Origin of the sequence: Arenibacter latericius DSM 15913 (genome assembly GCF_000424985.1) — a bacterium.
GTDB classification, from domain to species: Bacteria; Bacteroidota; Bacteroidia; order Flavobacteriales; family Flavobacteriaceae; genus Arenibacter; species Arenibacter latericius.
The window spans coordinates 17,855-75,525 of sequence record NZ_KE384287.1; the positions used below are offsets into that span (position 1 = coordinate 17,855).

Genomic DNA, 57,671 nt, shown 5'->3' on the forward strand with positions numbered 1-57,671 from the left:
GGGATATAAAATAATTATAGGGAAACCAATAACGGCCACATCGTGGTCGAACATTAATAGCTATAAATTCATAATAAGATGGCAAACACCTATTCACAAATATATTTTCATATCGTTTTTGCTGTAAAATGGCGTCGTAATGCGGTAGCAAGGGAATGGAAGAACGATTTGTATAAATACATTACGGGTATCGTTAAAAACAACAACCAAAAATTAATGATTATTAATGGAATGCCAGACCATGTTCATTTATTAATCGGTACAAAACCAAATTGTAATTTATCTCATTTGGTTCGGGATATAAAGTCTGACTCTTCCAAATGGATAAATAAAAATGGTTATCTAGATGAAAAATTTTTATGGCAGGGAGGTTTTGGAGCATTTTCGGTAGGACAGTCCCAATTACAAAGGGTTATAAATTACATTAAGAACCAAGAATCCCACCATACCGGAAAAACCTTCCGGCAGGAATATGTTCATTTATTAAAGATAAATGAAATCGATTTTAAACCAGAATATATTTTTACGGAAGATTAGGTGCAATCTAATAAACCTAGGGAAACCACCATCGCCCACATCGCGGTCAAACATTCATAGCCCCGCAGGGGATATAAAATTAATAACGGAAACCAACGTTGGCCGCATCGTGGTCAAACATTCATTTCCCCGCAGGGGATATTAAATAAATATAGGGAAACCAACGTTGGCCACATCGTGGTCGAACATTCATTTCCCCGCAGGGGATATAAAATAAATATAGGGAAACCAACGTTGGCCACATCGTGGTCGAACATTAATAGCTCTCCGCAGGAGAGATATAAAATAAATATAGGAAAACCAACGACGGCCGCATCGCGGTCGCACATTCATATAGATTAAGGAGTGCATTATGCCTATGGTAACACGGCAACCGTTCAGGAATTTAGGCGACTTTCGCCATCAAATCAAAACACGGGCAGCGCTTACAGCGTTTGGACTCGGATTTTAAATACTTTTCACAGCATTTGGTTTTACAACCAGGAGGAGCCATGGCTTTAAGAAGCTTTTTCTGCTTCTTTTTCTCAGCCTTCATTAGCTTCTTGTCTTTTTTCTTTTCCTCTTTTTTCTTTTTGCCCACAGTAGTGAATATAGATCTGTAATTACATAACAAAAGTATTTATTTTTAATGAATCTAAATAAGATAAATTGTTAAAGTTAACTCTCTGTAATCTAAGCGGATGTAGATCCTAAATTATTAAACATAATAGAGAAATAGGGGTAGGGAATAATCGCACTGATCAAGGGTGTAGCGACAGATTATGTTCGTTATTTTAAGAATGTTTTTATTTATGCAAGGCCAATTGAATACGTTTTCTAGGGATATCTACTTCTAGAACTTTAACAATTATCTGTTGGTGAAGGTGAACATGTTCGTTTACATCTTTAACAAAACTATCCGATAGATTAGAGATATGGATTAGCCCACTTTCTTTTATGCCTACATCTACAAAACAGCCAAAATTGGTAATATTGTTTACGATCCCTGGTAATAGCTGCCCTTCTTTAAGATCAGAAATACTACGTATATTTTGGTTAAAGGTAAAAACCTTCGCTTTTTCACGAACGTCTAAACCTGGTTTTTCCAATTCTTTCACAATATCTTTCAAGGTAGGTAAGCCCACTGTGTCAGTACAATATTTTTGCAGGTTTATTCTTTTGATGACCTCTTTATTACCAATGATTTCTGAAAGTCCAACATTTTGGTCTTTTACCATTTGTTTTACAATAGAATAACTTTCAGGGTGAACAGCAGAGTCATCCAGGGGGTTTTTAGCATTTTTTATTCGTAAAAAAGCAGCTCCTTGTTCAAAGGCTTTTGGTCCTAATCGGGGTACTTTCTTTATTTCTGCTCTACTAGCAAATGCGCCATTTTCATTTCTATAGGCTACAATATTTTCGGCTAATTTTGGCCCGATTCCCGAAACGTAACTCAACAAAGGAACACTTGCGGTATTGATATTGACTCCAACCGTATTTACACAACTTTCTACTACAGTATCTAAGGAGTTTTTTAAAAGAGTTTGATCAACATCGTGTTGGTACTGTCCCACTCCAATAGATTTAGCGTCTATTTTAACTAGCTCTGCCAAGGGGTCTGCTAATCGTCTACCTATTGAAACTGCTCCACGTACGGTAACATCATAATTAGGGAATTCTTCCCGTGCTATTTTAGAGGCAGAATATATGGAAGCCCCTGCTTCACTAACTACAAAAACCTCTACATTGTTTTTAAACTGAATTCGCTTTATAAGTTGTTCTGTTTCTCGGGACGCTGTGCCATTACCAATAGCGATGGCTTCTATTTTATAGGCATCTGCTAGGGAACTAATTTTCTTAATAGCTCCAGTACTATCATTTTGTGGTGCATGTGGATAAATGGTTTCATTGTGTTGCAAATCTCCTTGTGCGCTAAGGCAAACTACTTTGCAACCGGTTCTAAAACCAGGATCTATGGCCATGATTCTTTTTTCTCCTAAAGGAGATCCTAAAAGTAGTTGCTTTAAATTTTTAGAAAAGACCATTATGGCCGATTCATCGGCTTTTTCTTTAGCTGCTTTTAATGTCTCGTTGGAAAGGGATGGGAATAACAATCTTTTATAAGCGTCTTCTATTGCCATTTGCAAATGAGGAGCGCATGCGTTGTTTGTTCTTATGATCTTGTATGCGATATTCGATATAGCCTTGTCGTCGTCTATTTCTATTTTTACACGTACAAAGCCCTCATTTTCTGCACGGAGGATAGCTAGTAATCGATGTGAAGGGCATCGATTTAGCGATTCACTCCAATCAAAATAATCTCGATATTTCTGTGCTTTTTCGTCGTTTTTTTTGGTGGAGATAACTTTAGTGGTAATCTGCGCAAATTTCTCTAATTGACTCCGTAACTGATTTCTAATATCGGTACGTTCATTAATCCATTCAGAAATAATATGTCGTGCCCCTTCTAAAGCATCGTCTTCATTTGGTACGTTTTCGGAAAGGTATTTAGAAGCCTCAAAATCTATCTCATCGGATTTCTGTGCTAGTATGCTTTTTGCTAAGGGCTCTAATCCATTTTTTTTAGCCGTTTCTGCTTTTGTTTTTCGTTTTTTCTTAAAAGGCAGATAAAGGTCTTCTAAAGTGGTGAGATCTTGGCTGTTAGTAATCTTTTCTTTTAATTCCGTAGTTAGGGCATCTTGTTCTTCAATGGATTTTAAAATGGCCTCTTTCCGTTTCTCCAATGCATCATATTGCACTTTATACTGCACAATATTGCCTATTTGTACTTCATCTAAATTACCTGTCCTTTCTTTCCGATATCGGGAAATAAAGGGCACTGTACAGTCTTCATTTAATAACTCAACCGTATTTTTCACACTCTTTATAGGTAATTGAGTGTGTTTGGTAATGTAGGAAATCAGATTCATTTTAAGGGGTAATTTTTATGGTAAACGGTGGAATTGCCGTCTTGGTTAATTTAATTCTAACAATACGATATTCGAGCGCAGTCGAGACCTCCATTACTTCTGCTAGAAACTTAATTAATCGTTTCTCCGTTTCCTACACCGTCCTCATCTGGATTTACAAAGACTAATTTTCCATCCTCCTTTTCGGTCATTAAGATCATCCCTTCACTTTCTACGCCGCGTAATGCTCTAGGTGCTAAATTCACTAAAACGGTAACTTTTTTGCCAACGATATCTTCTGGTTTAAAGCTTTCTGCAATTCCGGAAACAATGGTTCTTACATCTAATCCGGTATCAACTTTCAATACCAAAAGTTTCTTTGCTTTTGGCATTTTTTCAGCTTCTATAATGGTGCCTACCCTCATATCTAACTTAGTAAAATCGTCAAAAGTGATTGTATCTTTCTGAGGGGTAACTTCCTTATTCATAATTTCATTTGCTTTTTTGGTAGCTTCCAACTTTTCTAATTGTGCTTCTATGGTCTTGTCTTCTATTTTACTAAATAATAGCTCTGCCTTGTTAATCTGATGACCAGAAGGTAATAATATGGAGTTCTGAGTAACAGCATTCCAACTTAATTCTGATTCTAATTTATCGGTGCCCAACATAGAATTCAGTTTTTCTGAGGTAAAGGGCAAGAAAGGTTCACTGAGTGCTGCTAGGGCTGAAGAAATTTGTAATGCCACGAACATAATGGTTTTTACTCTTTCCTCATCTTGCTTTATTACTTTCCATGGCTCCTCATCAGCTAAATATTTATTCCCTAAACGTGCAAGATTCATAAGCTCTTGACCAGCTTCACGGAATCGGTATCTTTCTATGGAACTCGCTATGATTTCTGGATATTTTCTTAACTCTTCCAAGGTGTTCTTATCTACCTCGCTAAATTCCCCAGGACTTGGAACAATACCGTTATAGTATTTGTTGGTAAGAACTACTACACGATTGATGAAATTTCCAAAGATAGCTACCAGTTCGTTATTATTTCTTGCTTGGAAATCTTTCCAAGTAAAATCGTTGTCCTTAGTTTCTGGTGCATTAGCTGTTAAGCTGTACCTAAGAACATCTTGCATGTTGGGGAAGTCTTCCAAATATTCGTGAAGCCAAACCGCCCAGTTTTTAGAAGTTGACAGCTTTTGACCTTCTAAATTTAAAAATTCATTAGCAGGTACGTTTTCAGGAAGTATAAAATCGCCATGCGCTTTTAACATGCTTGGGAATATAATACAGTGAAACACAATATTATCCTTGCCTATAAAATGTACCATTTTGGTATCCTTATCTTTCCAATAAGGCTCCCAGTCTTTTCCTTCTCTAGCTGCCCATTCTTTGGTAGATGAGATATACCCTATTGGAGCGTCAAACCACACGTAAAGGACCTTGCCTTCTGCGCCTTCTACGGGAACAGGTATTCCCCAATCTAAATCTCTTGTTACTGCCCTTGGTTTAAGCCCTTCATCTATCCATGACTTACATTGTCCATAAACATTGGGCTTCCAATCGCTTTTATGACCTTTTAAAATCCATTCAGTTAAGAATCCTTCATACTTATCTAAAGGTAAAAACCAGTGTTTGGTTTTTTTCAGTGTAGGAACCGCACCAGAAATGGTAGATTTAGGATTTATTAAATCGGTTGCATTTAATGAAGATCCACAATTTTCACATTGATCACCATAGGCTTCTTCATGACTACATTTAGGGCAAGTACCAATAACAAAACGGTCTGCCAAAAACTGTTTTGCTTCTTCATCGTACAATTGGTCGGTAGACTCTTCTATAAACTCTCCTTTTTCATAAAGATTTATAAAGAATTCAGAGGCTGTTTCATGATGTACTTTTGCTGATGTTCTGGAGTAATTGTCAAATGTAATTCCGAAATCAAGAAAAGATTGTTTTATTATACCATGGTATTTATCGATGATATTTTGCGGTGTTACTCCTTCCTTTTTTGCTTTCATGGAAATAGCTACACCATGTTCGTCACTACCACATACAAAAGCCACATCGTTTCCTGTGGATCTTAAGTATCTGGTGTAGATATCGGCAGGTACATAAACACCGGCCAGATGCCCAATGTGTATGGGGCCATTAGTGTATGGAAGTGCAGCGGTAATAGTATATCTTGCTGGCTTTTGTTGGTTTTGTGACATTACTGTAGAATTAGGCTGCAAAAATAAAGATTTTTGTGTGGAGGCGAGTCATTCTTCAGAAAAATAAGCCTTGGTTTAGGGAAAGGAATTAGGATTAAGGAAGGACCTTGTGTTTATTTCATTTTATGCTCTGTTACCTAAGTAAGTATAGAAATGTTTATTTGCTACTGCCGTACTGAAAAAGTTTTTAATATAAAGTACACTATAATTTATAGTATCTTTAGAATAGATGGGAAAACACAACGAATTTGGTAAACAAGGGGAGAAATTAGCGGAGGCTTATCTCATTAAAAATGGATATCGCATTGTTCATAAAAATTACCGCTATCTAAAAGCAGAAATTGATATTATCGCGCAGAAGGACGGGATATTGGCGGTGGTAGAAGTAAAGTCTAGAAGTTCTGAATATTGGCAGGATATTGCCGATACCGTTACCGAGAAAAAAATAAAGTTAATAGTAAAAGCCGCCGATCAATATGTGGTTAGTAGGGATCTAGACATTGAGGTGAGGTTCGATATTATTGCTATTCTTAAGGAAGGTACTAAATTTAAGATAGACCATTGGGAAAATGCATTTTATCATTTCTAAACATTTGTTTTATTTATAACAAATTGTTATTTTTACCAAAACTTTTATAAGATGAGAACAATTTCAGCAGTTGTAGAAGATTATATTAAGAAGAAGCCTTTTTTGCAAAGTGCACTAGCTCAAGGAATTATTAATCTTACGTCTTTATCTAGGATTGTAAAGCCTGAGATTGAAATGGAATTGGGAAAGGACATTAGGAACGGGGCAATAGTAATGGCGTTAAAGCGTCTTTCTGATGATTTAGAGTTTCGTGCTACCCATAAAATTATAAAAGTTTTAAAAAATATAGGTGAAATAACTGTTCGCTCTTCCTTAACCGATTTTACCTTTTTAGTTTCCGATACAATTTTGGAGAATCAGACTACTTTATTAAAAGAGGTCAATAAAAACAAGGATGTATTCTATACTTCTTCTAGGGGGGTAAATGAGATGAATATTGTTGTGAGCAATATTTTGGATACTGCTGTAGAAGAGTTGTTTAAAAATGAAAAGTGTACACAGAAAGCCGAACACCTTTCTTCTATAACGGTAAAGTTGCCTGCCGAAAATGTTTCAGTCCCTGGTATTTATTATTTTATTTTCCAACGTTTGGCTTGGGAAGGGATTGTGTTATACGAAGTTATCTCTACTACAAACGAATTTACGATTATAGTGAATGATGAACAGGTAGATATTGCCTTTAGAACAATTAAAGATCTTAAGACCTTATAATAGGAAAAAGAACTACTGTTCTAATATGTTTTAGTGACTAGAACAGTAGCTTTGCTCTTCTATTGGTAATGGTTTTCTTATACTATTTACTTTCCTTGCAAAAATGCCACTACTTCTTCATAGCTGTCAGGTTTTGCTACAATTCTTTTATCTGAATTTAAAATAAAGTATGTTGGGGTGTGCGTTACATTGTAGGTTAATACGTAGGGGCTATTCCATTTTCCTAAGGAAACACCGTGAATAAAATTAGGTAATTTAGCGGCTTCCATTTTCCAATTGTCTTTATCGTTTTCTAGACCTATAGCTACTACTTTGGCAATAGAAAATGCTTTTGTCCCTTGCTGAAGTTTTGGGAGTTGGTTTAGGCAATGGGAACATTCACTGCTCCAAAAAACCAATACATAGTATTGATGTCCAGTTAGTTCACTCAGTTTGTGAAGAGTTCCTTTTTCTTCCCATTCTACTTCCGGGGCAACTGCGCCTATTTTTAATCGGTTGTGAGTGTCTATTTTATGGATTAGCTCACTGTTATTGGTACTTTTTGCTAAATCTCGCAGAAATTGCTCATATATGAAATTTGCAGTGCTATCCAAGTTGTTCTTAGTAGCGGTGCTCCATAAATCGTCCATTATTCTTGTTTTATACTCGGCATCCAAAGGTGCATAGACTTCGGAAACGTGCTTTATATTTTCAATAAGCTCCAATTCCACCTTATCTTCAGGTAGCGGTTTTGCAGGGAAGGAATTATAAACATATTGAATTACCCTATTCGAAAAATAGCCAGATTCTTGTAATAAGGGGTCTTTAAAATCTACGGTTTCAAAATAGTATTTCTTTAGGTTGGTATAATATGTTGCATCATCCTCATAGCTTGTTGGGACATATGGTCTGCTTGCTTTAATAAAACGTGCACTAATGAGGTCTTTAGCTTCTAATTCATAAGATTTCTGAACCTCATTAAGTTGCTTAAAGAGATTCATAATTGCTTTACGATTAGGGCTGTTTTTAGCATATTGTTGCTTAATTGCCTGTGTTAATTCTTTTGTTTGTTTAAAGTAATTATGATAAATTATATTTTCTTTAGACGCGTTAATCTCCAACCCTTTCTGCATATCAAAGGAAAGGGAGATGTCTTCTTTTCCATTGTAAATAACATCAAAATAATATTCATCTTGAGGGATGGCATATACCACACGATACATCCCTATAGGTGCATCTTCTGGAATCTCTAATTTAAAAGCCCCATTTTTTATAGCCGCATCCGCAATATAGCTTTGATCCGTTGCGTTTAGTTTATAGGCAATTAGCCATTTTAGATTTTCTGCTGGTGCCATATTTCCCGAAATGCTATGCTGCGCCTTGATGCTATGGACCAAAACCATTCCTAGTAAGAGTAGTATATTTTTAATCGTCATTGTCAATCAGGTTTTTTAGGTAGATTCAATTTTAGCTTTTAGATCTTTAGGGCTAAGGTGTTGCATGGCTTTATAGGCCTTGTCTAATGAGTTGATATTATTAAACACCAATAAAAGTCGAAGCCCTTTACGGGTTTCTTTTTCCTTCAGTTTTACTAGTTTAGGGTTACTCTGTATAATTTGTAATACGGTTGTAAATTGATTGCTCTGATAGAAGTCCGACTGCTGATCGGCAATAAAATAGCCTATCATTTTGCCTTTTTTCATTACTATTTTTTCTAAGCCTATACTATTGGCAATCCATTTAATACGTACAGAATTCAATAGGTCTACTGCCTGGGTGGGTAGCTCTCCAAAGCGGTCTATTAATTGCGACTCATATTTCTGCAAAGCTTTCTCATCCTTTATTTGGTTGAGTTCGGTATACTGATTTAGGCGTTCGGTTATATTGTTGATATAATCATCTGGGAACAGTAATTCGAAATCAGAATCTATTTGGGTGTCTTTTACATAAACTTTAGGTTTCCCATCTACCTCTTGATAGAGGTCTTTAAATTCATTTTCTTTAAGTTCGTCAATGGCCTCGGATAGTATTTTTTGGTAAGTATCAAAACCAATATCATTAATAAAACCACTCTGTTCTCCTCCTAGGAGATCACCAGCACCCCGAATTTCCAAATCTTTCATAGCGATATTAAATCCACTTCCAAGATCTGTAAATTGCTCTAGAGCTTCAATTCTCTTACGGGCATCGTTGGTCATTACCTCATAGGGAGGGGTAATAAAATAACAGAAGGCCTTTTTATTACTTCGTCCTACTCGTCCTCGCATTTGGTGTAAATCACTCAGTCCAAAATTATTGGCATTATTTATGAAAATGGTATTGGCATTGGTTACGTCTAGCCCACTTTCTACAATAGTAGTTGCAACAAGGACATCAAACTCTCCACGCATAAAGGCTAACATAAGGGCTTCTAATTTTTTGCCATCCATTTGTCCGTGACCAATGCCTATTTTGGCGTCTGGCACTAACCGTTGAATCATTCCGGCTACTTCCTTAATATTTTCCACTCTATTATGGATAAAATATACTTGTCCTCCACGTTGTATTTCATAGGAAATGGCATCCCTAATAGTCTCTTCATTAAAACGGATTACCTCACTTTGTATGGGGTATCTGTTTGGAGGCGCTGTGTTAATAACAGAAAGGTCTCTTGCCGCCATTAGGCTAAATTGAAGAGTTCTTGGAATTGGTGTTGCAGTTAAGGTAAGTACGTCTACATTCTCCTTAATGGATTTCAATTTTTCTTTTACCGATACACCAAACTTCTGTTCTTCATCTACAATTAAAAGCCCTAAATCTTTAAACTTTACATTCTTATTTACCAGTTGATGGGTGCCAATAATAATATCTACTTTACCCGCCTCTAAGTCGGTAAGAGTCTCTTTTTTCTCCTTTGCAGTTCTAAACCGGTTAAGATAGCTAATGGTAACGGGCATATCCTTTAATCGCTCTGTAAAAGTGCGGTGATGTTGAAAAGCCAAAATAGTAGTGGGTACAAGTACAGCCACCTGCTTACCATTATCTACTGCTTTAAAAGCAGCTCGTATGGCTACCTCGGTTTTTCCAAAGCCTACGTCCCCACAAACTAATCTGTCCATAGGGCGTTCACTTTCCATATCCTTTTTAATGTCTTCTGTAGATTTGCTTTGGTCTGGAGTATCTTCATAGATAAAAGAAGCTTCCAGCTCGTGCTGCAGGTAACTGTCTGGGCCGTATTGAAACCCTGTTTGAGATCGACGTTTAGCATAAAGCTGAATAAGGTCGAAGGCAATTTTCTTTACCCTAGATTTGGCCTTAGCCTTAATCTTTTTCCAAGCCCCAGATCCTAGCTTGTATATCTTAGGAGGAGTGCCGTCCTTACCATTAAATTTGGAGATCTTATGAAGAGAGTGGATGCTTACATATAGAATATCACGTTCTCCGTACATCAATTTAATAGCCTCTTGCTTTTTACCCTCAACATCTATTTTTTGGAGTCCGCCAAACTTTCCAATACCATGGTCTATATGGGTAACATAATCTCCAATTTCTAGTTTATTAAGTTCTTTAAGGGTAATCGCCTGTTTCTTGGCATATCCATTCTTTAGGTGGAATTTAAGGTATCGATCAAAAATTTGATGATCGGTATAACAGGCAATTTTTAGATCGTTTTCTACAAATCCTTGATATAGTGGATAAACAATAGTTTTGTAATGTACTTGTTTGTCAACCTCTTCAAAAATATCGTGAAAACGTTGTGCCTGTTGGTCTGTAGCACAGAAAATATAATTGGTGTATCTCTTTTTGTGGTTATGGTTGAGGTTGTCTATTAATAGGTCGAACTTTTTATTGAATGCAGGCTGTGGTTGGGTATTAAAAAGTATAGTTTCGTTAGTGTTGGAGTTTTTATTTCCGTCTATTTCCAATACGGTAAAGTCTCTTAGTTGAGATTTTATTACCTCCGAATTTGCAAAGAGCTCTATGGGCTGAGCGCGCTTTATTTCATTAGATAACTTCCCAAACTCCTCTTCGGCCTTTTTAAAAAAGTCATCTACCCTATTGTAAAGATGATCAAGGTTCTTGCTGAATACAATGGTGTTAGGGGCAATATATTTAAAAATACTCTCCCTATTTTCATCAAGAAATTTATGCTCTACATTGGGTATAATTGTAATCTTTTTTACCTTTTGATTAGAAAGTTGTGATTCCACATCAAAGGTTCTGATACTATCTACTTCGTCTCCAAAAAACTCGATTCGATATGGTTCATCATTCGAAAATGAAAACACATCCATAATTCCACCTCGCAAGGAAAATTCCCCTGGTTCAGTAACAAAATCAACCCTCTTAAACTTATATTCGAATAAGACTTCATTTAAAAAATCGAGAGAAAGGGTGTCATTCAACTTAATTTTTAGGGTATTCTTTTCTAATTCCCTTCTGGTGACCACTTTTTCGAAAAGGGCATCCGGATAGGTTACAATAACTGCCGGTTTCTTTCTGGAGTTGATGCGGTTAAGGACTTCGGCACGTAACAGTACATTAGCATTGTCTGTCTCTTCAATTTGGTATGGCCTTCTATAACTCCCAGGATAGAACAGCACATCTTTGTCACCTATAAGTTGTTCTAAATCGTTTAGGTAATAAGCTGCTTCTTCTTTATCGGATAGTACAAAGAGGAATGGGGCCGATGCCTTACTGAATGCTTCAGAAATAACAAAGGATAAAGAAGACCCTGTTAGACCTTTTATATTTGTTATAGTTGAATTTTCTGAAGTAGTGTTATTTTGGGAATCGGCAATGATTGCCTGCAGTTTTCGCAATTGCGGAGACTGTGCAAACAGTTGTGGCAAGATAGATTTTGTCAACCGTAATTATTTTTTTTACAAATATAACGCCATCAAGGGATGATTCCCAAGTTAACGGGAAAGTTTTTGTCTTGTGCATGCACAGTGTAAAGAGTTATTTCTGAACTGTTTGGGAGGTATAAATATAATATGGATTCAGCTTATAAAAAATTCTGCCCAGATAATAATATCTAGGCAGGAAATCTTTGTAAAATGTTTTTTTACTTTAAGTATTCTCCTTAGGAGAGGGAGAGAGGCAAGAATGAGTCTCTATTTAATTCACATGGAATTTATAAGAATTGGTGGTAGAACTATTCCCCTGTGAATCATGGGTTCTAATTTTCCAATAATAGGTAGTCCCAGAGGTAACTTTAATATTTTCCAACTTATTTTCTTGTACTAAAGTTTGAAAAGGTTCTGTGGTTTCCGTATCACCAAAATATACATCGTAACCAACAATGTCCCCATCTACATCACTACCACTCCAGCTTAGGTTTACTAAGTTATTGGTAGGTGTTATCTGGGCCTCATATATTGGGCTAATTAGCTGTGCAGGAAATGGAGCATAGGAGCTAATTCCATCCCCGGCACTATAAAACTGCCAAGTTTCACTTTTTACTACTTCCGTGGAAGAATTGGAAGTAGAGATTACCTCCCAAGAATAAGGTACGCCTCTTTCTACCGTAACGGATTTCTCGGTGGTATTCATTGGAAATACCGATGTAATTCCTGTGTTTAGGTTTTTTAGCTGCAAGGTGTAGGTATCCGTATTTTCGCTGGGATCCCACTTAAATACGATGCTACTATTCTTATCATCTATGATGGTGCCTTCCGAACATTCAGAATTGTTTTCCGGAAAAACCAAACCTACTGCGTTAGGGGCTATTGTATCTGATTCACCTCCTTCATTTCCCTTAGTGCATGCCATAAAGCAAATAGTTACGGTAAGTGCGATTAATTTTTTCATAGTTTTATAATTTTTATATTCTTTTTATTTGCTTTCGTTTTAATTTTCATAGTATAAATACCTGCTTTTAAGTTGTTTACATTGATAATTGCAATACCGCTTTGGACGGGGGATGTTTCTGTAATCAATAAAACCCCGGTATTAGAATACAAATTGATGGTTACACTATTGGAGGTGTCGTCATTGCTCAATTGTATATACATTCTATCTTTTACAGGGTTTGGATAAACGATGATATCAGTGGAAACAAAAATGACCTTTTCAAAAACACCTTGACAATCTTTGTCCGTAGATATTTTAATGGTGTTTAATCCTTCTTTCAGCGGTAAATCCATTTCTGGATTGCTCGTATTGAATTTTATTCCGTTGACGTCTATGTTATATTGATTGGCTTTAGACATCTTTAAAGCAATGCTTTTGGCTGACCTGTCCACGGTAGATTGCACATTTAATGCTTCTGGAGTATTTATCCTAAGATCGTAGCACTGAATATATCCAGGTATTTCTTCTAAGGTGATGCAGACCTCATAATTGCCTGAAGGTAATCCAATTATTTCTGTTTCATTCGTGAATTGGTAAGTGCCATTGGTCTCAGCTCCTACAATAGTAGCTGTGTAGCTATAGGCTTGACTAGCGGTAATTGTTATCTTTCCATTGTTGCTGTTTCTACAGCTTTCACTTGTGGTCTGAATTAAGAAATTGTCTAGAGGTAATAAAGTGCGGATGGGACAACCGTCTGCATCTACCGTTTCCGACGGATCGGTTTCGGGACACTTGTCATGAACATCCAAAACCCCATCATTATCGTCATCATCATCACAAACATCGGCAATTCCGTCTCCATCGAAATCGCTTTGATACTCGTTTGTAGGATCGGGGCATGTATAGGAGTCGGTACCATCCGTTAATTCCTCTAGCGTAAATCTTTTGAATCTAATTTTGGAGTAGTTTTCCGTTTCGTACAATACTCCAATTTTTCCATCCGGTAGAATGGTTAAGCAAGAATAGGCCGAGGAGCCAGGCTGATACATTTTGGAATAAGCCCATGTTTTTCCTTCGTCATAGCTAATTCTTAAAGCTCCGTCTACCCTAGAGGACCTATTGGCTGCATTACTGAACAATATTCTGTCTTTGTCGTATCCATCTATTGTTGAGGTGTATCTCAAAATATTTCCTTGATTAATGGGATCTATTAAAGTAGCGTCAAACGTATAGGGTGTCCAAGTTTTTCCTAAATCCGAAGTATGGGTGATTAATCTTGTTTGCGTTCCATAATGGTTCCGTGCATTTACCATAATACTTCCATCGTTTAGCTCAACCAAGGTGTTTTCGTCGAACTTGGAATAACTGTTGGTTTCACTTCTTTGCCAAGTTTCTCCATGGTCTTCGCTATAGATGATACCTCCATAAATAACACCGCTTCTCACCACCGCTATAGGTATTACTAGCGTGCCATTCCGTAATTGGATGCCATTCCCACCAGAGGCCCAATAAGAATTGTCTCCAGGTTTATATAGGGCTGCGGTTAGGTCTACTGGTTCGGACCAGCTGAGGCCGTCATCATCACTATATACGTACTGGGATCTTAAGGTGTCAGGACTATCAGGGTCTCCATTAGAACCAAAAATATTTTTCCTTTCCGAATAGGCATAAAAAATAAAAATTCTTCCCGTAGTTCTATCAACAACGGTACAAGCATCACCCCCATGCTGGGTGTTGATAATAATGTTGTCACTCCAAGTATCTCCGTTATCCGTACTTCTTCTAACATACAAGTCGATGCGGCCGGGTACATCGGCACTATTGTTTAAACGGGCATCCGCAATGGCTAAAAGGGATCCTTCGGTGGTAGTTACCAAGGAAGGGATCCTATAGGTATGGGGTTTGCCATCGGTGGCATAGGTGGTTTTACTGCTGATAAATAAATCGTGTGAGATTTCAGGAGTCAGTAAGCTAAGTTTTTCAGTAGCCTTATAGGTGAAGGTGTAGTCTTCTACTTCCCCGTCATTGAAAACGTCACAAGGAGCTATGGGATCAATAGGGCTGTTTGAAGATCGCATGGCAATCCTCATTCTCGTGGTTCCTTCCGCAGTTATAGCGCCAATAGCCTTATTGGAAAATTTAAGATCCGAACTGGTATTGGCTCCTGTCCAGCTAAATATTTCCTCTCCGGCATCATAAAAATCGCCATCGCCATTTTTATCGATCCAAACATGAACTCTTTTGTAAGTGGTGGCAGTGGCATTTGCAATACCAAAATTAAAGGTATAACTGCCTTCGGAGAACAGCTCAACGGTAGAAGCGTCTACATGCTCGTAGCCCGTGTTTTCTGTTGCTTGATCTAATAGATCGGCATTGGAAGCTGAGGTGCTCGATAGTCTTAAATAGTTTAAAAAACTTGCGGTAGAGGCCACAGCTTCAGGCTCGCAATAGGCACCGTCAGAAGGAGGGGCAACAGGGAAACTAAGTTGGTAGTCTTCTACTTCCCCGTCGTTGAAAACATCACAAGGAGCAATGGGATCTATAGGGTTGTCCGAAGATCGCAAGGCTATCCTCATCCGGGTGGTGCCTTCAACAGTTACAACACCAATATTTTTATTGGAGAATTTAAGATCTTCACCGGTGTTGGCTCCGGTCCAGTTAAACACTTCTTCCTCAGCATCGTTAAAATCACCATCCCCATTTTTGTCTATCCAAACATGTACTCGCTTATTGGCTGTAACGTTTGGATCTCCAACCCCAAAATTAAATGTGTACGTTCCTCAAGAGACCATCGCTATAGTGGAGGAAGTTACATTTTCATACCCGGTGTTTTCAGAAGTGTGATTTAATAAGTCACCTTCTCCCGCTGAAGTGCTCGATACCTTTAGGTAGTTTAAATAGCTGGCTGTAGACGCTACAGCTTCTGGTTCGCAATACGTGCCAGCAGTTGGTGGAGTAACGGGAAAACTGACTTGATAATCCTCTATTTCTCCGTCTGTGAAAACATCGCAGGGAGTAATAGGATCTATAGGGCTGTCCGAGGAACGCATAGCTACTCGCATTCTAGTAATTCCTTCTACTTCAATTGCTCCTATCCCTTTATTGGAGAATTTAAGATCTGTACCGGTGTTTGCACCTGTCCAGCTTAACACTTCTTCACCAGCGTCTTCAAAATCGCCATCCCCGTTCTTGTCTATCCATACATGTACTCGCTTGTAGGCAGTAGCAGACGCATCCCCAACCCCAAAGTTAAAGGTATAGGATCCTTCGGGAATCAATTCTACCGTAGTAGAGGTCACATTTTCGTAACCGGTATTCTCAGAAGTATGATGTAATAAGTCTCCATCTCCCGCTCTGGTGCTAGAGAGCTTCAAGTAGTTTAAGAAACTTGCGGTCGAGGCCACCGGATCTGGTTCGCAATAGGGATTTTTGGTGGGTTCTTCCTGAGCATTACTAATGCTACAGATAAAAGAAACAATACAAAAAAGTAGCGTTTTTCTCATTGTGATAGGTTAGGTTGGTTAATATTAAAATGGTTAAATCAGAGAGTAATATAAAAAAATAATTGTATTATGTCACACAAGAGAAGGTCAAATATCAGAAGATAAGAGAATTGTAAGATAAATTTACGGCAATTAAATAAGTATAATCTTACTAGGAAGTATGATACTTCTTAGTTTTAAATTATTATGAAACTGGTTGCAGATACACTGTAATCATTGCATTTTTGTTACTTCTCTAAAGTAATAGGTGTTACTACTCCATTAATAATGTTCCAGAGGTTAGTATGGGAGGGCTTATTGGATTTATCAGTTATAAGATTAGGTGACATACCTTTAATAGGAATAGAGTTGTTTAGTTATTGGTAGTAAATAAGGTGGGATTTATGGTTAGCATTACCCATCCCCAATTATTGGTGTTTTCATCATAGTTTCCCTTCAAACTTTTCATTCCTTCAGATGGAAATAGGTGAGCGTATCCCGCAGCCAAGGAAACATACTTCTGAATTTTATAGTTGTAAGTCAAATCTAATTCGTTGCCCAATTGTTTCTTACCTGTGCCTGATAGGGGAGCTTCTGCAGAGAAATTATGGAACGCAATGCTGAGGTTATCTTTTTCGCTAAACACTAATTTTGTTTTTAGGTAGATATCTATTAAGCCGACATTATTGATGTGGTTGCCCACATAAAAATAATCCATATGACCGTTAAACTTGTGATTGGTGCCATAAAAAGGATTAAAAGCTTTGTTCTTACCATTCTCTGGAATACCATTGTTATTTCCGCTTAGCAGTTCACCGCCAAGTCCTATTTGCCACTTATTAGTTACTTTATAATTGGCTTCTAAGGAGATAAGAAATGCATTTAGACTATTATTGGAAACATCCTTTCCCATTTGATAGAAGAGATTAGAACTTAGCATCCAACCTTCATCTTGGTGTTTTAGGTGGGTTCCCAAGGTCTGGCTATATCTAGTTTTGTTGTCATTGCTGTTTATTAGGTCTATAAATTGCATCCCGTTGTTTAGAAATAAAATACTAGCAGAAAGCTTCTTCCATGTTTTATTTCCCCAGAGGTATTGTATGCTCTTATAGGTGCCTGGGGTTGTTAGCGTGGTTCCGGTAAGGTCTTCTGAGTCTTGATTGTATGCTAAACCCAAATGCATGTTAAAATTTGAGTTTTGGTATTTAAGTAATAGGGCATCATGACTACGAGCTTGTTGAGCCCATCCCACATTTCCAAATATCCGATGGTCATCATAGCTAATTTCTTGTCTTCCTACCTTTAGGGATAAATCATTATTTAATGCAATCTCTCCCCAAGCTTGATGGATACCAATTCCGTTTTTATCAGAATTGTTTAGCTGTGGCACATCTCCCCAAACTCTAATATCTTGGAGGCTAAGATAAAAGGATAGGCCGTCTAATTTGTAATCTGCATTAAGCCTAGTGCGTTGCGATACAAAGAGAGCTGCATCTTCATTATCGGGAAAAAGTGTTTTGTACCCATGCCGGTATTCACTACGTGGGCGTAGTTCGGTGTTTAGTGTGAATTGAGAATACCCAAAGGAAAAGATAAAAAAACAAAAGACGAATTTAATACTAAGGTGCAGTTTCATAATCGATTAGTTATTATATTGATTAGGCAAAGCTAGAACAACTTTTATGGAATTCTTTTTTTGAGGCTCTACTAACTAAAGGGCAAAATTTGAAGTTTTTATTTAATAAAACTATGACGAAAATCACATGTGGAATTATGTCGTAAATGGGTTTGATATTTAATTTGAATGGTTAATAGAGAGATATAACATTTCTTGTCCCAAGGGTGTAGAAGCTACCTTCTCTAATAGAGCTTGTGACACCTATAGGAGAAGTTGAAAAGCTTAGATGATAAGGTGTAGTTATTACAATTTGATGAAAATGGTGTGGATATAGGAGTACTTTGAAACACTTTTTAGTAGAGTGGAATTTATAGTGAAGTAAAATCAAACTATAAGGCTCCTGTTTAATTGCTAATTGTTTAAAAAATACTGGGATAATCTGCAGGTGTCAATGGGCCGTAAGACTCCCACCAATAACTCGCATTTACCCTCCTCATGGCGTATAAGGCTTTTCCATCAGTCCTAATATTGATCATTCCATGAAGAATCTTTTTAAAAATGCGTGCTTTCTTTAAATCTGTGGGTCTAATAACACTTCTAGGTATAACGTTTGTAATATCAATTTCGTTAGCATCTACAAAGGTAGCAGCAATTTCCGTTGAGAAGACTAAAGGATTTTTAGAGCGGGATGCTAGGCCTACAGCACCGATAAAATTTGCTCGGGGATGTCCATGATCGGGTGAGTCGCCAGATGAAATTATAGATATTTGAGGACGTACAGCTTCTAATAAAGGATAATGAAATTGATGGCTGCCATGGTGAGGAGATTTAAAGACATGTGCTCTTAATTGTAGCGTAGATTGGGGGTGCTCCATTAGGTATTCACTACCTTCAATATTTATATCTCCAGAAAATAAAATTTTGATTTCGCCATAAATTAGTCGCAACATAACAGAATGGCCATTAATAGTATGGGAGTGGTTGCCAAACCATTTTAATTGTGTAAAGTTGTTTGAATCCTTTTCTAATATGGGACCTAGAATTTCTATGTTCACCGTACTATCACCAATATTAAAATTACTGGTCTGGTTACTTACTGCTCTATAAGGAATATTTAATCTTCCAATTAATTCTATCCATCTTTTAAAAGTTCGTCTTAAGGGTAAATTGATCAGTTCGGATAATTTATTGTGATAGGTGATTAAATGTTTTTTGTTAGTACTTAGGTTTCCAGACTTCTCATCCATTCCTAGAAAAAGACCAATTCCATTGTGTATAATTTGGCGAACTTCTATTTTATCGTGTTCTAAAATGGGAATTAGTCCTTTGAGATGATCGCTATCGGCATGTGTCAATACCAATAAATCTATTACTAAATTTGGTGCGTTTTCATTGGCTAATTGAAATTTCCAACTTAAGAATCCTCTAGCCTGACTATTACTGCCGCCATCAATTAGGATTTTCTTTCTTTCAGGTGTAATTATAAAGGCCGCATCTCCTTGCCCCACATCAATAAAATAAACTTCTAAACTAGCCTGCTCTTTTAGGTGAGCAATTTTAATATATCCTTCATATTTATTTCTATAGATCGCCTTAACTCGTCCATTTATTACATTTCCTTCTATGCGAACTTCTTCACCAAAAATAAGTATTTGATTATATGATGCACCTGTTGGGTGCTTATATAATCTGGATGTTTTTTTACTTATATACTGCAAGGACATAGCTACTTTTTATTACTAAGTTTTTTACGTACTACGTAAATGAGCTTGTGTAAATCACTACTATTTTAGTGGAACACAGGTGGAGTTATTGGCAACTTTTACTGTCGGAATAGAGTTTGTAAATGGATTGATTATGAAAATAACGAAACTCGAAGTCGGCCCTAGCCTATCCTGAAATACAATTCAAATTAAGGCTTGCTGCCCACCTCGATGTAGTTTTTAGGATTACTGCCATTCTTCTTTATTCAACTCCTTATAAAGATTTTAGTAGCAATCACCTTCTATTTTATTGGTAATTAACCATTAGTTTTAAGGTTTTGGTGTTTTTTTAGAACGTTTGGTCGCTGTTTTGGTTGGGGCAGGTGGCGGATCAATCTCTTTTTCTGTTTGGTCTCCGTCAATACTTTTACTTATTGATTCTGGCATTGGAGGTGGAGACGTAATAGTCTGTAAGGACTGCCCATCATTTATTATGCCTTCCGAACTAGGTAAGGGTGGAGGTGACATTTCATCTGCCGATGGAAAACTATCCGATGTTCCTGGCTCCGACATTGGCGGAGCTGGCGGAATATCTGATGAAAAGGATTCCCCCTCCATTTGGTTGTTCTCCATCGGAATAGGAGGTGGAGATATTGCTTCAGAGCTATTAGTTAGGTTATTAACCTCCTGACTATCATCAGGCGAAGGTGGTGGATTATTGCCCATAGAAGAGTCAGGGTTTTTATTCAAAGTCGATAAGGACTTGCCTGTAAGTGAGTTGAGTCCTTCTAAGGAATCCGAAGAAAACGATACTTTAAAAATTGTCATAGTTATTTTTTTTATGATTAAACGATCTCTACGACATGTAAACCGCCGTGATTTTATTGGAGTCAATCTTAACATTGACCTTATGGTCATTGGCATTTGCTGCAGTTAAAATCCCGAGTACATTTGTTACTCCATCTGTTGATGATGGGGATATACTTAACCAGCCCGTATGAGAAGGAATGTCACTTATTATAGCATGACATGTTTTAGAGTTAACATACGATGATACATACTTTACTTTTTTACCGTAATACCACATAATATTTGATTTTAAATGTTAATAATTAGATTTAAATCTTTTGTTTTAGGGGAGTGTTGCTGTTATAATTATTCTAGGACATATAAACCCCGTAGATCATTCCATCTGTTCCGAAATACACATTAACCTTTTTATCTTTGGTTACTGCTGCGTTGAGGATGGTTAAAACATTAGTAATCCCATCGGTAGAAGTTGGAGCAATTCTTCTCCAACCAGAGAAGTCTTCAATAATGGCATGTGCCCATTTAGTTCCAGAACTTCCACTAGTGTAGCTAACTTTCTTCCCATAGATCCAACCTGCAACCCCAAGTACTTTAAAGGTCATAATGGACCCTGAACTGGAAATGTCGGAGATGTTAAGGTTAGAGTTGGTGCCATCCCACCATTTACTATTAGGACTTGTTGTGTCTGAGAATTTAGTGTTTCCTGGTGCGCTGAAAAGATCTCCAACATTACCTATATTAACTTTTTTCTCTAGGTCAAAATTATTATCTGCTTGCTCAATAGAGCATTCATAATGAAGAGCTGAGGTCATTTGCTCGTTCTGATTGCTGCCTTTTTCATCTATATGCCAAATAGCTAGGCCAGAATCTGGTAGAAAAGCATCTCTACCTGTCTTTTGTCTATTCTCGATGATGAAATATTCGTCTGCATTCTTGAGATGTATATAAAACTCATTGTTCGCTGCGTTAAGACTTGCGGTGATACCAGATGTTATTGTTTTTAGGCTAGTAGCCCATCCCGCTTCATTTTTTAAATAGGCCCCAACTTGTACTGGGTTTCTATCATCTCCTCCATAACACATAAGACAATAATTACCGACACCTCTAGATTCCCCACCGTAATCATACAAATCAGGAAAACTACATATCATATGACCATTTTCGTGACAAAAAGTTCTTAAGGTTAGGGAACTTCCCATGTTTGTTATTTGATAATCGGAAAACTTCTTACCACCTCCCGCATTGTAAGGAGCACCTAAAGACCATTGATGTGGCCAAAGACCTTCACTCCAATTATTTACCCGCGGTCCCGCATAGAATACATTTAAAGCGTATATATAACCACCACTGTCTGAGGTTAATTGACCGAAGTTAAGGCCTTGTGACTTAAAATGATTTAACGCTTCAGTGATTAATTGCCTAGCCCTTGTACCATAGGTAACATTGGGGTCGGTATAGTAAGATCTGTTGTGGGAAGCAGTGTAGTATTGTGTTACCACATTGGTGTAGGTAAGTTTTCCACGAGAATTATCGAAGAAATAATCTTTGACCGAACCATTATTCCCGAAGCCGGAATAGCCAGATTGATTGCAAAAATTATTTACTTCTTGCCTGCTAATAGTTTGAGGGACATCGGGAAACTCAATAAGAATGCACAAACCAATATAGTTTCCTACAGTAGGAGCAGCAAAAGCGGCTGCTTCTAATGCCCCATCTGCACGTAGTTGGGAAATAGCAATTTTTTTAGCCTCTCGTCTAACTTTCCATCTTGGGGTTGTTCCTTGTGCCATTAATGCACTTTCGGCAGACTGTTTTGCGCTCTCTTTTGGTAAGCTAATATGTTTTTCTAACCCTAATTCATTAGGATTTACCTCTCCTACATTATTTTTCAAGGGTAACAATTTACTATTATCATCAGAAAGTTGGGCATACTTGTAAAATCCTGATTCAGGGTCTTGTATCACTGTATAGCCATCTTCAGTTTCGAATCTTGCGTGGAATTGATTCCCCGAACCTACAACCTCAATAGTGCTTCCGTCTGGATTTGTAAACGTAAATTTTTCATTAATAAATGGTGCTGGCATCGTTTTAGATTTTTAGATTAAACAAATATTTGATAAAAAGTAGCGGTTTAGAATATGGAAATATTCTAGGTTGAACCTTTTAATAATTCATTTTTACTGGGGAGAATGGGAGGTGTAGAGGGAAGTAACACTTTTAGAAAGTCAAATTGATTAGACGGAAAGGGAGGAGTCGATATCTTCCTGTAAAAAACAATTTATTACTTATTTAAAGATAAGAAGTAGATGGGGAATTATAATATGGCATTGTATAGATTGACGTGAAAACCGTATGGTTTGTAAGAAAAAGCCAGCTCTACGGGTAAGTATAACCAAATGTAGTAGATGTTGCTATAGGATAAGATTAACTCGTAATACCATCAAAAATCTTAGCGATCATTGCTTTCTTAGAATTGCTTAGTGGTATTTTTTGGTTGTTGGTCATTTGGATATAGCCTCCATCATTGCGGATATATTTTTGCATATAACTAGGGTTAATTAAATAGGATTGATGTACCCTAATAAACATAAAACGTTTTAAAGAGTTTTCCACATCTTTTAATGTTCTGCTAATAAACAATTTCTCTCCATTTTTTAAAAATATAGAAGTGTAGTTGTTTTGACTCTGACAATAAAGGATGTCTTTTATTTCAACAAATTCTAGCCCATCACTTACTGGAATAGCTATTTTGTTTTTTAAGATGTTTTCTTTCTTGAGGTGATCTAGTAAATTGGAAATCTCCACGGAGGATTCATCTTCAGAATGGGATTGTTCTAGCCAATGGCGGATAGCTTCCTCTAGTTCATCCTCGTCTATAGGTTTTAAGAGGTAATTAATAGCTTGAGCTTTAAATGCTTGTATGGCGTATTGACTATATGCGGTGGTAAAAATAACATCGAACGGAAGACCATTGAACTGTTCCAGAAATTCAAAACCATTCATTTCTGGCATTTCAACATCTAAAAAAAGAAGGTCAATTTCCAATCTTTTTAAAGGCGTTAATGCCTCAGTGGGATTGGTGCTTTTGTAAACTACCTTAAATTCTGGGAATAAATGACGAATGTGAAACAACAAGCTTTCTACGCAATGCAATTCGTCGTCCAGTATTGCAATCTTCATTTCCCTAATCTTTGTTTTTATTTAATACGTATAACAACACAAGTACCTAAGGCTTCTCCTTTACTTCCTTTTTTATCAATGATTTTATATTCTAGGGACTTGTCGTAACTCTTGTTGAATAGTTTGATTCGTTCATTTGTAATTTCGGTTCCCCTGCTTTTATGAGCTTCGAATGGAGATGCTTTTTTTTCTTGACGACCCTGTCCATTATCATCAATATAAATTTCTACTTTGCCGTTATTTTTTTTAACGGATATCGCAACGCATTTGGTTTCTTTTTTGCTTGGAAGAAGTCCATGCCAAATAGCGTTTTCTACAAAAGGTTGCAATATCATAGTAGGAATATATACTTTATTTGCTTCATTGTCAATTGTATTGGTAATAGTATAGGTGAAATCACTATTAAATCGGTTCTTCTCCAATTCAAGATAAAAAGAAATGAGTTCTAGTTCCTCTAAAATGCTATGCATGGGTTTGTTGGAAGTCTCTAAAACCATACGTGTAAACCTAGAGAATTTCACTAGGTATTTAATGGCTTTACGGGTGTCATTTTGTTGAATTAGGAATTTAATGGAGTTAAGGCAATTGAATAGAAAATGCGGGTTTAATTTCATCTGGTTTGCCAGGATTTCTGCTTCCAATAAATTCCTTTTATATTCTGCCTCTACCTTATCTTTTTCCTGTTGGTGAATTATAGATTGGGATTTTTTTTTGTTTTTACTATTTCGGTACTGTAGGAGTATTATAATTGCAAGCGTTAAGAAAACAGCGGCCAATAGAAATATAATAATACCTCTATTTTTAATGGCTGCTTTATGATTGTCTATCTGGTTTTGTTGATAGGACTGTTCTTTTTTTAGCAGGCCAATTTCTGCTTCTTTTTTCTCTAAGTCAAACTGGTTAACAATAGTGGCAATTTGCACTTCTTGGGAGGCAAGGTTAATACTGTCTTTATAATCTCTTGCTTTTTTGTAATAGGCTAAGGCCTCGGAATAGTTGGCTGTTTCTTCGTATATAGTAGAAATTATTTCGGAAATATTAACGATTAACACCTTGTTATTCAATTGTTCAGATCTGTTTAGGGCATCGGTTAAACGCTTTAAGCTTAAAGGGTGGTTCTTCTGCTTAAAGGCTACTTGCCCTAAATTGTACAAGGTTAATGCCTGTCTGTGTTTGTCTCCAATTCCCTTAAACATTTGAAAGGCTTTTAAAAAGTAATCTTCCGATAGGGATAGGTTGTTGTTTTCTATTAAATAGCTTTCTCCAAATGCCTTTAAGGTAATGGCTTGGCCGTAGGTGTCATTTAGCTCTTGATTGAGTTTGTAGAGTTCATTTAAATATGAGCGTGCGGTTTCGTGCTGGAGTAGTTTGTCGTAGTATCCACTAATTGTTAGGTAGTTCATGGCTAGTCCCAAGCGGTTATCTGCTTGTTTTGCAACGTTTAGTGCGCGTTGTAAATAGTTTAAACCCTCCTCTTGCCTATGAGGTATAGACATAAAAGTATTTCCTAGACCATTACATGCTATTTCTATATTTAGTAGGCTATTTTCTGCTTCTGCTATTTGTAGGGCCTTCATGTAGTAGTTTACTGCTAATTCATAATCTGCACTATATCTACCAGCCACTCCGGCGTTATTAGCAAATATCATTTTGTCTAAACTGAGGCTATCTTGGTCTTCTATTATTTCAAAAGCTTTTACATGAAGCGGTATAGATAATGGATACTGTTGATGATAACGATATAACAGGCCTAAATTATTAAGGGCTCGTGCGTATATAATAGAATTTGGTGCATTTATAGCCTGATCAACAGCCTCTTTCGCAATTTGGATGTCCTCTTCGCCATGTGATGGTTGTCTATGTAGTTCTCTAGAGATCTTAACTTTTAAATTGATCTGCATAGAGTCGGTGGTAGCCAATGAAAGTTCCCGCTTTAGGGTGTCTAGTTTTTTTTGTGCTGTTCCTACGGTAAAAACAAAAAATGGTAAACATGCCAATATCTTAGCGTATTGTTTTAAAGTGGTAGAAGCTAAAAGTAAGATGCATTTTCTATTCCCCATAGTATTTCATTGGTGCAGCCTTTGTTGTTTCATCGAGATGCTTTTGTGAAAAAAAACGGTTCAATCTAATGCTAACATAAGTATTAGATGGTAATTACCCGGTTAGTCATTATTAAAACTTGGTTTGGTTTAACCATATTATTGGCGCTTATTAAACTAAAACTACTCCGTTTCCAATTAAGAGAGAGGTGTTGGCTATCTTTTATTGGACCCTGCCAGCTATTAAACTCTATAAAGTATTTGATCTGACATTGGCAATTTGCTGTGCAGTATATCGGTAATATTAGTTCAAATAACGATACCCGGCTAGGCTGACTTATTAAATCGTGGTTTTGAGTGAGAATTTAAGGGTTTTTGGTGAGATTTTCGATAAAATCTAAATTCTAACTCAGGATGTAGTTTTGCTTATCCGTATAGTAGGTTTACTAATCCACTCTTGTAAATAGTGTTTATTAGTAATTGATTTGGAGTGAATTAACGATTGAGCACACAAAGAATTTAGTTATTAATTAAATCATGAAATTATGAAAAAACAGATTTTATTTGCGGTTTTCTCCTTCTTTTTTGGATACGTTGCGTTTGCACAAGACGGATTTCACAAAATAGGAGTAGGAGCAGAAATTGGTTTGCCTGTGGGCGACTTTAGTGAAGCGTATAATATGGGATTTGGTGCAACAGGAAAGATCTATTACGGTCTTAATGAGAATGCGAATATTACAGGAACCCTAGGATATATTCATTTCGGATTGGATGGAGGCTCTGATGTGAACGGACATTTGGGTATGATTCCAATAATGTTTGGATATAACCATGATTTTGACGGATTTTATGTTGAGCCTCAAGTAGGCTTAGTGGCTATAAATTCTAAAGTTAATATGTCTAATACTGGATTTGGCAATTTCGGAGGGAGTAGTTCCTCTACAGAAGTGAGTTTATCTATAGGAGGTGGATATAATATGGAAGACTGGGATTTTGGTGTAAGATACCAAATTGTTAACAATGCTAACTTTTTGGGCTTACGGGTAGCATATAATTTTCCATTATAAAATTTAAAAAATAATTTATGAGAGTTTTTAATAAAGCAGCTGGTTTAATTCTAATAGCCTTTACTCTACTTTTAACTATAGCTTGTTCTAAGGATGATTCGAATGACGAAATAGAATGGTCTAACGATAGTTTTATAAGCATGAAAATTAATGGTGTAGAATGGAAGAGTGATTTGGGGTCAGTGATGACCATTAGAGATGTGGATGATGAGGAATACGATAATTTTTTTGCAGTTTCGCTTACGGGAGTAAAAGGAGAAGTTAATGAAAATCCATCATCTGATAGTGAGTCGGAGTCCATTAATATTGCTATTTATTTACCTGAGTCTAAGTTTAAAAATCCTAAAGGCACCTATGTAGCAGGGGATTATGATATTGAAAGTCCTAAGGGGGCAAGTATTATTACATTCGGTAAAGACCAAGAGGGCTCTCTTGGTGACTTTGGATTGTTTTATTCTATAGATCCTAACAACCCTGAAAAAATCATGGGAGAAGTAAAGGTTAATGATTTTAAAATAGGAAATCAGACCTTGTTAGGTGAAGGGTATACTCATCTTTCCGGAACTTTTAAAGGAGAGCTTTACCAAATCAATCAGAATGAAAATGAATCTCCTGTTAAATTGACGATAACAGATGGAAAATTTAACCTCCGTCCAACATCCTTGTTTGGGATGTAGTAAAAACAATTTTTAGTTAGTTGTTGGTTAATTATAAACAGCAAGCTGCCTTACTTTAAAAGGTCTTGCTGTTTTTAGAAAGAGAAATAACAAAAAAGCCGAGATTTAAATCTCGGCTTTTTATTTAAGTACTCGAGGTGGGAATCGAACCCACACTCCAAAGGAACTGGATTTTGAATCCAGCGCGTCTACCAATTCCGCCACTCGAGCGTACTATTTATTAGGGTTATCAGTTGTTTTTCGGACCTCTGATTAGCACTAATTTTTATTGAGACTGCAAAAGTAGAAAATATTTTCTTTAATACCACAAAAAAATATCAAGATTTATACTTTAGCAACCCAAATAAATTTCTAAATTTGCACCTGCTAAAAGATGTGTACTCCAATAATCTAAAAAACAACACGTTAACAATGTCATACCAAGTGCCGGAACCAAAAATTTTCACCTGTACCCAAAGTGCAGAATTGTCGGAAAAAATAGCTAAATTTTTTGGGACAGAATTGGGGATTGTTGTTTTTTCCAGATATAGCGATGGAGAATTTCAACCTTCCTTTGAAGAATCGGTAAGAGGTAGGCGTGTATTTATAATAGGTTCTACCAATCCTAGCTCTGAGAATTTAATGGAGTTATTGCTAATGTTAGATGCAGCTAAGCGTGCATCTGCAAGACATATTACAGCAGTAATACCGTATTTTGGATGGGCGAGACAGGATAGAAAGGATAAGCCTAGAGTGCCTATAGCGGCAAAATTAGTGGCAAAAATGTTGGAAGCTGCGGGAGCTACTCGTATCATAACGATGGATTTGCACGCAGACCAAATTCAAGGATTTTTTGAAAAACCGGTAGATCATTTATTTGCTTCTACCTTATTTTTACCATACTTGGAAAGCTTAAAGCTTCCAAACCTTACTATTGCATCCCCAGATATGGGAGGTTCTAAAAGAGCCTATGCATATTCTAAGGCGTTGGATTGTGATGTAGTTATTTGTTATAAGCAAAGAGGAGGAGCCAATACAATTTCTCACATGGAGTTGATTGGAGATGTGAAAGGTAAGAATGTTATATTGGCCGATGATATGGTAGATACGGCTGGAACCTTAACTACTGCGGCAAACCTTATGATGGAAAGAGGAGCAGCAAGTGTACGGGCTATTACTACCCATGCATTGCTTTCTGGGAATGCCTATGAAAGAATAGAAAATTCTCAGTTGTCTGAGCTTATCGTTACAGACTCCATTCCTTTGAAAAAGGAAAGTAAAAAGATTAGAGTGATTAGTTGTGCGGAATTATTTGCAGATGTTATGCATAGAGTGCATCATAATACCTCTATTAGCTCCAAATTTTTAATGTAGGTAGCTAACAAAAGAAAGTAAATTAATTAATATTTAATATATAATGAAGTCAATTACAATTAAAGGATCAGAAAGAGAAAGCGTAGGCAAAAAGTCAGCAAAAGCCTTACGTAATGCTGGAAAGGTACCTTGCGTTATTTACGGAGGGGAAAAGCCATTACACTTTTCAGCAGATGAACTATCGTTCAAAGATTTAGTGTACACTCCAAACGCACATACTGTTGTGATTGATTTGGGTGATGGAAAGAAATTTGATGCAATTAAGCAAGACATCCAATTTCACCCTGTAACAGATAGCATTCTTCATGTAGATTTCTATCAATTGTTCCCAGACAAGCCAGTTTCTATGGATATTCCAGTGAAATTAGTAGGAAACTCTCCTGGTGTTCGTAATGGTGGTAGATTGTTATTTAGAAAGAGAAAGCTTAGCATTAAGGCACTTCCAGGTGACTTGCCAGATTTCTTTGAGGTGGATATCTCTAAATTAAAGATTGGACAGCATATTTCAGTTGAATCTCTTAAAAAGGATGAATTTGCTATTCTACACCCAGATGCCACTGCAGTTGTACAGGTGATGGCTGCACGTAACATGGTTATTGTAGATGATGAGGCTGAAGAAGGAGAAGAAGCAGAAGCTACTGAAGAAGGAGCTGCAGAGGCTGCTAACTAAAATAGCTTACTGAGATTTCACAAAAGCATCTGCGAAAGTAGATGCTTTTGTATTTTTAATAATTCCAAACACAAGTCTATGTTGCACTATTTAAAATCACTTATTAAGGTGAACAAGCTGCTACTAGATGAAACGGATGAAATGAAAAAATTTTTAATAGTAGGTCTTGGAAACATAGGTGATGAATATCTAGAAACCAGACATAATATAGGTTTTAAAATTTTAGATGCTTTGGCAGCAAAGGAAGACTTCTCTTTTGAGACTAACAAGTTGGGAGATGTAGGAGTCTTTAAGGTTAAGGGGAGGAGTATTATTTGCTTAAAACCGTCTACCTATATGAACCGTAGCGGTAAAGCTGTACGATATTGGATGGATAAAGAAAATATTCCATTGGAAAATGTTCTTGTACTAACGGACGATATTCACCTTTCCTTCGGGACGCTAAGGTTAAAGACAAAAGGCAGTGATGGAGGGCATAATGGGTTGAAAGATATACAAGCTCACCTGAATACTACCAAGTATAATAGGTTGCGATTTGGTGTTGGATCCAATTTTGGATCAGGTAATCAAGTAAATTATGTGCTTGGAGAATGGAACGAAGAGGAGAAAGAAGCGCTCAAAGAACGTTTTGAAAGGACAACCGAATTAGTGCATTCTTTTGTATTAGCCGGAGTAAATAGAACGATGAATCATTTTAACAATACCTAATCCTGAAGATTAGCGAATTCTAAATTCTGAAATAGAATTGCTAGCCTTATTCCCTTCAAGGTCAAATGTCGTAATCCGCCAATAGTATGTTGTGTTGGCATTTACACTTACTTTTATCTCGGATTGATTTGCAGCTAAGGTGCCAATTTTGGTGATAGGTGGATTGGTCGTGGAGAAATATACTTCATAACCAGCTAAGTCATTGTCTAAATCGGTACTCTCCCATTTCAATAAAACTTCGTTGTTAGTATCTTTTGAAATTGTGCTGCCTGTTTTCGGGGTAATTACCGCTGCGGGAAATGGAGTGTACGAAGTTTGTACACCTGAATTGTAAAAAAACCAGGTCTCACTTTTCGCAGTTTCTATTGTCTTATTGTTTTTAGAAATAATAGCCCAAGAATGCGGGCTTCCTTTTTCTAAGGGTAGTTCTGCAGAAGTGCCGTTGACTACTACCGTTTGAGAATTGTTTGTGTTTAAATTAGTGACCCTTAGCTCGTAAGATTCGGTATGGTTAGAAGGCAGCCATTTAAACTCTACTACTGAGGTATTGGTGTCATTTACGTTTTTGCCTGTTGTGCACTCAGAATTTTTTTCTGGAAATACTAATTGTGCTGCAATAGGTGCTTTTGGGGAATCTTTTCCTCCGCATGCCATGAGGGTTATGAAAATGAATAGTAATGATAATGATCTCATGGGGGTTATTTTTTTATAACTTGAATTGTGGTGTTGGTGTCTTTGCCTCTTAGTTTTATAATGTAACTTCCAGAAGGTAGGCCAGCAAAATTACTAGTAAGTTTGTCGCTATTTAGGTGGTGTGTTTTCTGACTTATAAACTGACCAGTAAAAGTATAAATAGCTACGTTTACAGATTCTTCTATCTTATCTAGGTTTATATGGATGTCTTCCCAGAAAGGATTTGGAAATGCTTGGGGTTCATCTAGCCATAAAAACTGTTCTTCATATACTCCTTGGCAAGCAGACTGTGTCTGAACTTTAAGGTGGTTAACTCCCTTTTTTAGGTCTAATAATACTTCTGGAGCGGCCGTTGAGGTTAATGCTCCGTTGAGTGTAATGATGTATTCTTTGGCGCCATCTAATGTTAATGAAACTTGACTCCTATCAGGTGTTAGGGTAGTGCTTACACTTAGAGGGTGGGGTTCGTTTACAACGGCTGAAAAGCAATATTCTTCATAGGTTTTATCTCCGTCAGTACCCACAATACATATGTCATAAGTGCCAGCAGGCAGGTCTTGTAGCAGATAAGAGCTAGTGAAATCTATATTGGTATTTATTCCTTCTCCCGTAATAGTTGCTTGGTAAGCTAATTCCATAGTAGCATCTATGTTAATTGAGCCATCATTATTTCCACGGCATGATGTGCTATTTATTGCTACCTCAAAATTGTCTGTTGGGAAAAGGTATATTGGACATCCGTTTAAGTCTACCATGGTGCCTGGGGGTGTGCCTAAGCAGAGGTCGTCTCCGTCATCAAACACTCCGTCGTTGTCATCATCAATCCTTAAGGTGCCCTCCACACAGAAATCGATAGAGAATGAGTTTAAGGAGCCGCCATCTGAAGGGGCAATATCTATTATCTCTAAGGTCCACTCCCCAAAGCTAGATTCACCTTTAAAAGCACTTAGCGATCCCAAAGGTTTTACAGCACCCTGTATTGCAGGAATCGTTCCACAACTGAATGGATCTGCATCGTCAGTGAAAGTTGCTTGGATATTCTGACTTCCACCACAGGAGTTAGAAACCAAGGTTACCTTTGTGCCAGATGGGGAAATAAGATTAACCTCTAAATCGGCTAGAAAGGTGTGTGATAGATCTAGGTTTACCTTTATATCTGCAATGGTAAGATCATTTTGGATCGCTAAGGTAGATGTAGTAGTAGAGGGTCTAGATGGGGATATCGTTAGGGGTAGGCCCGTAGCATTCCTAGTGCCACAATCCAAATCAATAGTGGAAAAGCTAAACGGTTGACTAAAGCTTCCTTCTCCACATTTATTTTTAGGTTTTACACGCCAATAATAGGTTTTTCCTTCGGTTAAATTATCGGTTAAGTAGGAATTGAAAATTGTACTGTCGGTTTTAATAATAGAAGTAAAATCAGGGTCGTCGGCAATTTCAAGGTCATATGAGGTGTGCATTATGTTAGATGCCCATTCTAGCTTTACTCCTAAACTGGTATCGGTAGTGCCATTGGCTGGCTGCTGTAGCTCAACGTTGGTAAAGTTGGTATCTAGGATTGTTACGTCTATTTCAATACTTTTTGTAATACTTGGTGTTGTAGCTAAAATAGTGATGGGGTATTTGCCAGGACTTACGGTATTGGTATTAGAAAAAGTAAGGGAAACTAAGGTGTCGTTTATAGCTGTGGTTTCAGGGGAAAAGTCAACCATCAACCCTGTTGGTAATCCTGTTGCTGAAAATGTAGCCTCCTTAGAGAATCCTTCAAATGTGCTATACATAAATGAGGTGGTTAGATCGCTTCCTTGGCATATTTCATACTGCAGTTTAGGGAAGTCCATAACTATCTCAGAAGTGGTAATATTAAAGTCAGAACTATTTACAGCTAAAAAAATATTATCATGAGCGCGTACCATTATTCTTGCGGTAGCAGTAGCAAAGCCCGGGATTTGTATCTCGTGTTTTCCATCATTGGGAACGCCGTCTGCTAACTTTAATGGGAAGGATGTGCCTCCGTTAGCAGAGAAAAATATATCTACCTTTTGTGCATTCACGGGAAATTGGCTGGTATTAGCTACATCCCAAGTTATCTCTTGTTTAGTGCCGGCTATATAGGTTTCATTGGAGGCTTGCGAGGTGATCGTAAAAGGGCCTGCTTTCTCGGTGACCTGTACAGTTACTATATCAGAATCTAATTGTCCGCCTCCCGGAGCATTATCCCTAACAGTGAGGGCAAAATTAAAATCTCTTTCTACATCTGAAATAGTTTCCCAAGTACTATTGGTGTTTGGGTTAGTCTGAGCGAGGTTGCCGGCTACAATACTGCTTAGACGAGGGAAGTATCTGGAGGAATTTACGGTAGGTTGAATAGATCTAAAGTTGGCCCCACTAACATTGGTTGGGCCAAAACTCTTATAGGTGACTATACCATCATTAATCTGCTCCCAATTATAAGTTAGGACGTCAGTAGTATCTGCATCTATAGCAATTCCTGTTAAGATAAAGGCAGTAGATTTTGGTATGGTATAATCGCCAGCAGAAGTTATTTGTGGAGGATTGTTAAGGATGGGAATAACCTCACCACAGCTTGTAGATTTTACATAATCCATTATTTGAAGAATGCTGAGGTAGTGAAAGTAATCGTCTCCGTTTAGAGCTACATTATTTAAACCCGAAATTCCGGCATATCCCATAATTGTGCTACCGCTTCCTGGTTCTGCCTGTACCATGGTGCCCTCAGATTCATAAGACCAAGTATGATTAGCACCAAACTGGTGGCCTAATTCGTGGGCAACAAAATCTAAATCAAAAACATCGCCTTGGGGAGTTATAGCGGAAGAATAAGCGCTTCCTTTTTGTGAATCTATGCAGGCAGAGGCTATGAATCCAGCATTCCCTCCGTTGTAATCTTTATGGAAAAGATGTCCTACGTCATAATTTTCTGGTCCAACTTCGGAGGTTAATGTATTCTGTACTTCAGAATTTAAATTAATCCCATAGGGGTCAGTGTCCTTATTAGTGTAGATTACCTGTTCCGTTTCTGCAACTAATTCTAGGGTAATTCCTAGGTCGCGTTCAAAAACTTCATTAATTCTAGTAATGGTTGCATTGATTGCGGCTAGGGCATCTGCTACGGTGCCGCCATGAAAGGCTGTGTATTCTCCTGTGGCAGAAACGGCGAGCCTATATTTTCTAAGTACCTGATCGTCGACTAATTTATTGTAAGAAATCCCTTTGTAGGTTTCTAAGGCCGATTTGGTTTCGCAAATAAAATTGGTATTCATTCTAATAGCATCCTCACGGTTGTAGACAATATACTCATTGTTGCCGCGAGAGGTTTTCTGCATAAAAGTGGCGTTCTTACCATTAGTATTAACAATCATACTTTGAATGCCATTATGGGAAACACTAAATCGGATTCGGTCTCCCGATCCATTAAGGCTATGTCCAATGAATGATTTTATATCTGGGTATTTCTCTGTAAGTGCAGGGGAAAGGACCGGGGCTTCTTTTATTTCAAAAGGAATTAGCTTGCCTTCCGAATCTGGGAAAACTAAGGTTTTTTTGCCTTTTCTTGACGTGTTACTCTCTATTTCGTTTCTAAAAAGACTAGGCTCTAAGGCAAAAACTCTAGCATTTTTTATCTCTAAACGCAATAACTGTTGTTGGGTAGTAAGGCCATAAGAGTCCATTTTTTTCCAGTAGGAGGATTGTGCCATTCCGTAAAAGCTGAGAAAAAATATGGATATTGATAAAACAAGGCGTAATTTTACAACCATCAACAAGATATTAGTGCATTATCAAAGATAGGTTTTTTTATTATTTCAATTTGTGATAACAGTTCAAAGCATCTCTAGGTACGATAAAATTCATTCCACGGCCATTACTATTGGTACTTTTGATGGTATTCATGTTGGTCACCGGAAAATATTAGAACGACTCATTAACAATGCTAAAGTCTTAGGATTAAAATCAACGGTCCTTACTTTCTTTCCGCATCCAAGGATGGTTTTACAGCAAGATGTGTCTATACAGCTTCTGAATACCATAGAGGAAAAGGTCCAAATAATGAAGTCCCTAGGTTTAGATTACCTTATAATACATCCTTTTACTAAAGATTTTTCCCGACTATCTGCTACCGAATTCGTTAGGGACATTTTGGTGAATGAATTAAAAGTAAAAAAAATAATCATTGGGTATGACCATCGGTTTGGGAGAAATAGGAATGCTGATATTAATGATTTAATTGCTTTTGGGAATACGTTAGATTTTCAGGTAGAGGAAATATCTGCACAAGAAATTAATGAGGTTTCCGTGAGTTCTACCAAAATAAGGAAAGCTTTAGAAGAGGGAGATATTCGCAGGGCCAATAAATATTTAGGCTACCGCTATATGCTAACCGGAACAGTGGTGAAAGGGAAGGGGTTAGGGAGAAAGTTAGACTTTCCTACTGCCAACCTGTCGATAGTGGAAGATTATAAGTTAATTCCAAAAAACGGCGTTTATGTGGTTAGTAGTGTCATAAACGGAAAGACGGTTTACGGAATGATGAATATTGGGGTAAATCCTACGGTAGCTGGAACAAAACGAACTATAGAAATAAACTTCTTTTATTTTAATCAGGACCTCTACGGAAAAAAACTCCAAATAGATATTATAGATCGCATAAGGGACGAAATTAAATTCGATTCTTTAGAAGCCTTAAAGGCACAGTTGGGAAAAGATAGGGAAACCTCCCTTTCGCTAATTCCTAAATAATGCTAAATAGATTTCTCTTTACGAAGATTGATAACAGTGCGCTATTGATTTTTCGTATGTTTTTTGGGATGCTCATTAGTTTAGAATGCTACGGAGCAATTATTACAGGATGGGTAAAACGTAACCTAATAGCCCCCCAATTCACCTTTGCTTTTATAGGTTTTGAATGGCTGCAACCCTTGCCGGGAGCAGGTATGTATTACTATTTTTTTGTTATGGGTACCTTAGGAATTTGTATTGCTCTAGGGTATAAATATAGGTTTAGCATGTTGGTCTTTACCATTTTATGGGCAGGGGTGTACCTTATGCAAAAGACTGCCTATAACAACCATTACTACCTATTACTGTTGCTTTCTGGTATAATGTTTTTCTTGCCAGCAAATAAGAATTATTCCATAGATGCAAGACTAGATCCTAGTATTAAAGAGAATACTATGTTCGCTTATGTAAAATGGGTGATTGTGCTACAACTGCTTATAGTTTACACCTACGCAGCTATAGCAAAAATGTACGGGGACTGGTTAGATTTTAGTTTTTTAAAGGTTCTCTTTCATGGAAAAGCCCATTACCCCTTGGTGGGTGATCTTTTGCAGCATACTGCTGTTCATCAATTTATTGGGGTGTCGGGTATTTTGTTCGATTTACTGATAGTACCAGCCCTACTTTGGAAGCCTATTAGGAAATGGGCGTTTATAGCATCAATCTTTTTTCATCTTTTTAATTCTATTGTTTTTCAAATAGGAATCTTCCCTTATTTAGCCCTGGCCTTTACTTTGTTTTTTTATCCGCCAGAAGTGATACGCAAGATATTTCTCAAAAATAAAATAGCTTTTGTAAAGGGCGATTTTCAACCCCCATCCAATAAAAAATGGATTGTTGGGTTTATAATGCTCTATTTTTCGGTGCAATTGGCACTTCCTGTCAGACATTACTTTATTAAGGATGATGTGTTATGGACAGAAGAAGGGCATAGGATGAGTTGGAGAATGATGCTGCGCAGTAGGCAGGGTGTAGCAACCTATAAGGTAGTTAGTAAATCTACAGGAGATGTTTATATGGTAGATCAAGACACTTATATGACGAAATCTCAACAGCGGAAAACGGCGAGTTATCCAGATTTTATTTGGCAATTTGCCCAGCATTTGAAGAAAGAATATAAAGAAAAGGGGGAAGAAGTGTCCGTTTTTGTAGATTCTAAAGTAGGAATTAATGGTAAGCCCTTGCGTCCTTTTATAGATCCAAATGTAGATTTGGCCAATGAACCTTGGAATTATTTTCGACATAACCCATGGATTTTGCCCTCTAGAATTGAAGATTTTTCGCTAGAAAATTAATAAGTAGTGTTTTCTTTTAGATTAATTTTTGTGTCCAAGGCCTGTAAGTAGAAATTGTTAGGGTAATAAAATTGATTCCTTCTCCAATTAACCTTAAATTTGACCTCCAAAAAAATAGAAACATGCTACAGTTACAGGCGATACGTGAAGATAAAGAAAAGGTGATAGCGGCGCTAGCAAAGCGAAATATAGACGCGCAACCACTTTTGGATAAGGTACTTCAGTTAGATGAAGAAAGAAGGGCTACACAAGCCCAACTAGATAGTACCTTGGCTGAGTCCAATAAATTATCCAAAGAGATTGGAATTCTTTATAAAAGCGGGAAGGCGCAAGAAGCTAATGCTTTAAAAGAGCGTACCGGAAACTTAAAGGAAGAGTCTAAGGCGTTGCAGGAAACTTTAACGACCACAGCCCAAGAATTGCAGGATATATTATATCAAATTCCTAATGTGCCTCATTCTTCCGTACCTGCTGGTAGTACCGAGGAAGATAACGAGGAAATATTTAAAGAGGGGGAAGTTCCTGTTTTAGTAGAGAATGCCCTTCCACACTGGGAACTAGCATCAAAATACGATATTATAGATTTTGAGCTAGGTGCTAAAATTTCTGGAGCAGGTTTTCCAGTATATAAAGGTAAAGGAGCTAGGCTCCAGAGAGCTTTAATTTCATACTTTTTAGATAAGAATACCGAAGCTGGTTATACGGAAATTCAAGTTCCTCATTTGGTTAACGAAGCTTCAGGTTTAGGAACTGGTCAATTACCAGATAAAGAAGGTCAAATGTATTATGTAGAGGCAGATGACCTTTATCTTATTCCTACTTCAGAAGTGCCGATTACCAACTTGTTTAGGGATGAAATTGTTTCCGAATCCGACTTTCCCTTCACCTATACGGCATACACCCCTTGTTTTAGGAGAGAGGCTGGTAGCTATGGGGCGCATGTAAGGGGGTTGAATAGATTGCATCAATTTGATAAAGTGGAATTAGTACGTGTAGAGCACCCAGAAAAATCCTATGAAGCTTTAGACGGAATGGTAGAACACGTAAAAGGTATTCTTAGGGAATTGAAACTTCCTTATAGGATATTGCGACTTTGTGGAGGAGACCTTGGTTTTACTTCTGCATTGACCTATGATTTTGAAGTGTTCTCTACAGCACAGGATCGTTGGTTAGAAATTAGTTCAGTATCCAATTTTGAAACCTTTCAGTCTAATCGTTTAAAACTACGCTTTAGAGATGAAAAAGGGAAAATGCAATTGGCACATACCCTTAACGGTAGTTCATTGGCCTTGCCAAGAGTGTTAGCAGGAATTTTAGAAAATTATCAAACCGAAAACGGTATCGAGATTCCAGAAGTGCTAAGACCATATACCGGTTTCGATAGAATAGATTAATATTCTCTTTTTTAAAAACTGAACATTTTTTAAACACCTCTAGAGTAGTCTAGGGGTGTTTTTTACTTCTTAGTTATACGGATTTTGTCTCTCCCAGTACAGGTTAGTTTAACAGACTGCAGGTAGGCTTAAATCAATTATTGGGGTTTGTGTTAAAAATGCATACAATAGCTACCATTCACTTTGATCATTCTGCGTATCTTTGATTAAAAAGTAATTTTGCGATTCATTCTCTTCTTTTTTCTTTGTTTTAGCGCTCAAATAGTGCTTTCCCAGGAAGATTTCTTGGCAAGGCAGTATTTTGAGGATGGGGAATTTGAGAAGGCAAAAGTATTTCTTGAAAAACTGGTGGATAAGAATCCTCGTCGGACAGATTTTACGGAGCGACTAATAGTTTGTTACCAAGAGTTAGAGCAATATGATAAAGCAGAAGAATTATTGCTTAATATCATGAAGCAAGGGATTATTTACCCCACAGGGTATATAGAGCTTGGTCGTAATTATGCCCTACAGGGATTGGAGAAAGAGGCAATAGAAAATTACGATCTAGCCATTGCGCAAATAGAGAAGCACCCTAACTATGGGTATGGAGTTGGGTATAAGTTTCAACATTATGTTTTGTTGGATTATGCTATAAAAGCCTTCTCTCTAGCCATGGAGTTAAATCCTGCGCAGAATTTCGATTATCAAATCGCAAGGATTTATGGTGAGCAAGGTAAAATTGATGAAATGTTTGGGGCTTACCTTAAACTGATTAGCGAAGGAAAGATTTCCCCAGCTAATGTCCTTCGCAATATCAATGATTTTATCACTTCGGATGCAGAGAATCCCAACAATATAAAGTTTAAACGTATCCTTTTACAAAATGCACAAAGAAATCCCGATGTGCTTTGGAACGAATTGTTAGGCTGGCTATTTGTGCAACAAAAAGAATACAGTAGCGCGTTTAGTCAGGAAAGGGCAATTTACAGAAGGAGTGAGGGTAAATCGCTTCATCGTTTACAGGGGTTAGGGAAAATAGCATTAGATAACCAAGAAGTAGAAGTGGCGAGAGACGTGTATACGTTTATTGTTGAGAATAGTGATAATAAAAGAGAAGTGTTAGATGCGCAATTAAGTCTTATAGAGATAAGATTAATGGATGCGGAAGACAAGGAATTGTTATCCATAGAAAAGACCTTCTCGGAATTAATGCAGGAATATGGTTACCAAATGGAAACCCTTCAATTGCAAATTGCCTATGCAAATTTTCTAACTTTTAACAGAAATACTCCAGACCTAGCCATAGAAATTATGGAGAAATGTTTAGAATTGCCCTTGAATAATTATGGGAATGCCTATATTAAAAATACTTTGGGAGATATTTTAGTATTTAATCAGGAGTTTAATCGTGCATTAATCTATTACTCTCAAATTCAGAAAAACTTAAAAAATGATGTTTTAGGTCAAGAAGCACGATTTAAAGTGGCGCAGACCAGCTTTTATAAAGGGGATTTTGATTGGGCTTTAACGCAACTAAAGGTATTGCGATCTGCAACCTCCCAATTAATAGCAAATGACGCCATGCAATTAAGCTTGTTAATTTCAGATAATTCTCTTGAAGATTCTACTCAAGTTGCCTTAAAAAAATATGCTCGGGCAAGTTTTCTGAATTATCAAAATAAAAAGGCCGAGGCGGTAGCCTTATTAGATGAGGTTTTAGAAAATCATAAGGGTGAGAAAATAGAGGATGAGGCTTTGCTAAAACAAGGGCAAATACTAACAGAATTAAAACAATATGGGAAGGCCGAATTTAATTACCTTAAAATAGTGGAGTTCTATGGAGGGGGTATTTTGGCAGACGACGCTCATTTTGCTTTGGCAGAATTGTATAATACTGTTTTAGTAAATCCGGAAAAGGCCAAATTTCATTATGAGCAGATAGTTTTTAATTATCAGGATAGTTATTATTTTCCACAGGCAAGGAGAAAATATAGAGCATTGCGGGGAGATAGTGTCAACTGATGCCACAGGCTAATAAGATTTTTAATAAATAGAATAATAAAACGCTTTTAAGAAGCACAAATTATAATTATGTACATATATAACGTTACTGTAAATATTGACGAATCCATTGAGCAAGATTGGTTAAAATGGATGAACGACACCCATATCCCAGAGATGTTAGGAACAGGGAAATTCACTAAGGCGTTAATGACCCGGGTGATGGTAGAAGAAGAGATGGGCGGGCTTACATTTTCCGTTCAGTATACTACAGACTCCAAAGAAACTTTAAAAAAGTATTACGCAGAAGATGAAGAAAGGCTTAGCAAAAAACATACTGCGCTTTTTGAGGGTAAATTTGTTGCCTTTAGGACAGAATTGGCCGTTGTAGGTAACCATTAATAAAACCCATCAATTTAATAGATGAGCAAAAAGCAAAAAAAGTCATATAAACCTTACCAAGGCAAGCCATTTAACTCTAAAAAAGACCAAGGTCCCGTAAAGGCAAAGAAATTTCTGGGGCAGCATTTTCTAAAGGATGAAGGAATTGCTAGGAAAATTGGGGAGACCCTTAGTTTGGAAGGGTATAGGAATGTTATTGAAATTGGTCCAGGAACTGGAGTGCTTACAAAATACCTAATAGAGAAGAATATAGATCTAGTAGCTATGGATCTAGATTCGGAATCCATAGAATATCTTAACGAGAGCTTTTCCTTGGAACATCAAAAATCTAAGCATCCCAAAGGTAGTTTTAAGGTTTTGGAAGCAGATTTTCTTCAATATGAACTTAAATCGCTTTTTGGAGAGGAGCAATTCGCCATTATTGGAAATTTCCCTTATAATATCTCTACGCAGATTATTTTTAAAATGCTAGAATACAAGGAGTATATCCCAGAATTTTCGGGGATGTTCCAAAAAGAAGTTGCAGAAAGGATTTGTGAGAGTAAAGGGAGTAAAGCTTATGGGATACAATCAGTATTGGTACAGGCATTTTACCATGCGGAATATTTGTTTACTGTACCGCCACAAGTATTTAACCCCCCGCCTAAGGTAGAATCTGGGGTTTTAAGATTAACAAGAAAAACAGATTTGGAATTAGGTGTAGATGAAAAATTATTTAAAAAAGTGGTGAAAGCTGCTTTTAACCATCGTAGAAAAACACTTTGGAATAGTTTAAAAATTTTCAATCTCTCCGATGTTCTTAAAGAAGATGCTATATTTGGGCTCCGACCTGAACAATTGAGCGTTTCAGATTTCATTTCCTTGACACATAAAATACAAAATGACACCGTTTAAACTCACCGAAGAATTTATAGCTGAAATAGAACAGCTCATAGATAACCAAAAGGATGAAACTATAATTTCCTTATTGGCAGAGGTGCATTATGCGGATGTGGCAGAATTGATGAATGATCTAGATGAAGATCATGCCACTTACCTAATTAAATTATTAGATACCGAGAAAACCTCGGAAACCCTTACGGAGTTAGATGAGGATGTAAGGGAAACTATTTTAGGAAACCTCTCTGCTAAGGAGATTGCAGAGGAGCTAAATGAATTGGATACGGATGATGCCGTGGATATCATAGGGGAGCTTCCTAAAAAAATAGTGCAAGAGGTAATTTCCGAGTTAGAAGATAGAGAGCACGCAAAGGATATTGTAGACCTATTGCGATATGATGAGAATTCTGCTGGGGGATTAATGGCGAAGGAGCTGGTAAAAGTAAATGAGAATTGGAATGTGCTTACCTGTGTTAAGGAAATGAGGGCACAGGCAGAGAATGTAACACGTGTGCATTCTATTTACGTGGTAGATGACGAGGGAAAACTAAAGGGAAGACTCTCCCTAAAAGACTTGTTAACTACCTCTACCAAGACCAATATTAAGGATGTTTATATCCCTAAGGTTGATTATGTAAATGTAAACGAGAGACCAGATGAGGTAGCGCGAATCATGATGAAATATGATTTGGAAGCTATTCCGGTAATAGATGAAATTGGTAGATTGGTTGGTAGGATTACTATTGATGATATTGTAGATGTAATCCGGGAAGAGGCAGAAAAAGATTACCAATTAGCAGCAGGTATTTCGCAAGATGTAGAAGCCGATGATAGCATTTGGCAACTTACGCGTGCACGTTTGCCTTGGCTATTTATTGGAATGATGGGAGGAATTGGGGCTGCAAGTATTATAAATGTGTATGAAGGCGCATTTGTAAAGTTTCCCATTCTACTTGCTTTTATCCCTCTTATGCAGGCAACCGCAGGGAATGTAGGAGTGCAATCCTCCGCAATAGTGGTGCAGGGATTGGCAAACGATACTATTAAAAAAGGTGAAATTCTAGGGCGTCTATTAAAAGAACTTCTCTTAGGTTTGGTAAATGGATTAGCATTGGCTGCCATCTTTATTTTAATCAGTCATTTTGGATTCGGCACAACTTATATGGTGTCGTTTACCATAGGGATCGCGCTAGTTTCCGTAGTGGTAAACGCCGCTGTTATAGGCACCTTTATACCCATATTCTTAAATAAAAGAGGGATAGATCCTGCTATTGCTACGGGTCCGTTTATTACTACCAGTAATGACGTGCTGGGAATACTGATCTATTTTACTATTGCTAAACATATTTTAAATTTTTAGGGCGCTCCACCGCCTATAGCGGTGTCGGGCTTTCCGCGCTACACGGTAGCTTGCTGCAATCCCTAGCGCAAAAAAAATATATTTATACCAAGTTTAACGCTTTTAATAATTTGGAGGAAAACAAGTTATTCAGAATTGGAACTTTTGCCTTCAAAAAAATTAAAGAAACTAAAACAGATTTTACTTATGAAAGTACTTCACCTAGATGTAAATCACCCATTAATAATAGAACAATTTGCAGCTCAAGGCTTTCAAAACGATGAAGATTATACCTCCTCCAAAGAAGAGGTGGAAAAGAAGATTGCCAATTATGATGGGATTATTATTAGAAGTAGGTTTACCTTAGATCAACAGTTTTTAGAACGTGCTACTAATCTAAAGTTTATTGGTCGGTTAGGAGCTGGATTAGAAAATATAGATACACGATATGCCAAAGAGAAGGGGATATTTTTAGCAGCTGCCCCAGAAGGAAACCGCAATGCAGTAGGAGAACATACGCTGGGAATGATTTTATCACTCTTTAATAAACTGAACAAGGCAGACAGGGAAGTTCGTGGTGGGAAATGGGACCGCGAAGGCAATAGGGGCTTAGAATTAGATGGAAAGACTGTTGGCATTATTGGCTATGGAAATATGGGGAAGGCCTTCGCTAAAAAACTAAGTGGTTTTGATGTAGAAGTAATATGTTATGATATTGTTGGTGGAGTAGGGGATGCTAATGCAAGGCAAGTAGGTATTATGGAATTTAAGCAGCGCTCACAGATTGTAAGTTTGCATGTGCCACAAACTCCTACTACTATAAATATGGTAGATGCTGAGTTTTTAAGTGACTTTAACAACCCTATATGGCTTTTTAATACCGCAAGGGGGAAATGTGTGGTTACAGAGGATTTGGTTGCCGCTATGGAAGAAGGAAAGGTTTTAGGGGCAGGATTAGATGTCTTGGAATACGAAAAGAAGTCTTTTGAGAATATGTTCGACGAACGCCAACTACCACCCGCATTTAATTATTTAATAGCTTCAGAAAATGTGATTCTTACTCCACATGTGGCAGGCTGGACGGTAGAGAGTAAAATTAAATTGGCGCAGACCGTAGTAGATAAGATTGTACAAAAATTCTGTTAACTTTATAAGATAACCTTAATACTTATAAATGGAATATAAGGCAGATTCCCCAGAAGAATATATAGAGCAGCTTCCCGAAGATCGCAAAATAGCGATTGGAAAATTAAGGCAGGTAATTTTAGATAATCTGCCAGCCGGATTCCAAGAACAGATAAGTTATGGTATGCTGGGGTATGTGGTTCCCCATACCCTATACCCAAATGGGTATCATTGCGATCCTAAGCTGCCACTTCCTTTTATAAACCTTGCTTCTCAAAAGAATTTTGTGGCGGTGTATCATTCAGGAATCTACGCTAGTAAGGAATTATTAGATTGGTTTGTAGGTGAATATCCTAAACACATGACAACAAAATTGGATATGGGAAAGAGTTGCATCAGATTTAAGAAAATGGACACTATTCCCTATAATCTTATTGGTGAGCTTTGTTCCAAAATGACGGTTGCGGAGTGGGTATCACTGTATGAGGCTAATGTTGGACGTAAAAAATAAACACTACAAAATGTTATTTCCTTTAGGGGACTTTCAACTTGTCGATATTATTGGCTCTTTATTGTCTATCTTACTATAGTTTAGAATAGATGTTGTACATTAATTGATTAAAATAGCCGTATGAAAAAAAGAGTCACTGGTCTAGGGGGCTTTTTCTTTAAAACAAAGGATCCAGACAAAGTGAAATCCTGGTATAATAAACATCTTGGTTTAAATACCGATCAATATGGTTGTACCTTCTGGTGGAAAGACAAAGAAGGTAATGACTGTAGTACCCAATTGAGTCCAATGAAAGAGGATACGACTTATTTTAAGCCTAGTAGGTCTACTTTTATGATGAACTTTAGGGTAGAAAATTTAGAAGAGCTCTTAAAGATTTTAAAAGAAGAAGGGGTTACGGTAATTGGTGAAATGGAAACCTACGAATACGGTAAATTTGGGTGGATATTGGATCCAGATGGGAATAAGTTAGAACTATGGGAGCCTATAGATAAAGCATTTCTTTGAAATGAAAATAATTGTTAAATTTAGATGAATTAATATTAAATAAACTAAACCACAACCACAATTATGAGTGAAGAGAACAAAGATCTTGGAGATAAAGCTGAGGATGCTTTTGATAAAGCTAAAGAATCGGCAAAGGAATTTTCTGAAGACAGCAAGGAATCTGCAAAAGATTTTAGTAACGAAGCAAAAAAAACTGCCAATGAGTTTAAAGAGGGCTTAGCTAGCGCTGGTGGAGAAAATAAAAAAGTTTTAGTAGGTATCCTAGCTATTGTTTTTGGACAATTGGGAGTCCATAAATTTATGTTAGGCTATCAAAAGGAAGGAATAATTCTTTTGGTGACTACTATAATTGGTTATGTAACTATGTGCTTTATAATAGGGAGCTTTATAGTTATGGCAACGGCAATTGTTGGACTTATAGAAGGAATTATTTACCTAACTAAGACAGATGAAGAGTTTTATGCTACTTATCAAGTAGGTAAAAAACCATGGTTCTAACCTAAATTAATCCTAATAAAAAAAGCCAGTGTTTTTTAAGCTCTGGCTTTTTTTATGATTTAGTATTGTCTACTTTATGGCTAACTAGGTTTGGAGTTTTGTTCCTCTTCTTCTTCTTCTTCTTCTTGATTTTCGGCTAGTTTGCGTTCTAGTTCAGCCTGGAACTCTTCCATAACGGGCTTTACAGTTCCTTCTGGTAAGTCTGCTATTTTAATGTACATTAATCCATCTACAGAATTATTAAATAGCGGATCTACGTTAAATGCCACTACTTTGGCATTTTGTTTTATGTATTTCTTTATTAATACCGGTAGTCGAAGACTCCCTGGCTCTACTTCTTCAATCAGTTTGTCAAATTTGTTTAGATCTGCCTCGGTTTCATCAAAAATAAAATCCTTGTCCGCATCTTTTAGTTTTACCTTAAATTCTTTTTTAGGTCTAATGTATTGAGCCACATAAGGGTCCCAATAATTACTTTTCATAAACTCGATCATTAAGGACTTAGAAAAATTGGAAAATTGGTTGCTAATACTCACCCCTCCAATTAGGTATTTGTGTTCTGGAAACCTCAAGGTGGTATGCACAATACCTTTCCATAGAAGGAACAAGGGCATCGGTTTCTGCTGGTACTCTTTTATAATATAAGCCCTACCCATTTCTATGGATTGTTGCATCATCCCATAAAGCTCAGGTTCAAAACGAAATAAATCTTGGAGATAGAATCCATCTATCCCATGTTCTGCAAAAATTTCGGACCCCATTCCCATTCTATAGGCACCTACAATAACTTGTGCATCATCATCCCATAGGAAAAGATGACGGTAATAAGTATCAAATTCGTCCAAGTCAATGGATTTATTGGTGCCCTCACCAATGGCTCTAAAAGTTACTTCACGCTGTCTCCCAATTTCATTTAAAATAAAGGGCATGTCCGAGGCTTTGGCTAAGAAGACTTCGTAATTTTTACTTTGTAATAGCTTACAGTCCTTTTCCCGTAGTTTATCAATTTCTTTTAGTATGACTTCAGGTTTAACAGCCGCTGCTATTTTTCTTGGAGCCTTGGGAATCTTTAGACTAGTAGGTATGTGTTGTAATAAACTCTCCTTTTCATAGGCATTAGAAAGCATATATGTTTTTCGACGTAGAAGGTCGGTAAAATCTGCCAAGGTATCCTGATCATTTTGAGTTTGTACAGATATAGGCTGACCTATTCTTACTTTAATAACCCTATTTTTTTGTGAGGTGAGTTCAGAAGGGAGTTTAGCGGTCCTAAATACGTCACTAATCTTAGACAACGTATAAAACAACCTGCTGTTCTTTGCATGGAAGTAAATAGGTACCACAGGTACTTCTGCCCGTCTAATTAATTTTAGAGCAGCTTCTTCCCAGGGTCGGTCTACAATTAGTTTTCCGTCTCTATAGGTAGAGACCTCACCTGCAGGAAATATTCCCAAAGGATGTCCGTCTTGCAAATGTTTCATAGCGCTCTTAAATCCGGCTATGCTGCTTTTAGCATCTTTGTGATTCTCAAAGGGGTTTACCGGGAGAATATAAGGCGATATAGGTTCTATCCGGTTTAAAAGAAAATTTGCGATAATCTTAAAATCCGAACGTTGATTTAATAATAATTTTAAAAGCAAGACGCCATCTATGCCTCCCAAAGGATGATTAGAAATAGTGATATAGCTCCCTTGCTTGGGTAATCGCTTAAAGTCTTCTTCTGGGATCTCGAACTTTATTTTGTATTGGTCCAAAATGGCATCCAGAAAATCAACACCATTTAGGTGCTTATTTCGATCATAGAAGCGATTGATACTTGAGATTTTGGTTACTCGCATTAGCAACCAACCTGCAAAGGTACCAAGAAAGCCATAATTTTGAAGATGAATAGCCTTAGCTACTTGTTTTGCGGTTACTAAACCCATGTATTAATGTGATTTGATCGCCGCTAAGATAGGGAAAAACCCTTTAGCCATACCTCTTTAATTCTTATCACCTTCCTTCTTAACCTTATTTCGTTACCAGCTGTATGGTTTCTTTTCCCCTTTGTTCTAATAACACTTCTCTTCCATTCTGTAGTGTATCTACCACATCACCATTAAAGTGTCTAACAGTGTATAAGGAGACATTCTCGTGACATGTCACTTTAAACCTGCCTTGTATATGGTTTAAAAGACTTTCTAGTTGCCCAAACTTATTATCTATGCAAACCGAGAAACTAATTGCTGAACTCTGTATTAGGTCTACCTTCATCTTATGGTCATGGAGCATTTTAAATAACTCGCTAATGCTATCCTCTACAATAAAAGAGAAATCTAGAGAAGATAATTTCATCAATACCTGATTCTTTTTTACGATATAACAAGGAACCTTTGGTTCTATGCCTACCCCTTTTCCAACGGTGGTTCCTTTTTCTAAAGGATTGATAAAGGATTTAACATGAAGCGGTATTTTTTTACGCTGTAAAGGCTGTAAAGTCTTAGGATGTATTACAGAAGCACCATAAAAAGCAAGTTCTATTGCCTCTCTGTAAGAAATGCTGTTCAATAGTTGGGCATCTTCAAAATACCTAGGATCGGCATTTAGTACCCCAGGGACATCTTTCCAGATAGTAACATCAGTTGCATTAAGGCAGTAAGCTAAAATGGCCGCGGTATAATCTGATCCTTCTCTACCTAAAGTGGTGGTAAAATTATTGTCGTCACTACCTAAAAAACCTTGGGTAATGTTTAGCTCTCCTTGATTTACAATTTTAGTTACATTTTCCTGGGTTTGATCCCAATTTACTACTGCATCTCTATATTGATCATTGGTTTTAATAAGATTACGTACGTCTAACCAATTATTGGTTATCCCTATCTCATTTAAATACGCACTTATTATAGTAGAGGAAATTAACTCACCGTACCCTACTACTTGGTCATATACAAATCCGTGTTTAGGTGATTTGTTCCATGCTAAAAATCCTTGAACTTCATCAAAAAGTGTTTTCACATCCTCGTATATCGGATGCTTGTCATTAGGGAATAGTTCATTTAAGATATTGGTATGATAGTCGTATACCTCTTGGATACTAGCCTGTAAGGCATTCTTATCTGAAAAATACGAGTTAACCACTACCTCCATGGCATTGGTAGTTTTTCCCATGGCAGATACTACCACAAGTGTATTTTTATGTCCTACCTGTTGTAAAACGCTTACAACGTTCTTTACCGCTTTGGCATCTTTAATAGATGCTCCTCCAAACTTAAAAATCCTCATATCCCTTCTAAAAATGTTTCTATTCCTTTTTCGTCTAAATGAACAACGTTCCAATCTCGCTTTACCTGGGCTCCCTTGCTTTCATACAAGGCTATAGCAGGCTCATTCCAATCTAAAACCTCCCAGTTAATGCGTTTTGCGCCTAGCTTCTTCCCATGCTCAACAACCTTTGTTAATAAGGCTGTTCCCAATCCACTGCCTCTCATTCTTTCTGTAACAATTAAATCTTCCAAATGAATGATTGGACCTTTCCAAGTAGAATATCTAGGGAATAACAGCGCCATTCCTACTACACTACCTTCGGATTCTGCTACATAACAATGAAATAGTTTCTTAGGGCCAAATCCATCTCGTTTTAGATCTTCAACGGTAACTTCAACCGCATCATCTTCCTTTTCATATACCGCCAATTCTTTTATAAGCTGATGTACATCAGCCATATCGCTGGCTTGTGCGTCTCGAATACTATATTTCATAATTGTTACAAATAAAACACAAAGTTATAAATTTAAAAAAACAATATTTAACGAAAACGTTGTAGTTTCACAAATTAACCGATATTTGTGCCTAACTAAACAACCGTACCTATGGTTCATAAAAACACGACACTTGGCGAGTTTATTATTGAAAACCAATCGTCATTTCTCTATTCTTCTGGAGAACTTTCCAAACTAATAAATGCCATTCGTTTAGCTGCAAAAGTAGTAAACCATGAGGTTAATAAAGCCGGATTGGTAGATATTATTGGAAATGCTGGGGATACTAATATCCAAGGAGAAGACCAACAAAAGTTAGATGTTCTTGCAAACGAAAAATTTATTCAGACCCTAAAAAATCGTGAGATCGTATGTGGTATTGCTTCAGAAGAGGAAGACCATTTTATAAGAGTCAATAGTAGTGATAATAATAACCAGAACAAATATATTGTCCTAATCGACCCTTTGGATGGATCGTCTAATATTGATGTTAATGTTTCTGTGGGGACCATATTCTCTATTTATAGAAGGGTTACTCCTCTAGGGACTCCAGTAACCATGGAGGATTTCTTACAACCTGGCAGAAATCAGATTGCAGCTGGTTATGTAGTTTATGGGACTTCAACGATGTTAGTTTATACCACTGGGGACGGGGTAAATGGTTTTACTTTAAATCCCGCATTGGGAACGTTTTATCTATCTCATCCTAACATGGAATTTCCGGAGACTGGTAAAATTTACTCCGTTAATGAGGGGAATTATGTGCACTTTCCTCAAGGAGTAAAGGATTATATTAAATACTGCCAGAAGGAGGAGGGGGATAGACCTTATACTTCTAGATATATTGGTTCCTTGGTATCGGATTTTCATAGAAATATGATAAAAGGAGGTATCTATATCTATCCTAAAAGCAGTGTTGCTGCCGAGGGGAAATTAAGATTGTTATACGAATGTAATCCTATGGCATTTATTGCAGAACAGGCTAATGGGAAGGCTAGTGATGGATTTAGGGCTATAATGGATATAGTGCCTACTCAATTGCATCAACGGGTTCCTTTCTTTTGTGGGAGTCGGAAAATGGTAGAGAAGGCCGAGGAGTTTATGCAGGTAAAACAATAAAAAAAGGAGCCATATAGCTCCTTTTTTATTGAAATTTGGTTTGTAGTTAACGCTTTAAAAGGTATAAATAATCTTCATAAGCTATTCTTCCACTGAAGATATCTATAGACTTTTTAATTATAGTTTCAGCATCACTAGATTTATAGCCCAAGCCTATGGCGTATTTTGTTATTAACGAGTGCTCTTCTTCTTCTATATAGGCATCTGCGAAAATAATCTTAAAAAGGTCGTATAATCTTTCTAGGCGTTCTTCTGAGCTAGTGGGTGGGTTAATAGGGTACTTATTCTCCGATTTCATCACCTCCTTGTATTCTTCCTCAGTAATATCCAATTTATTGGCGAAACGGTCCAACAATTCTCTTTCTTCCGGATTAATTTCCCCGTCAACAGCTGCCAAAGTTGCAATAGCCGCAAAATGCGCTAAATTCCTTCTATGGGTACCACTACTGTATAGATCTACAAAAGACATATTTTATCAATTTATTATTCAAAAACAAAGATATATGTTTTGGAAAAAGTTTACCGAAAAACCCCATAAATATTTTGTGGGTGGTTTTGGCGTTAGCTTTTAGGCAATAAACATGGTTTAAAGATTCAGGTTCTATTCTTTCCTTTTATAGTTGCTTTATCGGCTTGTACTAAGAGTAGGTTTGATAAGGCTGCTTGGCTATATCTAATCGTAACTCTACCAATAGTGTATCTAGTTAACACCTTTAAACATCCTAGTTCTAGAAAAAAGACGCTACTATTTTATTATTCAAATGCTGGCATCCCAGTAATATCAGCACCCGTAATTAATAAATGGATGTCGTGTGTTCCTTCATAAGTAATCACACTTTCTAGGTTCATCATGTGTCGCATAATGCTATACTCTCCAGATATTCCCATGCCCCCCAATACTTGTCGGGCTTCTCTTGCAATGTTTAGTGCCATTTCTACATTGTTTCGCTTGGCCATAGAAATCTGGGCGGATGTTGCTTTTCCTTCATTCTTTAATTGTCCCAAACGAAAGGCTAGTAATTGTGCCTTGGTAATTTCTGTAATCATTTCGGCCAATTTCTTTTGTTGTAGTTGGGTTGCGCCAATGGGTTTTCCAAATTGGATGCGTTCTTTTGAGTATCTTAATGCGGTATCATAGCAATCCATAGCAGCTCCTATAGCTCCCCATGCAATTCCATATCTTGCAGAATCTAGACAGCCTAATGGGGCACCTAATCCGTTTTTGCCTGGGAGTAGATTCTCCTTGGGTACCTTTACATTGTCGAATATTAGTTCTCCTGTTGCCGATGCGCGTAGTGACCACTTGTTATGGGTCTCTGGTGTAGTAAAGCCTTCCATACCTCGCTCTACTATAAGACCGTGAATTCTGCCTTCTTCATTTTTTGCCCATACCACGGCGATATCAGCAAAAGGGGAGTTAGATATCCAGAGTTTAGCTCCGTTTAAAAGATAATAGTCGCCCATATCTTTAAATTTGGTCTCCATGCCTCCAGGATTGGAACCATGATTGGGCTCTGTGAGTCCAAAACAGCCCATTAATTCTCCCGTAGCTAATTTTGGAAGGTATTTTTTACGTTGCTCTTCCGTTCCATAGGTGAAAATGGGGTACATCACCAAGGAGGATTGAACTGAGGCAGTAGAGCGTACTCCGCTATCACCCCGTTCTATTTCTTGCATGATTAATCCATAGCTTATCTGGTCTAATCCAGCGCCACCATACTCTGCTGGAATATACGGGCCAAATGCGCCTATCTCTGCCAGTCCGCTAATAATTTGTTTTGGGAATTCTGCTTTTTGGGCATATTCTTCAATAATGGGAGAAATATCTCGTTTTACCCAAGTCCTAGCTGCATCTCGTACTAAGATGTGTTCTTCGGACAGTAAGTCGTCTATATTGTAATAATCGGGGGCTTCAAATAAGTCTGGTCGCATAGGATAATTTTTAAATCAAAATAAGAAAACAATAGTATAGTAAAAATATAACAATATTATATCTGTCCGTTACATTTTCAGATAAAAATCCTTAGTCAAATTAACATATTCTTCCGTGTACTGATGGCGTTCGCTTTCTATTATGAGCTTTTCTATTCTAGTTTCTGTTTTTTTAAACTGTATTTCTATTAAACTACGTTTAACTGCTGTTTCGGGAGTGCCTTGTACATGGGTGATTCTAGTTGGGTAGAGGTTAAGCTTGGACGCTATGGATAAGAATTCTTTCTCGTCTTTATATGAGATAATGGTAGAGAACCTTCCTGTTTCAGATAATAGTTTGGCTACCCCAACTAAAAGATCGTAAAAGGGTAAAGAAGCCTGCTGTCTTGCCATATCGCGAGATTCATTGCCACTAGAAACCATTTCCGAGTAAAAAGGGGGATTGGATACTAATAAATCAAACTTATCATCTATCTCGTTGGCAAACTCATCTAGGCTGGCATGATAGCAGAATAAGCGATCGCCCCAATCAGAAGCTTCAAAATTATCTACACATTGCTCGTAGGCAGCTTCATTTATTTCAATGGCATCTATGGTTTCAGCATCGCTTCTTTGTGCTAGCATCAGTGCTATGACTCCCGTTCCGGCACCTATATCTAAGATGGAGTTTGGGTGATGGTTAATAGAAGTCCATGCGCCTAAAAGAACACCGTCGGTTCCAATTTTCATCGCACAACGATCTTGATGAATTTCAAATTCTTTAAACTTAAAGGGTTTGCTCATTCTAATTCTGGCTTTTCTTTTCTAGTGAATTTTAAAATCAAATATAGGGATTCGCTTTAGGGTATCTTCATAAATTTACGCTTCCTACTTTTCTATTTTCTGTGCCTTCTAAATCTAACAAGGAGTCGCCTAGTTTTTGACGCATATTGTTCGCCAGTATTTTTATTTTTTCTACCACCTCGGGGTATTCTGTAGCCAGGTTGTTGGTTTCGCTTTTGTCTGCTACCACATCATAAAGGGCTATCTCTTCCAAATCAATCATTTTGTACTCGCCTGGAATTCCGTCTTTACCGGGAGTTTGGCCTTTCATTGTTCTGTAAGTGTGAGGGAAATACATTTTCCATTTTCCATAACGTACTCCGTGTAGCTCGTTAACCCTATAATAAAAGAAGTATGCTTCCTGGGGGCTTTCTGTACTTTTACCGGTGAGTACTGGCCAAGCACTTTTTCCGTCTATAGGTAATTTTGGCAATGGGGCTCCGGTAATTTCTGCTATGGTAGGTAATATATCTATGGCCATGACCGGAGTATCCAAAGTTCTGCCAGGAGTTAGTTTTTTTGGGTACTTGATAATGAATGGTTCCCGTTGTCCGCCTTCCCAAGCGGTTCCTTTGCCTTCGCTATAAGGCAATGCGCTTCCTGCGTGATTGCCATAAGCCAACCATGGGCCGTTGTCTGAGGTGAATATAACTACGGTGTTTTTCTCTAGTTTATTCTTTTTTAAAGTTTCTAAAATCTGCCCTACAGACCAATCAATTTCCATAATTACATCCCCATAGAGTCCGCGTTCAGATTTCCCCTTAAACTTATCGGATACAAATAATGGAACGTGAGGTTGCGGATGTGCCACATACAAAAAGAAGGGTTCCTCTTTGTGTTTCTCAATAAAAGCTACGCTTCTCTCTGTAATTTGAGTGGTGAGGTTGGTTTGATCGGTTAGGGTGTCTAGTATTTTTTCATTTTCGTAGAGAGGTAATGGGCCAAAATTAAAAACAGGGCCTTGTTGTGGGTGTTGGGGCCACATATCGTTGGAGTAGGGAATTCCAAAATAATCATCAAATCCATGATTGTTGGGCATAAATTTTTTATTGTCTCCTAAATGCCATTTTCCATACATTGCGGTTCGGTATCCAATGGATTTTAGCATTGTAGCGATGGTGGTTTCCTTGGTATTCAATCCTGTTTTAGCGTTGGGCATATAGGCGTTGTGAATCCCTATTCTGTTTGGGTAACAGCCTGTTAGGATTCCAGCTCTGGAAGCAGAACATACCGCCTGAGCAGCATAAAAGCTGCTTAGTTTAACCCCTTTTTTTGCCATCTGATCTAAGTGTGGGGTTTTTATATCTGGGGCGCCAAAAGTGCCCACATCTTGATATCCTTGGTCATCTGTGAAAATTAAAATTACGTTAGGTGGAGATTCTTGTATCTCTTTTTCTTTTTTCCCTCCACATGAAATTAGCAGGGAAATTATAAAAGGTATCATTAGTGGTCGGAACATGGTATTGGTTTTAGGATGATTGCTGTTTGTTCCTAGCTAAAATACGGAATTGTAGGTGAATAGAAATGTTTGGTTTTAGAAGGGTATAAAGGAATGGAAGATTGTGCTGCCCAATAGATAATGGACAGTAGGGAAAGTTTGGTGATATCAATTAGCTGTAAGGAAGAAGCTAGTTTAAGAAAGATAAAGGTCTACAAGACCTTCAGGAGTGTCTACAAAAATGGTTTTCTTTTCGCGATCTACTTTAACGATAATTTCATCGCGCACCGGAACAAGTAATTGTTTGTCATCATGCTTCACCTCAAATAGGGCTTGAGGAGTGCTGTCGTTTACGCTTTCAATAATTCCAATATTGCCGTGGACTTTATCTTCCATGGTAAATCCGATTACCTCATGGTAATAGAATTTATTACCGGTTAGTTTGGGAAGAAAGGATAGGGGAAGGTAAATTTCGGAGCCCATAACCTTATCGGCGTCCGATTCATTGGCCACTTCTTCAAATCTTACTCGTAATAAGCTAGATCGGTGAAGTTGACTTTTTACAATAAAAAATGGAACCAGATTGTTTCCTAGAGAAACAAATACTGATTCCAAATTTTCGTATAGTTCGGGTTCATCGGTATCCAATTTAATGTGTACCTCTCCCTTAAAGCTATGTTTAGAAACGATTTTTCCGAGGTAAAAACACTCTTCCTTTGTCATCGTTCCTTAAATAACTATTCTTTATCTGTAGCTTCTGCACTGTCTTCCGCTGCTGCCTCTTCAGTAGCTTCTTCTTCAGCAGGAGCTGCTGCAGCTGCTGCTTCCGCTGCTCTCTTAGCGTTTACTTCTTTTTCAGCTTCTAAAGCTTTTGCCTTAGCGTCAGCTTCAGCTTTAGCTAAATCTTCAACCTTAGAACCTATTTTATTTTCTTTTTCTTCTAACCAAGCGTTGAATTTTTCTTCAACTTGCTCTTCAGTTAGGGCGCCTTTACGTACTCCACCTAACAAATGGTGCTTTAAAAGAGCTCCTTTGTAAGATAAGATTCTTTTAGCGGTATCTGAAGGCTGAGCTCCGTTATTTAGCCATTTTACGGCACCGTCTACATCTAATTCAATAGTAGCAGGATTGGTATTTGGGTTGTAAATTCCCAATTTCTCTAAATATTTACCATCTCTTTTAGCGCGAGAATCCGCAGCTACTACCCAATAGAAAGGTTTTCCTTTTTTTCCGTGTCTTTGTAATCTAATTCTAACTGGCATATCACATTAATTTGTAGGGTGCCCGACCCCTGATTATTAATTCTTTTTTTGCTTGGTTCTTCCAAAGCGGGTGCAAATATAATCTAATTCTGTAAATTCACAATGACACTTTATATAAATTATTGCTTTCTATATCGTTTATTGGTATAGATACAATAATTTTTCTTCTTTTCGGATTTTTTCATAAAAATTGAGTGTCAACTTTTCGGTCGAGTTTACTAGTTTCTTGTTTAATCAAAAAGCTCAATATTGTATCGGGAACCATGATTGAAATTTCCGTGTGTTTCTTAGCTTCGTTAATAACTACTTCTTAGTCCATTTTTATTACGGCTTGTATTTTCTTAATTTTACGGCTTGTTTTTAGTTTGAATGCTACAGGGATTTTATCTAAATAAAATAGATGAAATCTTAAGAAATAAAACCCTTAGTAGAACAGGTCAAGTGTGACTTGTAATAAGGGGGTATGATAAGGTAGTATTATATGTTTTACCTTATCATGCAAACTTTAATCTTTGAACCCTAAACTTCACTGTAACCTATGTACCTAATTTTTGATACCGAGACCACGGGATTGCCCAAACGATGGAATGCTCCGCATACAGACGTAGATAATTGGCCAAGATGTATACAAATTGCATGGCAGTTGCATGATGAAATGGGAAGACTTGTGGAGAGTCAGGATTTTTTGGTGCAACCAGACGGATTTAATATCCCTTATGACGCGGAGCAGATCCATGGTATTTCTACTGAATTGGCACAGGAACAAGGGGTGCCCATTAAAGAGGTGTTAGATAAGTTTAATGTTGCTTTGGGTAAGACCAAGTTTGTGGTAGGACAGAATGTGGGGTTCGACCTTAATATTATGGGGGCCGAGTTCCACCGATACGAGGTAGAAAATAGCTTGCAAGAGTTGCCTGTGCTTGATACTTGTACCGAGCATACTGCCCAATTATGTCAGATTCCTGGAGGTAGAGGAGGACGCTTTAAATTGCCTACACTTACAGAGCTCCATGAATACCTATTTGGAGAACCTTTTGCTGAGGCACATAATGCTACGGCAGATGTGGAGGCTACTACTCGTTGTTTTTTAGAACTGGTAAGGCGTGAAGAGTATACGGCGGAGCAATTGGATGTGGAGCCAGATTATTTTAAAAATTTCTCCGAGGCCAACCCACAAGAAATTCAACTAATAGGGTTAAAGCATATTAACCTTAAAAAAGCTTCCAAAAAAATAGCTGATAAACTTTCAGTACTGGACACTGAGGTGGTATCAAAGGAAGAAATCCAGGAGAATTTAAAGGCCCTGGAAGATGCGCCATTTGTGCATCTCCATAATCACTCCCAGTTCTCCGTATTACAGTCTACCATGTCTGTTGCAGAGCTAGTGCAAAAAGCAGCCCAAGAAAAGATGCCTGCGGTGGCACTTACCGATCACGGAAATATGATGGGGGCTTTTCACTTTGTAAGTGCGGTAAACTCTCATAATGCAAAAGTAAAGGCTAAGAATGCCGAAGCAGTGGAGAAAGGAGAGGAGCCAACAGAGCAAAAGATTACGGCTATTTTGGGCTGTGAATTCAATGTTTGTGAGGACCATACCAATAAAAGTGTAAAAGATAACGGGTATCAGATTGTAATTTTAGCCAAAAATAAAAGAGGATACCATAACATGGCTAAAATGTCGTCCATCGCCTATACGGACGGATTTTATTATGTGCCTAGAATAGATCGTAAGATTATAGAGCAGTATAAGGAAGATTTAATTGTACTGACTGGAAACCTCTATGGTGAGGTGCCAGGGAAAATATTGAATGTAGGAGAGAATCAGGCGGAAGAAGCTTTATTATGGTGGAAAGAACAGTTTGGCGATGACCTGTATATAGAAATCATGCGCCATGGGCAGGAAGATGAAGATAGGGTAAATCAAGTTTTAATAGCCTTTGCC

46 protein-coding genes and 1 tRNA gene (1 of these 47 cut by a window edge) are annotated in these 57,671 nt (G+C 37.4%); 21 read left to right on the forward strand and 26 right to left on the reverse strand.

Annotated elements, in window-relative coordinates:
- Nucleotides 1–78 precede the first annotated feature (78 nt).
- Nucleotides 79–537 (forward strand): IS200/IS605 family transposase, encoded by a 459-nt coding sequence (tnpA, locus tag H344_RS0117935; RefSeq protein WP_026811529.1) that lies wholly within the window; start codon nucleotides 79–81, stop codon nucleotides 535–537.
- 385 nt (nucleotides 538–922) lie between these two features.
- Here the strand turns inward: tnpA and H344_RS0117940 are convergent, their stop codons facing one another.
- The 3 genes from H344_RS0117940 to metG all read right to left on the reverse strand — a co-directional run bounded on the left by H344_RS0117940 (nucleotide 923) and on the right by metG (nucleotide 5,635).
- On the reverse strand, nucleotides 923–1,117 hold the full coding sequence (locus H344_RS0117940) for a hypothetical protein (protein WP_026811530.1): 195 nt from the start codon (nucleotides 1,115–1,117) through the stop codon (nucleotides 923–925).
- 205 nt (nucleotides 1,118–1,322) lie between these two features.
- A complete protein-coding gene (locus H344_RS0117945; RefSeq protein ID WP_026811531.1) occupies nucleotides 1,323–3,446 on the reverse strand; it encodes a Tex family protein in 2,124 nt (707 codons plus the stop codon).
- Nucleotides 3,447–3,556: 110 nt separating this feature from the next.
- Nucleotides 3,557–5,635, reverse strand: coding sequence for a methionine--tRNA ligase (metG, locus tag H344_RS0117950; protein WP_026811532.1), 2,079 nt, complete (start codon nucleotides 5,633–5,635; stop codon nucleotides 3,557–3,559).
- A gap of 229 nt (nucleotides 5,636–5,864) precedes the next feature.
- Between metG and H344_RS0117955 the strand changes: the two genes are divergently transcribed.
- Complete coding sequence (locus tag H344_RS0117955; protein ID WP_026811533.1) at nucleotides 5,865–6,224, forward strand: YraN family protein; 360 nt, start codon at nucleotides 5,865–5,867, stop codon at nucleotides 6,222–6,224.
- Nucleotides 6,225–6,275: 51 nt separating this feature from the next.
- Nucleotides 6,276–6,935, forward strand: a complete 660-nt coding sequence (locus tag H344_RS0117960) for an aspartate kinase (RefSeq protein WP_026811534.1) — start codon at nucleotides 6,276–6,278, stop codon at nucleotides 6,933–6,935.
- 86 nt (nucleotides 6,936–7,021) lie between these two features.
- Here H344_RS0117960 and H344_RS0117965 read toward each other — a convergent pair whose 3' ends face one another.
- From H344_RS0117965 to H344_RS0118020, 11 genes are all read right to left on the reverse strand, one after another.
- Nucleotides 7,022–8,350 carry a TlpA family protein disulfide reductase gene (locus H344_RS0117965; RefSeq protein WP_051254390.1) on the reverse strand — a complete coding sequence of 443 codons (1,329 nt, stop codon included), beginning with the start codon at nucleotides 8,348–8,350 and terminating at the stop codon, nucleotides 7,022–7,024.
- 15 nt (nucleotides 8,351–8,365) lie between these two features.
- On the reverse strand, nucleotides 8,366–11,761 hold the full coding sequence (gene mfd / locus H344_RS0117970; protein ID WP_026811536.1) for a transcription-repair coupling factor: 3,396 nt from the start codon (nucleotides 11,759–11,761) through the stop codon (nucleotides 8,366–8,368).
- 253 nt (nucleotides 11,762–12,014) lie between these two features.
- Nucleotides 12,015–12,707, reverse strand: coding sequence for a hypothetical protein (locus H344_RS0117975; protein ID WP_034256977.1), 693 nt, complete (start codon nucleotides 12,705–12,707; stop codon nucleotides 12,015–12,017).
- On the reverse strand, nucleotides 12,704–15,400 hold the full coding sequence (locus tag H344_RS22380; protein WP_316929570.1) for a GEVED domain-containing protein: 2,697 nt from the start codon (nucleotides 15,398–15,400) through the stop codon (nucleotides 12,704–12,706). The genes H344_RS0117975 and H344_RS22380 overlap by 4 nt, the downstream gene beginning before the upstream one ends.
- Before the next feature lie 69 nt (nucleotides 15,401–15,469).
- Nucleotides 15,470–16,192 carry a GEVED domain-containing protein gene (locus tag H344_RS0117985; protein WP_026811538.1) on the reverse strand — a complete coding sequence of 241 codons (723 nt, stop codon included), beginning with the start codon at nucleotides 16,190–16,192 and terminating at the stop codon, nucleotides 15,470–15,472.
- A gap of 352 nt (nucleotides 16,193–16,544) precedes the next feature.
- The gene (locus tag H344_RS0117990; protein WP_026811539.1) at nucleotides 16,545–17,807 is read right to left on the reverse strand and encodes an alginate export family protein; all 1,263 of its coding nucleotides are present in this window, start codon (nucleotides 17,805–17,807) and stop codon (nucleotides 16,545–16,547) included.
- Nucleotides 17,808–18,208: 401 nt separating this feature from the next.
- On the reverse strand, nucleotides 18,209–19,513 hold the full coding sequence (locus tag H344_RS0117995) for a ComEC/Rec2 family competence protein (RefSeq protein ID WP_026811540.1): 1,305 nt from the start codon (nucleotides 19,511–19,513) through the stop codon (nucleotides 18,209–18,211).
- A 309-nt stretch (nucleotides 19,514–19,822) separates the two neighbouring features.
- Nucleotides 19,823–20,320 (reverse strand): hypothetical protein, encoded by a 498-nt coding sequence (locus H344_RS0118000; RefSeq protein WP_026811541.1) that lies wholly within the window; start codon nucleotides 20,318–20,320, stop codon nucleotides 19,823–19,825.
- A 332-nt stretch (nucleotides 20,321–20,652) separates the two neighbouring features.
- Nucleotides 20,653–22,386 carry a M6 family metalloprotease domain-containing protein gene (locus tag H344_RS0118010; RefSeq protein WP_026811543.1) on the reverse strand — a complete coding sequence of 578 codons (1,734 nt, stop codon included), beginning with the start codon at nucleotides 22,384–22,386 and terminating at the stop codon, nucleotides 20,653–20,655.
- A 340-nt stretch (nucleotides 22,387–22,726) separates the two neighbouring features.
- Nucleotides 22,727–23,482, reverse strand: a complete 756-nt coding sequence (locus tag H344_RS0118015) for a LytR/AlgR family response regulator transcription factor (RefSeq protein ID WP_026811544.1) — start codon at nucleotides 23,480–23,482, stop codon at nucleotides 22,727–22,729.
- 17 nt (nucleotides 23,483–23,499) lie between these two features.
- A complete protein-coding gene (locus H344_RS0118020) occupies nucleotides 23,500–25,542 on the reverse strand; it encodes a tetratricopeptide repeat protein (RefSeq protein ID WP_084148850.1) in 2,043 nt (680 codons plus the stop codon).
- 524 nt (nucleotides 25,543–26,066) lie between these two features.
- Here H344_RS0118020 and H344_RS0118025 point away from each other — a divergent pair.
- On the forward strand, nucleotides 26,067–26,588 hold the full coding sequence (locus H344_RS0118025) for a hypothetical protein (RefSeq protein ID WP_026811546.1): 522 nt from the start codon (nucleotides 26,067–26,069) through the stop codon (nucleotides 26,586–26,588).
- A 17-nt stretch (nucleotides 26,589–26,605) separates the two neighbouring features.
- Entirely contained in the window at nucleotides 26,606–27,265 is a 660-nt protein-coding gene (locus H344_RS0118030; RefSeq protein ID WP_026811547.1) for a hypothetical protein, read from the forward strand.
- A 129-nt stretch (nucleotides 27,266–27,394) separates the two neighbouring features.
- Here the strand turns inward: H344_RS0118030 and H344_RS0118035 are convergent.
- Nucleotides 27,395–27,475, reverse strand: a tRNA-Leu gene (locus H344_RS0118035).
- A gap of 201 nt (nucleotides 27,476–27,676) precedes the next feature.
- Here H344_RS0118035 and H344_RS0118040 point away from each other — a divergent pair.
- The 3 genes from H344_RS0118040 to pth all read left to right on the forward strand — a co-directional run bounded on the left by H344_RS0118040 (nucleotide 27,677) and on the right by pth (nucleotide 29,996).
- Nucleotides 27,677–28,618, forward strand: coding sequence for a ribose-phosphate pyrophosphokinase (locus H344_RS0118040; RefSeq protein WP_026811548.1), 942 nt, complete (start codon nucleotides 27,677–27,679; stop codon nucleotides 28,616–28,618).
- Between the two features lie 43 nt (nucleotides 28,619–28,661).
- Nucleotides 28,662–29,288, forward strand: a complete 627-nt coding sequence (locus tag H344_RS0118045) for a 50S ribosomal protein L25/general stress protein Ctc (protein ID WP_026811549.1) — start codon at nucleotides 28,662–28,664, stop codon at nucleotides 29,286–29,288.
- Nucleotides 29,289–29,366: 78 nt separating this feature from the next.
- On the forward strand, nucleotides 29,367–29,996 hold the full coding sequence (pth, locus tag H344_RS0118050) for an aminoacyl-tRNA hydrolase (RefSeq protein ID WP_026811550.1): 630 nt from the start codon (nucleotides 29,367–29,369) through the stop codon (nucleotides 29,994–29,996).
- 9 nt (nucleotides 29,997–30,005) lie between these two features.
- Here pth and H344_RS0118055 read toward each other — a convergent pair whose 3' ends face one another.
- A complete protein-coding gene (locus H344_RS0118055; RefSeq protein WP_026811551.1) occupies nucleotides 30,006–30,689 on the reverse strand; it encodes a hypothetical protein in 684 nt (227 codons plus the stop codon).
- A gap of 5 nt (nucleotides 30,690–30,694) precedes the next feature.
- Nucleotides 30,695–34,408 (reverse strand): reprolysin-like metallopeptidase, encoded by a 3,714-nt coding sequence (locus tag H344_RS0118060; RefSeq protein WP_240485022.1) that lies wholly within the window; start codon nucleotides 34,406–34,408, stop codon nucleotides 30,695–30,697.
- A gap of 112 nt (nucleotides 34,409–34,520) precedes the next feature.
- On the opposite strand from H344_RS0118060, the gene H344_RS0118065 reads away from it, so the two are divergent.
- The 11 genes from H344_RS0118065 to H344_RS0118115 all read left to right on the forward strand — a co-directional run bounded on the left by H344_RS0118065 (nucleotide 34,521) and on the right by H344_RS0118115 (nucleotide 45,419).
- Nucleotides 34,521–35,447: a bifunctional riboflavin kinase/FAD synthetase gene (locus tag H344_RS0118065; protein WP_026811553.1), complete on the forward strand. Its 927-nt coding sequence runs from the start codon at nucleotides 34,521–34,523 to the stop codon at nucleotides 35,445–35,447.
- The gene (locus tag H344_RS0118070; RefSeq protein WP_026811554.1) at nucleotides 35,447–36,781 is read left to right on the forward strand and encodes an HTTM domain-containing protein; all 1,335 of its coding nucleotides are present in this window, start codon (nucleotides 35,447–35,449) and stop codon (nucleotides 36,779–36,781) included. The genes H344_RS0118065 and H344_RS0118070 overlap by 1 nt, the downstream gene beginning before the upstream one ends.
- A 122-nt stretch (nucleotides 36,782–36,903) precedes the next feature.
- Nucleotides 36,904–38,175, forward strand: a complete 1,272-nt coding sequence (gene serS, locus H344_RS0118075) for a serine--tRNA ligase (RefSeq protein ID WP_026811555.1) — start codon at nucleotides 36,904–36,906, stop codon at nucleotides 38,173–38,175.
- A gap of 219 nt (nucleotides 38,176–38,394) precedes the next feature.
- The gene (locus tag H344_RS0118080; protein WP_026811556.1) at nucleotides 38,395–40,179 is read left to right on the forward strand and encodes a tetratricopeptide repeat protein; all 1,785 of its coding nucleotides are present in this window, start codon (nucleotides 38,395–38,397) and stop codon (nucleotides 40,177–40,179) included.
- A 69-nt stretch (nucleotides 40,180–40,248) separates the two neighbouring features.
- Entirely contained in the window at nucleotides 40,249–40,560 is a 312-nt protein-coding gene (locus H344_RS0118085) for a DUF4286 family protein (RefSeq protein ID WP_026811557.1), read from the forward strand.
- A 21-nt stretch (nucleotides 40,561–40,581) separates the two neighbouring features.
- A complete protein-coding gene (gene rsmA / locus H344_RS0118090) occupies nucleotides 40,582–41,454 on the forward strand; it encodes a 16S rRNA (adenine(1518)-N(6)/adenine(1519)-N(6))-dimethyltransferase RsmA (protein ID WP_026811558.1) in 873 nt (290 codons plus the stop codon).
- The gene (gene mgtE, locus H344_RS0118095; protein ID WP_026811559.1) at nucleotides 41,441–42,799 is read left to right on the forward strand and encodes a magnesium transporter; all 1,359 of its coding nucleotides are present in this window, start codon (nucleotides 41,441–41,443) and stop codon (nucleotides 42,797–42,799) included. The genes rsmA and mgtE overlap by 14 nt, the downstream gene beginning before the upstream one ends.
- Before the next feature lie 186 nt (nucleotides 42,800–42,985).
- Nucleotides 42,986–43,924: a 2-hydroxyacid dehydrogenase gene (locus H344_RS0118100; protein ID WP_026811560.1), complete on the forward strand. Its 939-nt coding sequence runs from the start codon at nucleotides 42,986–42,988 to the stop codon at nucleotides 43,922–43,924.
- Nucleotides 43,925–43,952: 28 nt separating this feature from the next.
- Entirely contained in the window at nucleotides 43,953–44,414 is a 462-nt protein-coding gene (locus tag H344_RS0118105) for a DUF1801 domain-containing protein (protein WP_026811561.1), read from the forward strand.
- A 120-nt stretch (nucleotides 44,415–44,534) separates the two neighbouring features.
- Nucleotides 44,535–44,921: a VOC family protein gene (locus H344_RS0118110; protein ID WP_026811562.1), complete on the forward strand. Its 387-nt coding sequence runs from the start codon at nucleotides 44,535–44,537 to the stop codon at nucleotides 44,919–44,921.
- A gap of 63 nt (nucleotides 44,922–44,984) precedes the next feature.
- The gene (locus H344_RS0118115; protein WP_026811563.1) at nucleotides 44,985–45,419 is read left to right on the forward strand and encodes a TM2 domain-containing protein; all 435 of its coding nucleotides are present in this window, start codon (nucleotides 44,985–44,987) and stop codon (nucleotides 45,417–45,419) included.
- A gap of 80 nt (nucleotides 45,420–45,499) precedes the next feature.
- Here H344_RS0118115 and H344_RS0118120 read toward each other — a convergent pair whose 3' ends face one another.
- The 3 genes from H344_RS0118120 to H344_RS0118130 all read right to left on the reverse strand — a co-directional run bounded on the left by H344_RS0118120 (nucleotide 45,500) and on the right by H344_RS0118130 (nucleotide 49,156).
- Entirely contained in the window at nucleotides 45,500–47,344 is a 1,845-nt protein-coding gene (locus tag H344_RS0118120) for a GNAT family N-acyltransferase (protein WP_026811564.1), read from the reverse strand.
- Between the two features lie 85 nt (nucleotides 47,345–47,429).
- Complete coding sequence (locus tag H344_RS0118125; RefSeq protein ID WP_026811565.1) at nucleotides 47,430–48,680, reverse strand: aspartate kinase; 1,251 nt, start codon at nucleotides 48,678–48,680, stop codon at nucleotides 47,430–47,432.
- Nucleotides 48,677–49,156: a GNAT family N-acetyltransferase gene (locus H344_RS0118130; protein WP_026811566.1), complete on the reverse strand. Its 480-nt coding sequence runs from the start codon at nucleotides 49,154–49,156 to the stop codon at nucleotides 48,677–48,679. Before H344_RS0118130 ends, H344_RS0118125 begins: the two co-directional genes overlap by 4 nt.
- 111 nt (nucleotides 49,157–49,267) lie before the next feature.
- Between H344_RS0118130 and fbp the strand changes: the two genes are divergently transcribed.
- On the forward strand, nucleotides 49,268–50,275 hold the full coding sequence (gene fbp / locus H344_RS0118135; RefSeq protein ID WP_026811567.1) for a class 1 fructose-bisphosphatase: 1,008 nt from the start codon (nucleotides 49,268–49,270) through the stop codon (nucleotides 50,273–50,275).
- Between the two features lie 46 nt (nucleotides 50,276–50,321).
- On the opposite strand, the gene H344_RS0118140 is transcribed toward fbp, so the two are convergent.
- The 6 genes from H344_RS0118140 to H344_RS0118165 all read right to left on the reverse strand — a co-directional run bounded on the left by H344_RS0118140 (nucleotide 50,322) and on the right by H344_RS0118165 (nucleotide 55,729).
- Complete coding sequence (locus H344_RS0118140) at nucleotides 50,322–50,744, reverse strand: tellurite resistance TerB family protein (protein ID WP_026811568.1); 423 nt, start codon at nucleotides 50,742–50,744, stop codon at nucleotides 50,322–50,324.
- 284 nt (nucleotides 50,745–51,028) lie between these two features.
- Nucleotides 51,029–52,207: an acyl-CoA dehydrogenase family protein gene (locus H344_RS0118145; protein ID WP_026811569.1), complete on the reverse strand. Its 1,179-nt coding sequence runs from the start codon at nucleotides 52,205–52,207 to the stop codon at nucleotides 51,029–51,031.
- 69 nt (nucleotides 52,208–52,276) lie between these two features.
- Entirely contained in the window at nucleotides 52,277–52,990 is a 714-nt protein-coding gene (locus H344_RS0118150; protein ID WP_026811570.1) for a tRNA1(Val) (adenine(37)-N6)-methyltransferase, read from the reverse strand.
- Between the two features lie 67 nt (nucleotides 52,991–53,057).
- Entirely contained in the window at nucleotides 53,058–54,488 is a 1,431-nt protein-coding gene (locus H344_RS0118155; RefSeq protein ID WP_026811571.1) for a sulfatase family protein, read from the reverse strand.
- Nucleotides 54,489–54,662: 174 nt separating this feature from the next.
- Nucleotides 54,663–55,190, reverse strand: a complete 528-nt coding sequence (gene rimM / locus H344_RS0118160; RefSeq protein WP_026811572.1) for a ribosome maturation factor RimM — start codon at nucleotides 55,188–55,190, stop codon at nucleotides 54,663–54,665.
- A 14-nt stretch (nucleotides 55,191–55,204) separates the two neighbouring features.
- Complete coding sequence (locus H344_RS0118165) at nucleotides 55,205–55,729, reverse strand: 30S ribosomal protein S16 (protein ID WP_026811573.1); 525 nt, start codon at nucleotides 55,727–55,729, stop codon at nucleotides 55,205–55,207.
- 538 nt (nucleotides 55,730–56,267) lie between these two features.
- Here H344_RS0118165 and dnaE point away from each other — a divergent pair.
- On the forward strand, nucleotides 56,268–57,671 hold the start of the coding sequence (gene dnaE, locus H344_RS0118170; RefSeq protein WP_026811574.1) for a DNA polymerase III subunit alpha. Its footprint extends 2,982 nt past the window's final position; only the first 1,404 of its 4,386 coding nucleotides appear in the window; the start codon lies at nucleotides 56,268–56,270; the stop codon falls past the right edge of the window.

Excerpts from the sequence above, each read along its gene's own strand:
- rsmA (WP_026811558.1), top strand. The coding sequence starts at position 40,582 with ATGAGCAAAAAGCAAAAAAAGTCATATAAACCTTACCAAGGCAAGCCA.
- H344_RS0117955 (WP_026811533.1), top strand. The coding sequence starts at position 5,865 with ATGGGAAAACACAACGAATTTGGTAAACAAGGGGAGAAATTAGCGGAG.
- H344_RS0118165 (WP_026811573.1), bottom strand. The coding sequence starts at position 55,729 with ATGCCAGTTAGAATTAGATTACAAAGACACGGAAAAAAAGGAAAACCT.
- H344_RS0118125 (WP_026811565.1), bottom strand. The coding sequence starts at position 48,680 with ATGAGGATTTTTAAGTTTGGAGGAGCATCTATTAAAGATGCCAAAGCG.
- metG (WP_026811532.1), bottom strand. The coding sequence starts at position 5,635 with ATGTCACAAAACCAACAAAAGCCAGCAAGATATACTATTACCGCTGCA.
- fbp (WP_026811567.1), top strand. The coding sequence starts at position 49,268 with ATGGTTCATAAAAACACGACACTTGGCGAGTTTATTATTGAAAACCAA.
- H344_RS0118130 (WP_026811566.1), bottom strand. The coding sequence starts at position 49,156 with ATGAAATATAGTATTCGAGACGCACAAGCCAGCGATATGGCTGATGTA.
- H344_RS0118040 (WP_026811548.1), top strand. The coding sequence starts at position 27,677 with ATGTCATACCAAGTGCCGGAACCAAAAATTTTCACCTGTACCCAAAGT.
- H344_RS0118100 (WP_026811560.1), top strand. The coding sequence starts at position 42,986 with ATGAAAGTACTTCACCTAGATGTAAATCACCCATTAATAATAGAACAA.
- H344_RS0118045 (WP_026811549.1), top strand. The coding sequence starts at position 28,662 with ATGAAGTCAATTACAATTAAAGGATCAGAAAGAGAAAGCGTAGGCAAA.
- H344_RS0118015 (WP_026811544.1), bottom strand. The coding sequence starts at position 23,482 with ATGAAGATTGCAATACTGGACGACGAATTGCATTGCGTAGAAAGCTTG.
- H344_RS0118120 (WP_026811564.1), bottom strand. The coding sequence starts at position 47,344 with ATGGGTTTAGTAACCGCAAAACAAGTAGCTAAGGCTATTCATCTTCAA.
- pth (WP_026811550.1), top strand. The coding sequence starts at position 29,367 with ATGTTGCACTATTTAAAATCACTTATTAAGGTGAACAAGCTGCTACTA.
- H344_RS0118150 (WP_026811570.1), bottom strand. The coding sequence starts at position 52,990 with ATGAGCAAACCCTTTAAGTTTAAAGAATTTGAAATTCATCAAGATCGT.
- serS (WP_026811555.1), top strand. The coding sequence starts at position 36,904 with ATGCTACAGTTACAGGCGATACGTGAAGATAAAGAAAAGGTGATAGCG.
- H344_RS0118020 (WP_084148850.1), bottom strand. The coding sequence starts at position 25,542 with ATGGGGAATAGAAAATGCATCTTACTTTTAGCTTCTACCACTTTAAAA.
- H344_RS0117995 (WP_026811540.1), bottom strand. The coding sequence starts at position 19,513 with ATGTCCTTGCAGTATATAAGTAAAAAAACATCCAGATTATATAAGCAC.
- H344_RS0118105 (WP_026811561.1), top strand. The coding sequence starts at position 43,953 with ATGGAATATAAGGCAGATTCCCCAGAAGAATATATAGAGCAGCTTCCC.
- H344_RS0117975 (WP_034256977.1), bottom strand. The coding sequence starts at position 12,707 with ATGAAAAAATTAATCGCACTTACCGTAACTATTTGCTTTATGGCATGC.
- H344_RS0118060 (WP_240485022.1), bottom strand. The coding sequence starts at position 34,408 with ATGGCACAATCCTCCTACTGGAAAAAAATGGACTCTTATGGCCTTACT.
- H344_RS0117960 (WP_026811534.1), top strand. The coding sequence starts at position 6,276 with ATGAGAACAATTTCAGCAGTTGTAGAAGATTATATTAAGAAGAAGCCT.
- rimM (WP_026811572.1), bottom strand. The coding sequence starts at position 55,190 with ATGACAAAGGAAGAGTGTTTTTACCTCGGAAAAATCGTTTCTAAACAT.
- H344_RS0118085 (WP_026811557.1), top strand. The coding sequence starts at position 40,249 with ATGTACATATATAACGTTACTGTAAATATTGACGAATCCATTGAGCAA.
- tnpA (WP_026811529.1), top strand. The coding sequence starts at position 79 with ATGGCAAACACCTATTCACAAATATATTTTCATATCGTTTTTGCTGTA.
- H344_RS0118145 (WP_026811569.1), bottom strand. The coding sequence starts at position 52,207 with ATGCGACCAGACTTATTTGAAGCCCCCGATTATTACAATATAGACGAC.
- mgtE (WP_026811559.1), top strand. The coding sequence starts at position 41,441 with ATGACACCGTTTAAACTCACCGAAGAATTTATAGCTGAAATAGAACAG.
- H344_RS0118140 (WP_026811568.1), bottom strand. The coding sequence starts at position 50,744 with ATGTCTTTTGTAGATCTATACAGTAGTGGTACCCATAGAAGGAATTTA.
- H344_RS0118115 (WP_026811563.1), top strand. The coding sequence starts at position 44,985 with ATGAGTGAAGAGAACAAAGATCTTGGAGATAAAGCTGAGGATGCTTTT.
- H344_RS0118055 (WP_026811551.1), bottom strand. The coding sequence starts at position 30,689 with ATGAGATCATTATCATTACTATTCATTTTCATAACCCTCATGGCATGC.
- H344_RS0117945 (WP_026811531.1), bottom strand. The coding sequence starts at position 3,446 with ATGAATCTGATTTCCTACATTACCAAACACACTCAATTACCTATAAAG.
- H344_RS0118000 (WP_026811541.1), bottom strand. The coding sequence starts at position 20,320 with ATGACAATTTTTAAAGTATCGTTTTCTTCGGATTCCTTAGAAGGACTC.
- H344_RS0118155 (WP_026811571.1), bottom strand. The coding sequence starts at position 54,488 with ATGTTCCGACCACTAATGATACCTTTTATAATTTCCCTGCTAATTTCA.
- H344_RS0118070 (WP_026811554.1), top strand. The coding sequence starts at position 35,447 with ATGCTAAATAGATTTCTCTTTACGAAGATTGATAACAGTGCGCTATTG.
- H344_RS0117965 (WP_051254390.1), bottom strand. The coding sequence starts at position 8,350 with ATGACGATTAAAAATATACTACTCTTACTAGGAATGGTTTTGGTCCAT.
- H344_RS0118030 (WP_026811547.1), top strand. The coding sequence starts at position 26,606 with ATGAGAGTTTTTAATAAAGCAGCTGGTTTAATTCTAATAGCCTTTACT.
- H344_RS0117990 (WP_026811539.1), bottom strand. The coding sequence starts at position 17,807 with ATGAAACTGCACCTTAGTATTAAATTCGTCTTTTGTTTTTTTATCTTT.
- H344_RS0118110 (WP_026811562.1), top strand. The coding sequence starts at position 44,535 with ATGAAAAAAAGAGTCACTGGTCTAGGGGGCTTTTTCTTTAAAACAAAG.
- H344_RS0118025 (WP_026811546.1), top strand. The coding sequence starts at position 26,067 with ATGAAAAAACAGATTTTATTTGCGGTTTTCTCCTTCTTTTTTGGATAC.
- H344_RS0117985 (WP_026811538.1), bottom strand. The coding sequence starts at position 16,192 with ATGAGAAAAACGCTACTTTTTTGTATTGTTTCTTTTATCTGTAGCATT.
- H344_RS0118010 (WP_026811543.1), bottom strand. The coding sequence starts at position 22,386 with ATGCCAGCACCATTTATTAATGAAAAATTTACGTTTACAAATCCAGAC.